The sequence below is a fragment of the Malaciobacter pacificus genome (genome assembly GCF_004214795.1).
In the GTDB taxonomy this organism is placed as follows: Bacteria; Campylobacterota; Campylobacteria; order Campylobacterales; family Arcobacteraceae; genus Malaciobacter_A; species Malaciobacter_A pacificus.
The window spans coordinates 2,595,217-2,652,887 of sequence record NZ_CP035928.1 but is presented as its reverse complement, the minus strand read 5'-3'; the positions used below and the strand labels follow the sequence as shown (position 1 = coordinate 2,652,887).

Below are 57,671 nucleotides of genomic sequence, written 5' to 3'. Positions count from 1 at the left end.
AAAATTATTTTAGGAATTAGGTAAATTAATTATGTGTATTAAAAGTATTGTAAAAGTTAGTTTTGTAATTATAAGTTTAGTTATTTTTATGATTGGATTAATAAATACTATAATGATTTTCCAAATAAAAGAGAATAATGAGATTAGTAAATCAATTAGCAGCTTAATATTTATGCAAGAAAGTATGCATGAGTTATTAAAAGACAGTTCGAATTTAAAAGATGTTTCAATTCTTGAACTTAATAAAGAAAGATTTATCAATTATGAATTAAATTTTGAAAAAATAGAAGAGTTTTTAACAAAAAATACAGAAAATGATTTTATAGATTTATTTATAAAAGATATTCATCAAAAAGAATTGATTCAAAAAAATTTAAATATTTTATTTAATAATGAGAAAAAGATAGAAAATACATTTTCTAAAATCTATAAATTACAAAATAAAGAAATTATTTTAAATAAAGAGTTTAAAAAAATATATCCTTTGGAAAGTTCAAAAAGAAAATCACTAGAAAATGAAATAACAAGTTTTAAAAATTATGAATTTTTAAAACTTTATGCTGATATTAAATACTATAGTAAGGAGACACTTTATCAGTATAGAGATATAGAAAGTTATAATAAGTGGATTATTGGAATTGAAAATTTAAATAATGAATATAATTCTAAATTACTAAAAGAATATACAAAAATAGCTAAAGAGATAGGTGAAATCACCATTGCATTAAAAGAGATTGAAAAAGAAAAAATTTCATTAAAAAAGAATATTATTAATGTAATTACTTAACTTTCGCACCTAAAACCAAGCAATTTTCCAGTCACATCTCTTAATAGATCAATGATAGCTGTAAAATCCTCATTTCTATTGACAACTTCTTCAATTTTTGCAATCTCATCTAAAATAGCTAAAAATGCTTGCATAGCTATTGCTAGAGTATGAAGTTCACATTCTAAATCTCTAAACAATCCACCAATTGTTTTAGGTTCATTGCTGATACGATTTATATAGCTAACAACATTGTATGTAAAAAAAGATAGTGTAATTCTGGCTATCAAAGCTTCATAGATTCGATTCTCTTCTTTTCCGAATCCAAAGTGTTCACGAAGTTCTTTATACCCTTGTTCTATATCCCATCGTCTTTTATAAATATCTATAATCTCTTCATCACTAAGTATAAGATTGGTTGATACGATTGGTATTAAATTCTCTTTTGTTTTTATAAAAACAATTTTTAATTTACCAGCTTTTTTATGTTCAACTATGGTTGAAAAATACTCAAACTTTATCTTTTTGCCATATTGACCCATCTTGATAGATTTAAGCTTTTTAAATTTGTTATAGATGCCATCAAGGGTCTTTTTCTCTCCTGTAAAATTCCATATCCTGTCATTGTTTACCATTCTTGAAATGACTTGCAATCCAAGTTCATTCATAGTTTCTATAAATACAGGTTTAGAATACCAGCTATCTACAAGCAGATAATCTGCATATATACCACTAGCTACTGCTCTTTTAATCATCTCTATAGCAATTTGTGATTTCCCTTTTAAGCTTTCCAATCTTCGCTTATGTGCATTGGTTCGATGATCAATAATATTTGTAAACTCTTCTATCTTTACCCTTGCATAACTGTTCATAGCAATTGCAAAGTCCAACATAAAATTTGAATAACCATCACTATAGTTTAGTGATACAACATTTACACCTCTGATTTTTCTCTTTGCTTTATTGCTCCAAAGGTTGTCACAACTTCCCTCTATATTTTTACCAACTTTATCTTCAACAGTATCATCAAGTATAAGAACTCTTACTAGCTTTGAATCTTGCACTTTATGAAGTAGTGATAAGATCTTTAAAGAACTAAGAGATAATAGTTTTCTCCAATTATAAGAAGTATTGGAAAGTAATCGATAATATACATCTTTTTTGAAACTATCATTACTTTGATCCATAAAGGTTGATATTTTTTTATTCATAACCAGCATATATACAAAATGTAATACAACCATATGAACAGCAACTCCCTCTTTTTTAGAAAAATTGCTCTTGGTTAAAATAGTTTTCATATTTAACAAACGTAATGTTTCATAGATTGGATTTTTTAACTTATCGTTTATAATACCGATGATCTTGGATTCTATCTGCATTCTTACCCTTTAATATAATAGATATTATAGCTAAAAGTGCCTATTTAAGGGCTTTATTGAGAGTTCAAAATAGAAAAATATCATAGAAAAACAACTAAATTATTTTTATGTCAACAAGGATAAGATTATTAACTAAAGGAGTAATGTTTTAGGGAGATTTAGCTACAATTTTAATCAATTTAACGTGCGAAAGTTAAGGTAATTAATCAAAGTAAAGAGCTTGGTGTATTTATAGAAAATGATATTAAAGAAAATACTACTAAGTTTATCAATTTCGTATATTCAACAATTGTTTTTTTAATCCTATTTATTTTGATATTTATATCAGTTCTCGGGTTTAAAGTTTATAAAAATGTAGGTTTATCAGTTGATGAGATTGAAGAAAAAGTAAAAGAGGGAATTGAAGAGATAAAAAATCTGAACAATGAAATAGAAAGCACTCAAAAAGAGGTTGTATTTACGATGGGTGCTATTGGTGAATCAAGAAGTAAAGAAACAGGTAATCATGTAAAAAGAGTTGCTGAATATTCTAAACTATTTGCTTTATATTATGGTTTATCAAAAGAAGAAGCAGAACTTTTAAAACAAGCAAGTCCAATGCATGATATAGGTAAAGTAGCTATTCCTGATGCTATATTGAATAAACCTGGTAGATTTGATGAAAATGAAAGAGAAATTATGAATACCCATGCTATGTTGGGCTATGAAATGTTAAAGCATTCAAAAAGACCAATATTAAAAGCTGCAGCTATAGTTGCAAAAGAACATCATGAAAAATGGGATGGTACAGGTTATCCAAATGGAATAAAAGGTGAAAATATTCATATTTATGGAAGAATAACAGCACTTGCAGATGTTTTTGATGCTTTAGGAAGTGATAGAGTTTATAAAAAAGCTTGGGATGATGAGAGAATATTTAGTTTGTTTAAAGAAGAGAGAGGTAAACATTTTGATCCAAAACTTGTAGATATATTTTTTGAAAATTTAGATGAATTTAAAAAAATTAGAGAAAAATTAAAAGATGTAATTAATTAGAATAAATTCTATTAGAAAATTGAGAGATTAGTTTTTGTAGTAAATAATTCTAAGGCTTTTGTACCAACTAAAGAGTTTCCATAATTATTTAATTTTGGTGAATATACACAAATTGCCATTTTTTGTGGAACAACTGCAACTATTCCTCCTCCCACTCCACTTTTTCCAGGAAGTCCAACTTTGTATGCAAAATCTCCTGAAGCATCATAATGTCCACAAGTTAACATTACTGAGTTAATTCTTTTTGCTTTTGATGAGCTAATAATCTCTTCATTTGTAAGTGGATTTATTCCATGATTTGCTAAGAATAGCACAGCCCGTGATAGTTGTTGAGTGTTCATCATAATTGAACATTGTTTAAAGTATGTTTGTATTACATCATCTATTTTATTATGAATATTATTATAACTTCTAATCATGTTTATTAGTGCAAAATTTCTAAAACCATGTTCTAATTCAGACTGAAATATCTCTTCGTTAATATTAATTGAATCATCATTGCAAACTTCTTTTATAAAGTTTAAAATAGTTTTAAAAGTGTTATCTTTATAAATTGATACTAAAGTATCAGCTGTAACTATTGCACCAGCATTTATAAAAGGATTTCTTGGAATACCATTTTCATACTCTAACTGAACAAGTGAGTTAAAAGGATCACCAGATGGTTCATGTCCAACTCTATCATAAAGTTTTTTCCCATAATAGTTTAATGCTAAAGTAAATGTAAATAGTTTTGAAATACTTTGAATAGAAAACTTAAAATCAGTATCACCTATGTTATAACTTGTTCCATCAAACATCATAATACTCATAGCAAATTTATTATCATCGACATTTGCAAGAGCTGGAATATATGAAGCAACTTTACCTTCATTAAGTAATGGTTTAATTTCTTTTTCTATTTCTTCTAAAACTGCTTGATAATCCAAATTAACTCCAATAAAAAATTAAGATTTATAAAAATAAAAACAGATAGTAATTATAAAAATAAAACCAATTAAAATAAAATCTTTTTTTATGACTTTTTTATCTAGTATCATAGCAGATATAATTTGAGAAATTCTTTTTGATATAGTTACAAACTCTACTGACATCAAAGCAGCTGCTAAGAAAAATAGTGAAAAATAAATAGGCCATAAAAAGTAAAATACAATATCTTTTAAAGTGATAGTTTTTTGTTCTTTATTTTTTCCTTTTTGTGAAAGGATAAAAAAGTTTATAGTGATTACCACTTGAATAAAACTATATATTAAAAAGCCATTATATGTTTGGACTGTTTTAACAGCAAAATACATTGTATTTAATAGTACAAAAAGTAAAAGAATAAGAAGCTTTAGATTTTTGACTTCTTTGTTTTTTATTTTTGAAATATAGTAAATAGAAGTTAAAATAAATAGAGTAAAACTAAAAATAAATGCTTCAATAAAGGACTCATATTTGATATCCAAACTAGAATCAAAACTAAATATTTGGTTATAAAAATATGCCATAATAGGCATTAGATAAATTGTTGAAAACACAAACATATTTACCATGGTGTAGTTGTTTTTATTTTGATTATAGTTTTCTCTATACAAATAAAAAACACCTATTTCTAAAAAACATAAGATATAAAATTTATAATCTTTTAAAAATAGAAAATCTTCATTTTTAAATCCAAAAAATGTTAGATAAATTAAAAAAAGAGTAACACTAGAAATTAAAAACATTATTGAAGATTGAAAGTTTTTATTATCTTTTGTATTAATTCTTTTGTAAATAAAGTTTTCCAAAAAAGCATGGAAAAACATATAGATAAAGCTCATAAAAATACTTTGTTATTTAAAATCAATTTGGAATATATTATATCCTTGGGCGTAATTATAGTTTAATTTATATTTATGTTTATCAATTACTTTTTTAACTATTGATAATCCAAGTCCAAAACCATTTCTAGCAGTTGACTCTTGGGTAAATGGTTTTAAATAGTATTCTATTTCTTGTGACAGTTTTTCACCTTGATTTTTTATGATTATTGAGTTTTGCTTTACTTCAATTATTACTGGAAGTTTTGTTGAGTATTTTAAAGCATTATCAATTAAGTTTTTAACAGCTTTTGTTAAATAGTATAAATCACCATTAATTTTAAAATTATCATCTAAAACTAAATCAATTTTTGATTCATCATCAATATAAAGTTTGTCTAAAGCCTCAATAATCAGTGTTTCACTCTCAAAAGTAGTTTTTTCAAGTTCATTAGAGTTTAGTTTCTCAAGTTCAATTAGCTCATTTGTTAAAGTCTCTAAATCAATAAATATTTTTTGAAGTAGCTCTTTTTGTCCTTCATCATCTATTTTTTCAACGGCAAATTTACCTTTTGTTATAGGAGTTCTAAGTTCATGACCAATATCCCTTAATAACTCCTCTTTTGTTTTTATTTGATTTTCTAAATTATTTGCCATATTATCAAAGGTTTTAGATAATAATCCTATTTCATCTTTTGAGTTAATATTTGTTCTTGATGTAAAATCACCATTTGAAAATGAAGTGATTTTTTTAGTTATGACTTTTAGTGGTGATAATAGTTTTAGAATATATAAAAAGATTAAAATTAAAGCAATAATATCAAGTGATATTAGTATATTTAAAATAGTCTTATCATTTAAATTCTCTTCATCTGGTGTTTTTAAAAAGTACTCTTCATCTAAATAATTAATATAAATTATAAACTCATCATCAAAAGTCTCTTTTAAGATTTTTATTTTCCCAAAAGTATAATTTCGTTCATAAATAATATTTGAATTAAAACTATATTTTTCAATAGTTTTTAATTTATTTGCTTCAATTATTTCATTTACTTTTGTTTTGTTTTCTATATTTTCAAATATATTATCTACGATTTTTATATATTTCTCTTTTACTAGATTATCAATTCTTTTTGCATTGATTGAATCCATCCAAGACCCAATAATTGCCATTAAAATAAGGCTAATTAAAAATAAAATACTAAGTTTTCTAAAAATCGACATATTAACCTACAAATTTATATCCAACACCCCAAACAGATTTGATATATTTTGGATTTTTAGAATCATCTCCAATTTTATATCTTATGTTTGAAATATGCATATCTATTGTTCTATTTTTTGTATTTTCATCTAAACTAGTAGCATTTAGGATCTGTTCTCTAGAAGAGATTTTATTTATATTTTGAGTTAAAAAACAAAAAATCTCAAACTCAATTTTTGTAAAATCAATAGGAAAATCATCAATACTAACTGTTCTATTCTCTTTATCAATTTCAAATTCTGCTATTTTTACTTTTTTTGAAAGGGTTCTTTTTAATATATGCTCAATTCTTAAAACCAATTCTCTTGGTTCATAAGGTTTTGCAAGATAATCTTCAGCTCCTAGTTCAAAGCCATGTATTTTATTTCCTATATCACCACGTGCTGAAGAGATAATAATAGGTAAATCTTTTATACTTTTTATCTTTTTAAATAAATCAAATCCATCCATTCCAGGAAGCATTAAATCAAGTATTACTAGCTGGAAATCCTCTTTATTTAAAGCATTTAATGCATCAGTTGGCATTGAAAAAGCTATGCATTCAAAGTGATAGTCAGCTAGATAATCAACTATAAATTTTTGGATTTGTAAATCATCTTCAATTAATAATATTTTTCTAGTCAATTTCCCACTCCTCATGATATTTTGCAAATTTCTTTTCTTTGTTTTTTATTTAAAATATTAAATATCTCTTCCATTCTTTGAGTTTGAAGTTCTATTGCTTTTGTATGAATAATTGTTAGTATTTTTGTATATCTCTCACTATTGAAAGTTTCTTCTTTTATTAAATCTTCTAACTCATCTTCTCTGTCTTCTTTAAACTCATAAAACTCTTCATATTTGTTTTTATATTTAATTAAAATAGTTCTCATTTGTTTGATTTGATTAGTATCTAATTTTAAATACTCTAAATTTTTATATTTGTGCTCTTTGTAATGGTCATCATCGGCATTTAAAAATATAAACAGACTACTTAAAATCAGAAAGATTTTTAATATTTTCATTCTCTATTAATCCTTTTTCAATATCACTATGACAAGCTTTACAATTTGCTTTACTTTGAATTTGTTCATGTTTAAATAGTTTGGGGTCAATTTTTTTATGAGTTTTCTCCCAATAAGTTGTTTGACTCATAGCTATTATATCTTTATTCCCAATTGAATTCAAAAACTTCAAACTAGCTTGTTTGCTTGAAGTTTCTGCACTATTTTTTAGTAAAAAATCTAAGATCTCTTTTGTATCTTTTGCATCTAAGGATGCATCATCTCCAAAATGATTTTCTAAATTACCCATAAGTTTTACCCAAGAGTGTTTAGGCAATAAATTTGGAGGGATACAGAGTATGACATGATGCACACTCATTTACAAAAAGTTCATTTTGAACACTATAATCAACACTTTTAAAAACTGAAGCAGTTAATATATTTTTAGGACTTGAGATATTAAAAATCAAAAAACTAATAAATATTATAAGCATAATAGTCGCAAAGGCTTTTTGATAAATATTTAATTTAACTTCTACTTTTTCTTCTGTCATTTTATAACCATTTGCAATGGAGTTTAAAGTTTTATTTTTACCATGAAGTAGTTTATCAACTAATACTCCACCTAAGTGAGCAGCAATTAAAGCCAAAAGAATACCTGTAAAAAATTCATGAATCTCTTCGAATAGTTCCATATCTTTAAAATATGTTGCATTTAAAAATGATGCTATTCCTCTACCTTCTTGAATACCATATGCTAAAATTCCACTAATGATAGTTAAAAACACTGTAATTAATATTGCTATCATCACATAAGAAGCAGCAGGATTATGTCCTATATATTTTGACTTATCACTAAATATCTCTTTTGAAAACTCTTTTAGATTCTTTTTTCCCAAAGGAAACTCTTTAAATTTAGAGTGAGAAGGACCTATAAATCCCCAAATAACTCTAAAGAAAAGTAAAATAAATATTGCATAACCAATGATTGCATGGTATTGTAATAAATTATCTTCATCACTTAAAAATGCAAACAAAATAAATATTGCAAAAAAAGCGTGAAAAACTCTAGTTGGTAGTGTCCAAATATATGATTTATTCATATCTAATCCTTAATCATCCCATCTTCCATAACCTGGGATTCTTATATCTCTCTCACTGTAAATACCTTTTTTTGCAGTTGTATGACAAGCAGTACAATTTGAAAGGGTTTTTACTTTATCTTGAGTTATTAATCTTTTTGGAATTTCTCTATGTTTTCTAATAATATATGGAACTTTTGTAATAGAATTAATATCTTGTGTATAAGAAGCAAGACTGTTTACAATTCTTCTACTTCTTTTGTAGTTCATTGCTTTTTCAGCACTATTTTCCATAATATATTTATAAATCTTATCAAAATCTTCTTGGTCTAAACTAGCATCCGTTCCAAAGTGATTCGATAAGTTATTCATAACTTTATCCCAAGATTTAGAAGGTAAAAGTCCTGGTTGATACCCAAAGTGACATGAAGCACACTCATTTATATATAATTCATTATTAACAGGCTTAACTCCTGCAGCATTTAAAATACCAATAAAAAGTAAGAGACTAAATATATATTTCATAATAAATCCTTTATTTAGTTATGATGTATGTTACTACATCGCCTTTTTCTTTTGCTGTTCCAACTCTGTTGTAAACATCATTAAAATTTCTTTTTAACCATTTTTCAATATTTTTTACTTTTGTAAATCTTTTTGGATTGGCTTTTGGTGAAAGCGGTTTTATAGTTTTACCTGTAAAGAAGTTTTTACTAGATTCATTTAGATTTATTCCATGACATGATGTGCATGATATCTCTTTACCTTTTTTCCCAATATGTTTTGATGTGAAAATTTCTTCACCTCTTTTATAATCAAAACCTTTAAAGTTTGGCTCATTTTTTAATACTTCAGTTTTAAGTGAATTTAGATAATCATCAACTACATTTGCATTACTTATACTAAAAATTAATAGTACTGAAACTAAATACTTCATATTTTCTCCTTTTGATATTGCAAGTATAAGAAAAGAAGTTAAAGCTATGATGTAAAGTCTCTTTACATTTTCTTGACAAAATATTACAGTACAGTAACAAGATTTAAGTATTTTTTAAAATAACAAGAGCTTTTAAGCATATTTTCAGTATAATCGCGAAAATTTTAATCAAAGAGAATAAATGAGAGACATTAGAAATATTGCCGTTATCGCACACGTTGACCACGGTAAAACAACATTAGTAGATGAATTATTAAAACAATCTGGAACTTTCGCAGCTCACACACAAGTTGATGAAAGAGTTATGGATAGTAATGCAATTGAAAAAGAAAGAGGTATTACTATTCTTTCTAAGAATACTGCAATTGATTACGAAGGTGTAAGAATTAACATCATTGACACTCCAGGACACGCCGATTTTGGTGGAGAAGTTGAGAGGGTTTTAAAGATGGTTGACTGTGTATTATTACTAGTTGACGCACAAGAAGGTGTTATGCCTCAAACAAAATTCGTTGTAAAAAAAGCATTATCTTTAGGTCATAAGCCTATCGTTGTTGTTAATAAAATTGATAAACCAGCAGCTGACCCTGAAAGAGTTGTTGATGAGGTATTTGACCTATTTGCTGATATGGATGCAAATGAAGAACAATTAGAGTTCCCTGTAATTTATGCAGCTGCTAGAGATGGTTATGCAAGATATGAAGCAAATGATGGAAATATGGATTTAAAACCATTATTTGAAACTATTTTAGAAAAAGTACCAACTCCTCAAGGAAGCGAAGATAATGGTCTACAACTTCAAGTATTTACTCTTGATTATGATAATTTCATTGGAAAAATAGGAATTGCTAGAATTTTCAACGGTACTATTTCTATGGGTGAAACTGTAATGCTTGTAAAAGCAGATGGTGAAAAAGTAAAGGGTAGAGTAACTAAACTTATTGGATTTAAAGGTTTAGATAGAGTTGAAATTCAAAAAGCAGGAGCAGGTGATATCTGTGCTGTTGCAGGTTTTGAAACAATTGATGTAGGTGATTCACTTTGTGACCCAGCTAACCCAATGCCACTAGATCCTATGCACATTGAAGAGCCAACACTTTCAGTTACATTTGCAGTAAATGATTCTCCATTAGCAGGAACTGAGGGTAAATTTGTTACTTCAAATAAAATTGATGAGAGATTAAAATCTGAAATGAACACTAATATTGCTATGAATTATGAGCAAATTGGTGAAGGTAAATTTAAAGTAAACGGAAGAGGTGAACTTCAAATTACTATTTTAGCAGAGAACATGAGAAGAGAAGGTTTTGAGTTCTCTATTGGTAGACCAGAAGTAATTACAAAAGAAGAAAATGGTGTAACTTATGAGCCATTTGAGCACCTAGTAATTGATACACCAGATGAGTTCTCTGGAGCAATTATCGAAAAACTTGGTAAAAGAAAAGCTAATATGACAAACATGGTTCCAATGGGTTCTGGGTTTACAAGATTAGAGTTTGAAATTCCTGCAAGAGGATTAATTGGTATTAGAACTGAGTTCTTAACTGAAACAAAAGGTGAGGGTGTTATGAACCACTCATTCTTAGAGTTTAGACCATATTCTGGAACAGTTGAATCTAGAAAATATGGAGCATTAGTTTCTATGGAAAATGGAGAAGCTTTAGGTTACTCAATTTTCAACTTACAAGATAGAGGTGTTATGTTTATTAAACCTCAAGATAAAGTATATGTTGGAATGGTAATTGGTGAGCATGCAAAATCTAATGACTTAGATGTTAACCCAATCAAAGGTAAAGCACTTACAAACGTAAGAGCATCTGGTAGTGACGATGCTATTAAATTAGTTCCACCAAGAGCAATGTCTTTAGAAAATGCATTAGAGTGGATTGAAGAAGATGAGTTAGTTGAAGTTACTCCTTTAACAATTAGAGTTAGAAAAAGAGATTTAGATCCAACAGTTAGAAAAAGAGCTGCAAAAAAAGCTAAATTTGCTGAATAATTTAGACCTCAAATAATTTATAAAGGGAAGAGATTATGGTCTTTTCCCTTTTTTTATGACTTTTCCCTCCACTTCATGATTATTTTTTATACATAAAAATTACAAAATGATTATATTATTAACATTTATCTTATAATTTAAGTACTACAATATTCTAGTTGGAGGTGTAAGTTGTTAGATGATAAGAATAAGTTAAATGAGTTGTTTTGGGAAATCTTCTCAAAACAAGATAGAACAAAGATTGATGAATTCCAAAGATATATGGATAAATTTGCTGTAAATTTTAATCTATATAAGGATGGTAATTTTATAGAAAGGTCATTACCTTTTGATGTTATTCCAAGAATTATTGGCTCTGAAGAGTTTGATAAGATGGAAAAAGGTTTATCACAACGTATAAAAGCACTAAATCTTTTTTTAGAAGATTTATACACTGATAAAAAAATTGTTAAAGATGGAATTATTCCAAAAGAGTTCATTTATGAAGCAACTGGTTATCTAAAAGAACTAGAAGGCTTCTCTCCTAACAAAAAATTAAGAACCCATATTAATGGTATTGATTTAGTAAAAGATGTGGTTACCAATGATTGGGTTATTTTAGAAGATAATCTAAGAGTACCAAGTGGTGCTAGTTATCCACTATCAATTAGAGATACTTATAGAAAACTCTATCCTGAGTTTTTTGAAAAACTTAAAATTAAGCCTATTAAGCAATATCCTTCTATTTTAAGTAAGGCTATGGATTATGTAAACACTGGTGGAATAAACGTTGTTTTAACACCTGGTAGATTTAATTCTGCATACTATGAACATGCATATTTGGCTAAAAAAATTGGTGCTCAACTAGTAAGAAATACGGAACTTACTGTTAAGAATAAAGTTTTATATTTCAAAAACTATAATGGAAAACTAATTAAAGTTGGTTCTATTTATAGAAGATTAGATGATGAGTTTTTAGATCCTAAATTCTTTAATAAAGATAGTTTAATTGGAGTTCCTGGAATTATGGAAGCATATTTTGCTGGTAATGTATCGATTATGAATGCACCTGGAAATGGAATTGCTGATGATAAAGGTATTTACTACTTTGTTCCAAAAATGATTAAATACTATTTAGGTGAAGATCCAATTCTAAATAATGCTCCTACATATCTTCCTTACTTTGAAGAAGATAGAAAATATGTATTTGATAATATGGAAAAATTAGTAATAAAAGATGTTGCTGAAGCTGGTGGTTATGGTGTAATGTTTGGTCATAATATGTCAAAAATCCAAATTGAAGATTTAAAAACTTTAATTGCTGCAAATCCAAGAAGATTTATTGCACAAGAGTTGATTGAATTCTATGATGAAGAGTGTTTTATAGATAATGAAGTACTTCCAAGAAAAGCTGACTTTAGAGCTTATGTAGTAATGGATGAAGAACCAACTGTATGGCAGTGTGGTTTAACAAGATATGCAATGGAAGCGGGTAATTATTTAGTTAATTCATCACAAGGTGGTGGATTTAAAGATACTTGGGTTATGGAGGACTAATATGGATCAAATATTAACAGCAAATGTAGCATCAAATCTTTATTGGTTTGGTAGATACTTAGAAAGAATTGAAGCAACACTAATTGAAGTTGTTTATCATTTTGATAGAATAATTGATATTGATAAAGATTCTGGAAAAGATTTTTATAAGATTTTAGGAGTCGATTTAGAATATACTGATGCAAAAGATTTTTTAAATAAAGCTATTTTTGGTGACCACCAATCTAATTTAAATCAATTAATGAGTTATGCTAGAGAAAATGCAATTATTTCAAGATCAAACATGGATACAGAAGCATTTGGTTCAGTTATTGAGCTAGCTGATTTACTTAAGCATTCAAGTCATACTAGTTTTAATGTTGATTGTAGATATATTGATTATGTACTATCATTAATTAGTGAAATTTGGGGTGAATTAACAAGAAAACAAAAAAGAAATACAAGTGATTACTTTATTAGGCTTGGTAAATTAGTTGAGAAAGTTGATTTTCATACTAGACTTGAAAAAGATAAAGAGTTTTCAATAGTTTTAATGGAAGAAATTGATCAAATAGTTAGTATCTTAGCTCCTGATGCACAGTTTAAACCCCATGATGAAAATGATTCATTTGAGGTTATATTAAACTCAATAAACTCAAAAATAAATAAAATTATTGTAGAAGATTAATCTTTTAATCTTTCTACATTAACCCTTACATTTAGTTTACTTTTTTGACCGCTACTTTGAACAACACCTTTTAGTGGTGCAATATCATTGTAATCTCTACCATAGCCTAAAATAATATACTCTTCATTTGGAATTTTATTGTTTGTTGGGTCAAAATCTGCCCATCCAAAACCTGGAATATAAATAGAGAACCAAGCATGTGATGCATCAGCTCCGAATAGTTTTTCTTGACCTTCTTGAGGATAAGTTTGGATATAACCACTTACATATCTTGTTGGTATTCCAATACCTCTTAAAGCAGATATTGCAAACTGCGCAAAATCTTGACAAACACCTTTTTTCTCTTTAAAAATAGTTTCGATAGGAGTTGTAATATCACTAAATCCTGATACAAATTTAAACTCTTTAAAGATTCTACTCATAAACTCATTTGTTGCATTAAATAGTGTTTTATCCTCTTTAAATATTTCTAAAATATACTCTTTTATTTCACTATTTGCATTTGGGATAGAGTTTGTTTCTATTAAGAATAGTTTCTCTAAAGCATCTTCTTTATTATGTTTTGAAAGTCTATCAAGTGCCTCTTTAACAGTAATTTTAGTCTCTCTTAGTTTTTTCTCATTCTCTTTTATTTTATCTACATCTCTAAATACTTTTGATTTTGCTGTTACATTTAAAGTTTTATGGGCTTCTCTTATTAGCATAAAGCTATTTTTATTTTCAAAATAGTCTTTAAACTCATTTACTTCAAAAGGCTTTGGAGTAATCTCTAAGTTATAATCCAAAATCTCTTGTGTGTCACATTTTTTTGGTTTTAGTCTTGCAATATTATGACTAAATGTTACTAGTGAATCATATTCAAATGTTGTTTCGTGGAAAATTTCATATATCATTTATTACTCGTTATAGTGTGAAAAATATGTTTTTGTTAACTCTTCAGATGTTGAAGATAGCAAATCATCAATTTGAGATAGAAACTTATCTAGATTTTTATAAATTGCATCTTCTTTACCAATTGAAATTAGTTTAGGAATATTTGTTAGTTTTAATTTTGTATAAATCTTAAAAATAGGTTCTTCATAATTTGATAATTGAGAATTTTTATGATTATTTGGTAATTCATCTAAACTCTCTTGTAAATTATTGATGATATAAATCAAAGATTTTGGGTATTTATTGTTAAATAATAAGAACTCTATTACATTTTCTAAATTAACAGTTGACTGGTAATGTGCTCTATATGAGTTATAACTCTCATAAGAATTAAGCATAGAATCTAAGATATCATATTGCATTAAAGTGTCATATTTAGATGTTAAAAGTGATCTTAATTTTGAAATTAAAAGCTGTGAAGTCTCTATTTTAACACCAATATCAAAGATAATTAAACCTTGTTCTTTAAAGATACTTTCATCAATTAGTTCTTTATAAGCCATTAGATATATTAGTAGTTTATCGAGCTGGTTTATCTCTTCTCTACTTGAAGTAAACTCATTTTTTTTGTGTTTATTCCACTCTTTTGTCATTCTTTCAAATATTCTCCAAGCTTCCATTGTTAGAAGGTTTTTGATATTTGCATTTACATTTGACAGCATCATAAGTGTAAATGATAAACTTCCAGCTCTATTTTCATCTTTTATAACTGAAACAATCTCTTTAAAAGCATGAATCTCTTCATTTTCTTCTAAGAACCCTGGATAAGTCATAGTTAGATGAGTTAAACATTTATTTAATACATTATTTGTGTTTTCTGCATAATTAGACTCTTCATATCTATTTGCATTTAAAAGTGACTTTAGATTAAACCTAAGCATCCTTGCTGTTGTAATTGCTCTTTCTAAATATCTTCCTAACCAAAATAGATTTTCTGCTCTTTTAGTAGTGATATTTTTAAGTCTTGAATCAATAAAATCTTTTTCTTTGAAAATTGTTTTTACTTCTTGCTCTTTATCTTCACCTAAAATCCATAGGTCTTTGCTAGTCCCACCACTTTGGTTTGAAACAACAAGCTCATCTTTTTTACTTGAGACTCTAACTAAACCACTTGGCAGTATTTCATATCCATCTTCATGCTGATAAGCAAATGTTCTAATAACTGCATTTCTAGGTTCAATTTTTCCCTTTTCATATGATGGAACTGTTGAGAAATCAATAATTTCTTGACCTACATATTGATTAGGATTTTTTAGAATCTCTTTTTTTAAATCCTCTAATTGAGTTTTTGAAAGTTTATTTCCAATATAAGTCTTACTTTTTATTGATTTGTCTACTCTTTTAATGATTAGATTTTCTAGATGTTTAAGTACAAAATCAAGCTCTTTTTTCTGCCCACACCACCATGTAGCGATTTGAGGTAAGATTAATTCTTCATCTAAAAAATATTTACAAAGGTTATTCATAAATGGGTTTAAACCTAAGTTTTCAAGTATTCCAACACCAATTGGATTTACCATAGAAAGTTGGTCATTTCTTAATACATTTACTAAACCTGCTACCCCTAAGTATGAATCACTTCTTAGTTCTAATGGATCACAATAAGGAGAATCAACTCTTCTTAGCATAGCATCAACTTTTTTTAATCCACTTAAAGTTTTAAGCCATAATTGGTTGTTTTTCACAAGTAAATCTTGACCTTGAACTAACGTAAGATTTAAAAATGAACTTAAATATGAGTGCTCAAAATAAGTCTCATTATAAGGACCAGGAGTTAATAAAGTAATAAGTGGATTTTCTGTTTTTTGTGAAGCAAAAGATTTTAAACTATTTTTAAAACCTTCCACAAAGTTTGCGATTTTATGAATTTTTACTTTTGGATATAAATCAGTTATGATTGAATTCATAGTAAGTCTATTTTCAATAGCATATCCAAGTCCAGAAGGAGATTGAGTTCTATCTCCTGTTACCCAAAACTTTCCATCAGGACCTCTACTAATATCAGTAGCATAATATTTCATATTGTAGTAGTCTTCATTTTTGAAATTAAATACAGAAGTTAAGTAATTACTATGGGCAAATATAATTTCAGCTGGAACAATTCCATCTTTGATTAATTTTTGCTCTGTATATAAATCTTTGAAAATTAGATTTAGTAGTTTTGCACGTTGCTTTAAACCCTTTGTAATTTCATCCCATTCCTCTTTTTTTAAAACGAAAGGAATCGGGTCTAAATTCCATCTTCTATTATTTCCTTCAGGGTCATTATAAATATTATATGTAACCCCGTTGTCTTCTAATCTCCAATCAATTTCAGTTTGCTTTTGCTCTAGTTTTTCTAAACCAGCATTTTCAAGCTTTTTAGCAATATCAACCCAATGCTCTTTTATGTTTTGTTCTTTGTCAAACATCTCATCGAAAGAACTCTCTTTTTTGTATTTATCAAAAATTGACATCTACTTTTTTGTCCACCTTTGTCTTAAATCTAATGTATGCGGATACTCTTTATTTTTTGGCATCTCTTTAAAGTAAAGTTTTTTACTTCCTTTTTTAATAGATAATGTTCTATTTGCTTCAAAAGCAAAAATAGAGTTACTCTCTCCTCCAAGTTCTGGTTGATGAGATTCTACAGTACCTTGAGAGTGATTGAAGTCCCAATATCTATTAATTCTTCTAGATTCTGCCTCATAAGAGTTTACAGGGAATGTATCATAACTTCTTCCACCTGGATGTGAAACAAAGTAATTAAATCCACCAATTGATCTTGTATTCCATTTATCTATTATATCAAAAGTTAAAGGTGTATCAACTTTAATTGTTGGATGAAGTGCTGACCATGGCTGCCAAGCTTTATATCTAACTCCTGCTACGTATTCTCCTTCAACATCAGTTGCACTTAATGGAACTTGCACACCATTACAAGAAACTACATACCTTTGAGCATTAAAATTTTCAATTTTAATTTGTAATCTCTCTACTGATGAATCAACATATCTTGCAGTTCCTTGAGAACTTGATTCTTCACCAAGTACATGCCATGGCTCAATTGCAGATCTTATCTCAACAGGCATTCCTTCAACCATAGTCATACCATGTAATGGGAATCTAAACTCAAAAAATGGGTCAAACCAATCAAGTTTGAATTCATAACCTTCATCATTTAAATATTGAACAACACTTCTTAAATCCTCTTTTACATAATGCTCAAGTAGGAATTTATCGTGTAGTCTTGTTCCCCATCTAACTAAATCATGTTTATAAGGTCTTTTCCAAAAACATGAAACTAAGGCTCTAACTAATAACATCTGTAAAAGTGCCATTTGTGAGTGAGGTGGCATATCAAAAGCACGTAACTCTAAAATACCAAGCCTTCCTGTGCTACTATCTGGTGAATAAAGTTTATCTATACAAAATTCACTTCTATGTGTATTTCCAGTAATATCTGTTAACATATGTCTAAATAGTCTATCTGTTAGCCAAAATGGTACATCTCCAGTTTCAGGAATTTGAGAGAAAGCAATCTCTAATTCATATAGATTTTCCATTCTTCCTTCATCAACTCTAGGTGCTTGTGAAGTAGGCCCTATAAATGCTCCTGAGAATAAATAAGATAATCCTGGGTGATGTTGCCAGAATGTGATTAGACTTCTAAGTAACTGAGGATTTCTAAGTAGTGGTGAATCTTCAGGTTTAGCTGCACCAATAGTTACGTGGTTACCTCCACCAGTTCCTGTATGTCTTCCATCAATCATAAATTTTTCAGTACCTAATCTACATTGTCTAGCATCTTCATAAAGATTTAGTAAGTTATCACTTAACTCTTTCCATGAGTGAGCTGGTTGGATGTTGATTTCAATTACACCTGGGTCTGGAGTAACTTTGATTCTATCTGTTCTTAAATCATGTGGAGGTTCATAACCTTCAATAATTACAGCTATATCTAATCTTTTTGCAGTCTCTTCAATAGAAGCAATTAAATCTAAGAATGGTTCAGTTTTTTCAATTGGTGGTAAAAAAATACAAAGTTTCCCATCTCTAATCTCCACTGAAAGAGCAGTTCTAACAAATGCAGAGTATTTATTTTTGATTGTAGTTTTTTTGCTCATCTTTTTAGCTCTTTTTTGAACTTTTGAGATGTATTCACCAAGAGATGGATAAGAAGCAAATAAATCATTTTCAAACTCTTGCTCTAATTCTACTTGAGGTTTAACCATTAATGATTCTAGTGGAAGTCGCAGCCCTAGTGGAGAGTTACCAGCACCTAAGAAAAGATGACCACGTCTAAATTCCCATTGAGAAGTAATCCATTTAGTTGTACCAAAACTTAGAGGTAAAACATATCCAACTTCTTCATTTAATCCTTGAGATAGTTTTTGTGCAATAGTCCTTCTCTCTAATGGATCTTTTAAATCAAACTTAAGTGGGTCAATATCAATTGGAAGCTCTGCTTCTTTCATAATATAATAAATTGGATCTTCATATGCTGGAATTATATTTTCATCACTTACCCCTAAAACTAATGATAAAGTAGATAAAAATTTCTTAGCATCTTCAGTTGTATATGGATAAGTTTTATTCATATTAGCTAGTAAATCTGGATTTTCCCATACAGGTTTTCCATCTTTTCTCCAATAAACAGTAGTTTGCCATCTAGGAAGTGGCTCACCTGGGTACCATTTACCTTGTGCATGGTGTAGTAAACCCCCATTTGTAGTTGAATCAAGAAGTTTTCTAGATAAATTATTTGCTAATTCTCTTTTATGAGGTCCATCTGCTTCACTATTCCATTGTGCTGATTCCATATCATCAATTGATACAAAAGTAGGCTCACCTCCCATTGTAAGCCTTACATCATTCTCTTCTAAATCTTTATCAACCTTAAATCCAAGTTCATAAATAGCATCCCATTGCTCTTGTCTATAAGGTTTCGTAACTCTAGGAGACTCAAAGATTCTAGTAACACTATTATCAAAGAAGAACTCTGTTTCACACTTATCACTAAATCCTTCAATAGCGTGGGCACTATCATAGTGTGGAGTACAAGCTAGTGGTATGTGACCTTCCCCTGCAAATAGTCCACTTGTACTATCAAGTCCAATCCATCCTGCACCTGGAATATAAACTTCTGTCCAAGCATGTAAATCTGTAAAATCTTCTTCTGGTCCACTTGGTCCATCTAGTGATTTAACATCAGCTGTTAATTGAACTAAATATCCTGATACAAATCTAGCAGCAAGTCCTAGGTGTCTTAAAACTTGAACAAATAGCCATGCAAAATCTCTACAAGAACCAAGTTTCTTTGTTAGTGTTGTTTTACATGATTGTACACCTGGTTCTAATCTTACTGTGTAGTTTAAATGATTATAAATTAGTTGATTTACTTCAACTAGAAAATCAATAATAGGTTTCTCTTTTCTATCAATTTTATTTACAAAATCTTTTAATATTTTTGTTTTTTCATCAACTTTTAAATAGGGTTTTAACTCTTTTTTTAACTCTTTTTTATACTCAAATGGAAAATCTTTTGCACTATCTTCAACAAAGAAATCAAAAGGATTTAATGTAATTAAATCTGCGATTATTTCAACATCAATTGAAAATTCTTTAGTTTTTTCAGGAAAAACAATTCTTGCTTGGTAGTTTCCAAATGGGTCTTGTTGCCAGTTTAAAAAATGATTTTCTGGTTTAATTTTTAGTGAATATGCTTCGATTGGAGTTCTACTGTGTGGGGCAGGTCTTAGTCTTATAATATGAGGTGAAAGTGAAATATTTCTATCATATTTGTATTCTGTTTTGTGAGAGATCGCTACTTTTAAGGCCATTTAGATTCCTTTTTATAAATGTCCTTAATTATACAAAAATATATTGATTTAGTAGTTTAAGTAGTTGTATTGGAAATATACAATTTTATAATTTAGCACTTATCTAAGGTTTATAAAGCCTTTAAAATAGGACTTATGGCAATTATTTTATTTATAATTAGCACTTGATATTGACAAGTGCTAAAAAAATTGTTATAATTCCATCAACTTGATAAAATTTATATCAAGAAAGTTTAATTTTAGGAGAAAAAAATGTTAATTACAAAATTTGATCCATTTAGACAATTAAAAGAAATAGAAAGAAATTTATACAATTATCAAAATAATAATGAATCCGTAAGTGGCTTTGTCCCGGTTGTTAATACAAGGGAAGGTGAAAATTCATATTACATTGATGTTGATTTACCTGGAGTAAATAAAGAAGATATAAAAGTCGATTATAACAAAGGTGTTTTAACAATCAGTGGTGAGAGAAAAACGAAAGAAGAAGTTAAAGAAGAGGATTATTACAAAGTAGAAACTTACTTTGGGAAGTTTTCAAGAAGTTTTAATTTACCTGAAAATGCTGATATAGAGAATATTGAAGCAAAGAGTGATAATGGAGTTTTAGAAGTAATAGTACCTAAATTAAAAGATGAAAAAAATATTAAAACTATTACAGTAAAATAAGAAGGTTTTCCTTCTTATAAAAAGGAGGATTAAATGAGAGAAATCAAAAAAAATATACAAAATATCGATAGAACAGACTATATAATACTAACAGCTATATACACAATTTCAATAATTTCAACAATGTTTTTAGTGGCTAATTAAGTAAGAAGATTATCTTCTTACTTAAAAGTAGGGCTTATCTATTTTTTTTCAAATATTCAAAGGCAACTTCGATACATTGGCCATGAACATAGTTATTAACAAATTTTTCATCATTTAAATATGAAAATCTTGTTAAATAGTTTTTAGTTTCAGCTATAACATACCCTTTTTGTTTTTCAAATTCAGCTGTTTGATTTAGGGCTTCAATCCCTAAATCTGTACATTGTACTTTTATCTCTTCATTGATCTTTTCAAAATTAATCTCTGAAGCATTTACACATAATGATAAAGCTGCAATTAATAGTAAATTTTTAATCATATTGTTTCCTTTTAATGTTTATATGAATATTGGATTTTGATTTCATCACCATCTTGTGGAATAGCCGTTCCATAGAATAGTACAGAGTTACTATTTTGGATATATCTCCATCCATTTGTATTATCGTGTGCTACTTCAACACCATTTACAGTAACAAAAATAGTTGATTCAACAACACCTTCATTATTTAGTTTATAACCTAAATTTCCTGATGCATTTTGTGCAATTGTATTCATAATAGTTGAATAGTTTGTTGTATTAGAAATATCAGCAACCATACCACCTGTAGCAATAGCTAAATCATCGTATTTACTTGGATTACCATCTGTACAACCATTCGATGAGTAACAATACAAACTACTGTCAGGTTTTACTATTGAGTATACATTATATCCTCTATCAATAAATAAGTTATTATTTATATCAAAGTTCGTTCCACCAGATCTTCTTGGGTATTGACTTGGTTCATCAGACAAGATGATTACCGAAAGTTCATTTCCTTGTGGTATATTTAAACTTGTTAAAGGACCATCTATAGTATCTCCTAAAGCTATTGATTGTAAAGCATATTCAGCATTATAAATACCTGTTTCAGTACCATCTCCATATGTTCCAACTTTTACATTAGTTTTAAATGCTTCAACATCATTTTCGATAATACCTATATTATTTAAAACTCTATCATAATCATCGCTAGAGTAATAACAAGTATCTGAAGGTGTACCACAAGAAGTTGTAATAATACCTGCTCTAAAGTTTAATCCTGCATTTGTAATAGCATTTGCAAAATCATTTGCAGCTTGAGATACTGCTGTTTGATAAGAACTCATACTTCCTGAATCATCAACAACAAATACAAAGTCTGCAGTTTTTGTAGTACTTGCAGAAGCTGTGAATGTATCTATATTGTTTACTAATGTTTCAGTGTTATTAGAAATATTTCCTGTATTTAAAATAGATCCAATAATTGTTTGGTAATTTAAAGCTACATTATTTGGAACTAATGTCATAGTAAGGTAGCTTTCACCAGTATTAACATCTTTTTCTAAATTAAATTTAATATTAAAGTAAGTTTCTAATAAAGAACCTGATGTTGTAGTTGGTAAGTTAGTTAAATTACCACCCATAATACCATTTACAATTTGAGAAATTAAATCAATTGTTCCAATTGATGAATAACTTGTAAGTGTATATTCAGCTAAAACTTTTTCTATATCAGTTGTTGAAGATAATTGTTCAATTAATTTTACAGGAGTTGATAAATTTGATGCTGATGCAATTGCACTAATAATCTCAGCTAATTTATCAGAAACTGAAGTGTTTACATCAATTAAGATTTTAGCAACAGCTCCACTTACAGCTTGATTTGTTTCATAAGCCATAATAATTGCTTCTTCATTAGTAGCACTATTTCTTAATACTGAAATATTTTCAGGAATAAAATATGTTGTGTCTGTATTTAAGTTAATTCTACTAAATGTAGTTACATAATTAGTGATTGAACTAACATTTCCAGCAATATCTTGAAGTTTTACTTCTAAAGTTTCATAATAGCTATTACCAGGATTATCTATTAAAATATTTAATGTTCCTAATGTTCCGATTTCACCATACTCAACATTATTAACTATAACTTTACTTCCAACTTCACCAGAAATTGTAGCAGATAATTTATTGTCAACTAAAGCTGTTTGAGATAATACATTCGGAGCACTTGGAGCAACAGTATCTTTAATAACAGAGATATTTAAAGCACCACTTTCATTTCCAGCTGCATCTTTAAGTATAATAGTAAAAGTTTTAGTACCATCTTCACCAGGCATATCTAAAGTGATATCTAAAGTACCCCCTGAAATAATACCAACACTAACACCATTTACAAATACTTCAGTACCATCCTCACCTGAGATTGTAGTTGTAGTATCGCTATTAACAGCACTTGCAGTTCCTGAATCTTTTGCAACAGCAGGAGCAGTAGTATCTTTAATAATTGAGATATTTAAAGCAGAACTTTCATTTCCAGCTGCATCTTTTAAAACTATTGCAAAAGTTTTAGCTCCATCATCTCCAGACATATTTAATTTAACATCTAAAGTACCATTAGAAATAGTACCAATTTTATTACCATTTACAAAAACTTCAGTACCATCTTCACCTGAGATAGTTGTAGTTGTAGTATCGCTATTTACAGCACTTGGAGTTCCTGAATCTTTTGCAACAGCAGGAGCAGTAGTATCTTTAATAATAGAGATATTTAAAACTGAACTTTCATTGCCAGCTGCATCTTTAAGTGTTACAGCAAAAGATTTAGTACCATCTTCACCTGAAGTATTTAAATCAATATTTAAAGCACCACCAGAAATAGTACCAACTTTTAAACCATCAACATAAACATCAGTACCATCTTCACCTGAAATTGTAGTTGAAAGTAAATCAGGATTTGAAGTTGCACTATTAATATACGTAGGAATTGAACTATTTGTTGCAACAGCAGGAGCAGCAGTATCTTTAATAATAGAGATATTTAAAACTGAACTTTCATTTCCAGCAGCATCTTTTAAAACTATTGCAAAAGTTTTAGTTCCATCACTTCCTGAAGTGTCAAGCGTAATTTCTAAACTACCACCAGAAATTGTACCAAATTTAGTACCATTTACATAAACCTCAGTACCATCTTCACCTGAAATAGTCGTCATTGTTGAATCACTATTTATAGCACTCACTGTTCCAAGATGTGTAGGAAGAGAAGGTGCACTTGTGTCTTTAATTACATTTAAAACTAATGCAGAACTTATATTTCCAGCATTATCTTTTAGTGTAATATTAAATGTTTTAGTTCCATCAGCACCAGTTGTATCTAAATTGATATCTAGTGTACCACTTGAAATAGTACCAACACTAGTACCATTTACAAAAACTTCTGCTCCTTCTTCACCTGAAATAGTTGTACTTACTGAATCAAGATTTGAAGAAGAAGTGTTAAGATAAGTGTTTTCTCCAATTGTTGCAGTAGGTTTATTAGGTGCTGAGCTATTTTTTTGAATACTTAAGTTTAAAGCAGAACTTTCATTTCCAGCAGTATCTTTTAGTGTCACAGCAAAAGTTTTATCACCATCTTCACCACTTAAATCTAAAGTGATATCTAAAGTACCATTTGAGATAGTTCCAACAGTTGTACCATCTAAGAATACTTCTGTTCCATCTTCACCTGAAATAGTTGTAGTTATACTATCTAAATTTGTTACACTTGGAGCATTTGAAGTTGGTGTATCAGGTGCAGTTGTATCTTTTGTAATTGTTGTACTTGTTGAGTCAGTAATATCTAATGAGTGCTTTTGATCCTTTAATTTTATATCAAAATTGTTATTACCATCAACTAAATTTTCTATATTAATTGTAGCTTTTCCTTCATCATTAATTACTACACCAGTATCATTACCATTTAAAAATACAGAAGTACCTTTTTCTCCTACAATTTCTAATGTTACTGTGTCTGAACTAGTAGCAGAAATCTCTTTTTCAATAACAGGAGGTGCAGGAGGAACCGTGTCAATATCAATAGCTAAGTCTTCTCTAAGTGTTTCTTCATAGTGAGCAATAGCATGGTTTGTTTTTTTTAATGTTTTACCAACAGTATTTAAAGCTGTTTTAAGATCACTTTCACCTATAGTTTTAGAAAAGTCTAAAGTTGGTAAACTATTTTTTTGATCTTCAGTTAAATTGATTTGAATACCATCATTTGGATTATCATCAAATGATTGAAGAAACCTAAGCATATTGATTAAGTTTTCATTTTCTGTTTTTGTCTGATCTGTTTGAGTTGTATCTGTTCTTTCTATTGGAGTTAAATCTGTTGGATAAACTACTCCATCAGTGATATCAATTACAGCAATAGAACCTAATTTTACATTTCCTATTGAAAACTCAACTTCATTACATTGAGTACTATCAATAGTAAATTTACCACCATCAGTTGTTGTGTTAGTTGTCGTACCACAAGTATATGTTAGTCCATCAACTCCAGCATCTTTAAATACTGCAGATAAGTTTGATGAAGTAGAGCTACCTCCACCACCACAACCTGTAAGTACTAAAGCAGCCACTGAAGAAATAATTGAATATTTTAGATATTTTTCCAATATGTGTCCTTTGAATAATAAAATATCAAAATTCTATCAATCAAATGTCTCAGAAATGACTCAATTTTTAAAAAATAATTAAATTTGTAGAATAATAACTAAATTTCTAAGAATATTATGAAATTTTTAGTAAAGTAATCTCACTACTAGCTCCAAGTCTCATAGGTGGACCCCAAAATCCTGTACCTTTATTTACATAAACTTGTGTTTTGTTTGTATGTTGATTTAGACCTCTTACATAAGGTTGTTGCAGTTTTACTAAAAAGTTAAATGGAAAAATTTGTCCACCATGAGTGTGACCACATAATATTAAATCTAACTCACTAGTATTTGCTACCTCTTCAATATATTTTGGTTGATGGGCTAAAAGTATTGTAGGTGAGTCTTTTTTATCTTTTAATGCTTTTTCTAAATCAGGTTTAAAAGCTCCATATCTATTTCCAAATCTATCATAAACACCAGCTAAGTTAAAACCTTCATTTGATGCTCCAATATAAACATTTTCATTCTCTAAAGTTTTTATACCCAATGAATTTACATAATCAATTATAGGAACTACCCCATGAAAATATTCATGATTCCCAATGATAAAATATGTTCCATATTTAGATTTTAGATTTTTTAATTCATTAAGTGCTGGTTTTGCAAAATCAAGTTTTGTATCCACTAAATCACCAGTTATTACTATGGCATCAGCATTTAGATTATTAACTCTTTGTACTAAAGCAGAGATAAAATCTTTATCAATTATTCCACCAATATGAATATCACTTAATTGAACAATATTATAAGGTTTTTTTAGATTATCAATTTTTACATCAACTGTTTCAAGTTCTATTGACCTTGCATTATCCATAGCTTTTGCATTTGTAGCAACTACAACTGATAGGGCACCTAAGTCTAATGACTTTTTAAAGAAGTCTCTACGTTGAGATGTAAATTTAGTTTTGTTAACACCAAAGGAGATGATTTCATGAATAATAGTTGTAATAAATGTGAGAAAAATCACTCCAATTGGCAGAGAGAGTAAAAAGTAGAGCCAGTTTGGCACTACTGGGTTATATCTTACAATAGGGTATGCAAGCACACCTAAAAAAGTAATATATAAAAATATTGTAAGATATTTTTTTGTCTTATCTTTAAAATCTAGTTTATCAATAAGACGTTTTTTGATTATAAAAGTTTGAAAAGTAAAAACAATTATAAAAGCAGAAAAAAATATTATTGAACTCATTTGGGAATTGTACTGATAAATTGTAAATGAATTTTTAACAAAACGTTTAGTGATTGTTTAGTCAATTATTTTTTTATATTTTCTACTAAATCTAATATTTCATCTTTAGTTTGAGAATAATGAATAGAGACTCTAATCCAACCTGGTTTATTATTTATATCAAGTTGTTGAATACCTAGTAAATCATGACCATAAGGGCCTGCACAAGAACAACCAGCTCTAGTTTGTATTCCATTTAATTTAGATAATTTATTACATAATTCATAGGGATTAAAACCTTGAATATTAAAAGATATAATTCCAATATTCTCAACTTCTTGATTTCCATAAATTTCACAATTTGGAATTGCTTTTAATTCTTCAATAAACAGTTTAGTTAATTCATCTTTTTGTTTTTTTATAAAATCAAATCCAATTTCATTTCTAAGTTGATATGCTAAACTAGCTCTAATAAGTTGTAAAATACCTGGTGTTCCCGCATCTTCTCTTATCTCTACATCTTTTTGATAAATCTGTTCATTTTTGTTTACATACTCTACTGTTCCACCTGCTGCAAAAGTTGGAGAAATAGTTGTATCAACTAATGATTTTTTTATAACTAAAAGACCACAACTTCCAGGACCTCCAAGCAATTTATGAGGAGAAATCACTAAGGCATCATATAATTCACAAGGAACATTCATATATGGACTTGAAGCAGCGGCATCAAATAGTACTTTTGCTCCATAATGTTTTAGAAGTTTTGATATCTCTTCATATGGAGTTATAATTCCTGATACATTTGAAGCAACACAAAAACATCCAATAATTTCTCGATGGGCATTCTCTTGTAGTAACTCTTTTAATTGTCTAAGATCTACTAAGCCTTCATCATTTAATTTTATTCTTTTTACTTCACATAGTGCTTCTCTGTAGCTTACTTCATTTGAGTGATGTTCATAAGGTCCAACAATAACTAGGGGTAGTTTCTTTTTAGCTACACTAATACCAAATCTTTTTATAGTTGCAGGAGGAATATAAATTCCTAATAATTCTTGAAATTTTTTAATAGCAGCCGTTGAACCACAACCAATTGGCAGTATTGCATAATCATCATTTAATTCTAAACTTTTAGCTAGATTACTTCTTGCCATTTCATAGTAGTTAGAAGTTTTATCTGCATTAGATGCTTCTTTTGAGTGAGTATTTGCATAGGTTTCAAGTACATCATGTATTCTATTTTCAATAGCTCTAAAGGCAAGTCCAGATGCAGTATAATCAAAATACTCTTTTTTATTTTTACCAATAGTGTTATATCTGATGTTATCTAGTATTTTTGTATTTTCATTAAAGAAAGGTTTAAATATATCTCTACTCATTTTATTGTTAATTAGTCCTAATTATTATGCTTATAATTTTAAGTTATTTAATATAAGAAGTTGCTTTTAGTAAGCAACCCTTCCGTTTATACGAAAGGATTAAAATTGATTTTTTCTAATTCTAGTGCAAATTCATTTACATTTTGTGAAGGAGCATCTAAAACTATAATATTACCTTTGTGAGTAATTTTTATTTTTGATGCATTATATTTTTCTAAAACTTGAGTAAATTTAGAAATAGTTTCACTTTTTTGTGAGTGATTATTAAGTAAGCACCCAATATAACTTTGACCTTCAATAGCACTTTGATGAATTCCCATTCTTGGTTTTTTTATAAAACATACATTGTTGTTTTGTGAGCTATTTTTAACATTAAAGGGTAAAGAGGAATTAAGTAAATCATAGAATTTAGCAACTCCCCAATCTTCTAAAAATGCTTCAAATGAGCTGTTATTTATATCTTCTCTATTTCCAAAATCTCTGTATATTTTGGCAATAGCTTTAGCTGTTAAAACTAATTGAGATGGATAAACATATCCAAAATCTTCTCCACAAAGTTTAATTAAAAATATAATTTTATTTTTACTGTCAGTTGATGCATTAAAGCTTACATCGGGAGTAAAAGATAGTTCACAACCTTGTTCATAACCACTTATGGAAAATTGAAGTTTATTAGGCATATTTGAATATTTTTTATTCCCAATAAATGTATTGTCTAGTTGTTCAACAAAAGAGCTAACATCAATTAATTGCTCATTATCAATACCATTTAATGGACATGTAATTACTCTTCTAACAGTATGACCTGCTTCAAAAAATGTAGTTAAATCCACCTCTTTTAAAAGATTAAAAATCTTTGGAAAGTTATATATTTTTATATCTTTAAGTTCAACTTTTTGTTCATTACTAAAAGTTAAGGAGTTATTAGCAAATTCTTGAGAAATCTGAGTAAGAACTTTTAATTGTTTTAGTGAAAGTTCTCCCATATTTAAAGGGATTTTTAATTCAAATGAATTTTGAGTTTCATCACTTGCATAAATACCATACCATTGTAATCTATGTAGATCTTCTGATGGAATTTTTTCTCCTAAAACAGCATGGATATAGATGTCACCTAAAACATCTAATCCATCTTTTTCTTTTTTTATTTGCTCAATATTCAATGCTAAATTATTAGACATTAGATAGCCTTACAATTCCACTCAGGGTAGTTTTTTCTAATGAAAGCATTTAACTCAACTTCAGCTTGAGAATAAACTTTTTGCTCTTCTTCAAGATGTGCAAACCCTTCAATAGAAGATACAATCATACCAGCACCTACTGTTGAGTTTGTATATTTATCAATAATAATGAAACTTCCAGTGTATCTATTCTCATGGTATGGATCAACTGCAATTTCTCTATCTAATGATAATGTAACTTTTGCAATATCATTTAATGCTAATTCATCTGCATCAATCTCATCAAATGTATTAATATTCTTTTTAAACTCTATTGAATTAAATGCTCCATTTATAACTGATGTTGCTCTTTTTATCACATAATTCTGATTTAACTTTAATGGTGTTTCATCCATCCATACTACCATTGCTGATAAGTGATTTGATACTTTAGGAATATCAGTTGATTTTACAATCATATCCCCTCTACTAATATCAATCTCATCTTCAAGTGTAATTGTTGTTGCCATTGGAGCAAATGCTTTTTGTATAGTTTCAACAGTTTCATCTTTTCCAATTGGTCTTAAATCTTTAATATCATTTGATACTATTGATTTAACTTTACTTGTCTTTCTTGAAGGTAATACAGTAATCTCATCACCAACACTTATTGTTCCACTTGTAATAGTTCCAGAAAAACCTCTAAAGTTTAAGTGAGGTCTAATCACATATTGAACTGGTAATCTAAATGAATTAGACTCTTGTTTATGAATCTCAATAGTATCTAATAACTGCATTAAAGGCTTCTGCGTATACCATGGTGATTTTTCTGAGTTAGTTAAGATATTATCTCCATCTAAAGCAGAAATAGGAATAAACTGAATATTTAAATCTTTATTATGAGGTAAGAATGAAATAATATCATTGTAATCTCTTTTAATATTTTCAAATACTTCTTGTGAAAAATCAACTAAATCCATTTTATTAATTGCAACGATAAGGTTTTTAATTCCTAATAATGAAGCAATATAAGAGTGTCTTTTAGTTTGAGTTAAAATCCCAGCTCTTGCATCAATTAAGATAATAGCAACATCAGCTGTACTTGCTCCTGTTGCCATATTTCTTGTATATTGTTCGTGACCTGGAGTATCTGCAATAATGAACTTTCTTTTATCAGTTGAGAAGAATCTATAAGCAACATCAATAGTAATACCTTGTTCTCTCTCAGATGCTAATCCATCAACTAATAGTGCTAAGTCAATTTTATCACCAGTTGTTCCAACTTTTTTACTATCTTTTTCAATAGCTGCTAATTGGTCTTCAAAAATCATTTTTGAATCATATAAAAGTCTTCCAATTAATGTTGATTTACCATCATCAACAGATCCACAAGTGATAAATCTAAGAATCTCTTTATTCTCATGCTCTTTAAGATATGCTTCTATATCTTTTGAAATTAAATCGCCTTGATGTGCCATTAAAAATACCCCTCTTGTTTCTTTTTCTCCATTGATGCATCACCATCACTATCTATTAATCTTCCTTGTCTTTCACTTGTTGTACATACAAGCATCTCTTGAATAATTTCAGGAAGAGTTGTCGCAACACTTTCAACTGCACCTGTTAAAGGATAACATCCTAGTGTTCTAAATCTTACATTCTCTTTTTTAGCAGTCTTTCTTAATTCTTCAGGCATTCTATCATCATCAACCATGATTTTAGTTCCCATATATTCAACTACTTCTCTCTCTTTAGAAAAATATAAATCAGGAATTGGAATCTCTTCTAAATAGATATATTGCCAAATATCAAGTTCTGTCCAGTTTGATAAAGGGAATACTCTAATTGACTCACCTTGTGTGTGTTTTCCATTATAGATATTCCATAATTCTGGTCTTTGGTTCTTTGGGTCCCATCTATGGTTTTTATCTCTAAAAGAGTAGATTCTCTCTTTTGCTCTAGATTTTTCCTCATCTCTTCGTGCACCTCCAAATACTGCATCAAACTTTTGGATATTTAAAGCATTTTTTAATCCCTCAGTTTTCATAATATCAGTATGAAGTGCAGAACCATGTGTAAATGGAGAGATATCCATTTCAAGTCCTTTAGGATTTGAGTAAACGATTAACTCCATTCCTACTTCTTTTGCACGTCTATCTCTAAACTCAATCATCTCTTTAAATTTCCATTTAGTATCCACGTGCATTAAAGGTAACGGTGGTGGTGCAGGATAGAATGCTTTTTGTAATAAGTGTAACATTACAGAAGAGTCTTTTCCTACACTATAAAGCATACCAGGGTTAGAAAACTCTGCTACTACTTCTCTCATTATGTGCATTGATTCTGCTTCTAATTGTTTTAGATGTGTTAATCTCTCTTGGCTTATTTCCATTTAATTTTTCTCCATTATTTTTTGTGTAAACCACACTCTTTGTGTTCTGGGTTTTCCCACCACCATCGACCAGCTCTAATATCTTCACCTTCTTTTATTGCTCTTGTACATGGAGCACATCCAATACTTGGGAAACCTTGGTCATGAAGCTTGTTGTATGGAACTTTGTTTTCTTTAATATAATTCCATACATCTTTTTCATTCCAATTAATTATTGGATTTACTTTGATAACATTAAAGTTATCATCCCATTCTACAAGTGGCATATCAACTCTTGTTACACTTTGAGTAGCTCTAAGTCCAGTAATCCAAACATCAAGTTGACTTAATGCTCTTTTTAAAGGTTCAATCTTTCTAATTCCACAGCAGTTTTTTCTATTTTCAATACTTTCATATTGACCATTTACACCTTGAGTTTGATATAACTCTTGAACTAATTTTGAATCAGGAAAAAATACATTTATTTTAATTCCATATTTTAAATTTGTTGCATCCATTACATCATAAGTTTCAGGGTGTAATCTTCCTGTATCAAGTGTAAAGATATTTGCATCATCTTTTATTTTTAGCATCATATCTGTTAGAACTTGATCTTCTGCTGCTAAGCTTGAACTTAAGGCAACATTGTCAAAAGAAGTTAAAAAATACTCAACAATTTCAGCAGTTGATTTATTTTTTAACTCTTCGTTTAATTTATTTGCTAACTCTTTTTTACTCATCTCTTTCCTTAAATTTGATAATCATTTTCTGCTGGTTTTACTCTACCTAATGAAATTTTATTCCAAGCTCTTTCATGGAAATAATATAAAATCATTTTTGTAACTACTTCAATTGAGCCAATAGAAGCTGCCATTACTAGGTTCCCAGTAATAAAATAAGAGATGATTATAGTATCTAAAGTACCAAGTGTTCGCCATGATATGGTTTTAACAACTGACCGATAAGGCTTTTCGTGCATTTATTTTTCTCCTATAAAATAGGACGGATTACAGAAGAGTAATTTACTCTTCGTCGTAATCGTATAGTCCTGAACTTAAATATCTTTCACCCGTATCACAAAGAATTGTAACGATTGTTTTTCCTTTGTTTTCAGGTCTTGCTGCTATTTGTGCTGCTGCTAAAGCATTAGCACCTGCAGAGATACCAACTAGTAATCCTTCACTTTGAGCAAGTTTTCTAGAACTTGCAATTGCATCATCATTTGAAATTTGAACAACTTCATCATAAACTTCAGTATTTAAAATATCTGGAACAAAACCTGCACCAATACCTTGAATTTTATGAGGACCTGGTTTTCCACCACTTAAAATTGGAGATGCTTCAGGCTCAACTGCAACTACTTTGATATTTGGATTATGTTGTTTTAATATTTCACCAACACCTGTAATAGTACCACCTGTACCAATTCCAGCCACTAGAATGTCTACTTTTCCATCTGTATCAGCTAAAATCTCAGCAGCTGTTGTTTTTCTATGGATATCTGGGTTTGCTGCATTTCCAAACTGTTGTGGAATGAATGAATCAGAAGTTGATGCTGCTAATTCTTGTGCTTTTTCAATAGCACCTTTCATTCCTTTTTCTGGTTCTGTTAATACCAATTGTGCACCTAAAGCTTTTAATAATCTTCTTCTTTCGATACTCATTGAAGCTGGCATTGTAAGTATAAGTTTAATTCCTAAACTTGCACAAACTGAAGCTAAAGCAATACCAGTATTTCCTGATGTTGGTTCGATAACAGTTGTTCCTTCTTTGATTAATCCTGCTTCAATTGCTGTTTTAATCATATTTGTACCAATTCTATCTTTTACTGAATGTGAAGGGTTCATAAATTCACATTTTCCTAAAACTGTAGCACCACTTTCTTTACTTGCTGTTTGTAACTGTACTAATGGAGTATTTCCAATTAACTCTGTAATATTCTTTGCGTATTTCATAGGTTTATCCTTTCTTTATATACTATAATGTAAAAATTCGTTGTATTTATCTTGATAATCATCTAGTTTATCTAGTGAAATATCAAAAATCTTTTTTGTTCTCTCTTTTGACTCATCAAAGAAGATATTTAAAATTGGATTATCTGCTTTCACATCAGCAATTTTAATATCATCTTCAAGTGCAATTAAGATATCAACAATCTTAATATCTTGGGCTTTTCGAGCCAATCTATATCCACCTCTAGCTCCTCTTATACTTTGAACAAGCTCTGCTCGTCTAAGTTTACTTAGAAGTTGTTCTAAGTAGTTTTGAGGAATATTTGCATTTGCTGAAATCTCTTTTATTTGCATGGGAGAGTTATCAGTATGCTTACTTAATTCGTACATAGCTGTTAATCCATATACTCCTTTTGTCGATATTAAAGGCATTTTAACTTCTTATTTCTCTAAAGCTTGATTTAAATCTTCAATTAAATCAGCAGTATCTTCTAATCCAATAGATAATCTAATAGTTACTGGATTAATTCCCGCTGCACTTAACTCCTCTTGTGTCATTTGAGAGTGAGTAGTTGAAGCTGGATGAGTAATTAAAGACTTACTATCACCAATATTTACAACAACACTAAATAGTTTAGTACTGTCAATAATCTTTCTTGCCTCTTCAAAAGAAGATACATCAAAAGAAATTAATCCTGATGCTTTTCCATCTTTGAAGTATTTTTGTGCTTTTTCATAATATGCATTTGATTCTAATCCAGGGTAATTAACTGCTTTTACTTTTGGATGAGACTCTAAAAACTTAGCTACTTCAAGTGCATTTGCTGAGTGTTTATCCATTCTTAAAGATAAAGTCTCAACAGTTTGAAGTAACATCCAAGATACCATTGGAGCAGCTGTTGCACCAATATCTCTTAATAAGTTTAATCTAATTCTTAAACAAAAGTTTGGAAGTGGAACATCAACATAAACTAATCCATGGTATGAAACATCTGGTTGCACAAAGTGGTAATATCTTTTTGAATTTTCTTTAAAAAACTCTGCTAAACCATCTCTTTCAACAATAATTCCACCAATTGCTGTACCTTGACCATTTGTGTATTTACTAGTTGAGTGTACAACAACATCAACTCCCCATTTAATAGGGTTAAACAGTGCTGCACTTGCAACAGTATTGTCACAAATAGTTAATACACCATTTCTTTTTGCAATTTCTACGATTTTTTCAACATCAGCAATTGCAATTTGTGGGTTTGATAATGATTCAAAGAAAATCGCTTTTGTTGTATCATCAATTTGTTCTTCTAAATCACTAGCATCAGCACTTTTGAATACTTTAGTTTTGATTCCAAACCTTTTCATCGTGTATGTTAAAAGTGTAACAGCCCCACCATATAATTTATCAGAAATTAAAACTGTATCACCAGCTTCTGCAACATTTGCTATTGCATAAAAGATTGCAGATTGACCAGAAGAAACAGTAATAGCTGCAGCCCCACCTTCTAGCTGTGCAAATCTTTGCTCTAAAACATCATTTGTAGGATTAGTTAATCTTGAGTAGATTGGTCCTAATTCTTTTAAAGCAAATAAATTTGCTGCATGTTCACTATCTCTAAAAGCATAAGCAGTAGTTTGAGAAATAGGAACTGCCATTTCTCCGTTACCTTGCTTTTTATCGTAACCAGCGTGTATTGCAATTGTATCTTTTTGCATCTTTTTTTCCTTTTTTTGTTCTAGCAACCTTTTGTATGTTGGAATTATAGAACATTTTTTTATTAATGTCAAGTAATTTAATCACAATTAATATAATGACCATTAAAATAGGGGGTTTAATTAATGTTGATTAAATCTATAGAGATTATATAACATGATTAAGAAAAATTAGGTTAAAATACCAAAAAATCAATATTGTGGTTACAAGATGAAACAAGATAAATATAATATATTTGATGAAATTCCATATGATAAAAAAGATGAAAAATTTTTTGAAATTTTTAAAAATGATGTGATAAAAATAGAAAAAATTGTTTCAAATGGTCAAAAATCACCAGATAATTTTTGGTATGAGCAAGAAAAAAGTGAATATATTTTACTTCTTGAGGGATTTGCTATACTTGAATTTGAAGATTATGAAATCCAGTTAAAAAAAGGTGATTGTTTAAATATCTCTGCGATGCAAAAACATAGAGTAAAATTTACTTCCCTTGATAAGCCAACTATTTGGTTTGCTGTTTTTTATTAGTTTTTTCCCATTGTATAATCTTTCTATCTTCTTGGATTATATGTTGAAGTAGTGTTATATCAATCATTTTTACTAACTCTTTTTCAAATTCATCAATATGAATAGTTGGAATTCTTTTTATAAAGTTATTCAAGCTGATAATAATTCCTTCATGGAATTTAATATGTTCTTCAAGTTTTGGGTACTTAATTGACTTCATATGTTTTTCTTCATTTTTAAAATGTGTTTTCATATAATCATATAGTTTTGAAATAATAGTTTTTAATTTTTGAACTTTTTCTTGGTGTGTACCTTTTATAGAAACAGCCTCCCTTGCTATATCAAATAAAACTTGATGCTCTTTATCTATAAATTGGTTATTTACTTTATAAATATCTTTCCAAGCTATCCTATCTTTCAAATTTTGTGTTGGGGTATTCCAAATAGCTATTTTTTTATCTTCCGTCATTATATGATTCAAAAAATACTCTTTAATAAATTCATATAAAAGAGTTTCAGTCTCTTTGAAATTGTATTTATCAATATTTTTTATTAGATTTATTAATTCCTCTACCATATACTTATGAAGTAGAAGATGATTTTCATAATCTGGATAATTAACTGATTTCATATAGTTTTGTTCATTTATAAAATGTATTTTTAGATATTTTAACAGTTTAAGTAATATTGTTTTTAAATCTTCTTTATCACTATTAAGTGTTAGTTCTGAATTTACCTCTAAAGCTTTTTGTGACAATTCAAAAAGATTTTTATGTTCTTTATCAATTGCTTCAATATTTACAATATATTCGGCTTTCCATAAAATCTCTTTTTTTGTTATGTCTTTAGACATAATAACTCCTAAAATAAGACATGAAAAAATTATATCCTAAGAATGTCTCAAAAGTTACTCAATTTTGGAATATTTTGTTTTTTTGCTTCATTTGATTATAATAAAAAAAATTTTGCAGGATATGATTTGAAAGTAGCAATTATTGGAGCAGGCGCAGCAGGAATTATGGCTGCTATTACAGCTAAAAGAATAAATAAAAATATAGATATAGACCTATTTGATGCAAATAGTGGAATTGGTAAAAAAATATTAGCAAGTGGAAATGGTAGATGTAATATCTCTAATTCTCAAGTTAGTGAAAAAAACTATTTAGGAGAAAATCCTGAGTTCGTATCTTATGCGCTAAAACAATTTACTTTTAATGATTTTGAAAAGTTTTGTAAATCTATTGGATTATTATTAGATATAAAAGAAACAAATAAAGTTTATCCATTATCAAATGAAGCAAAATCAGTAGTAAACTTACTTCAACTAACACTTGAAGAATTAGATGTAAATATATATACGAAGACATTTATAAAAGATATTGAAAAAATCGAAGATAAGTTTGATATTAAAACTGATGAAAATGAGTTTAAAGGATATGATAAAGTAGTAATCTCAAATGGTTTAGGTGCAGCTCCTCAACTAAAAGCAAATGAATCCGGACTAGATTTTGCTTCAAAATTTGGACACTCATATAACATAACATATCCATCCCTTGTAGGATTGCAGACAAGTGAAGTATATGGTGGAAAACTTCAAGGGGTAAAAAAAGAGTGCAATGTATCATTATATATTGATGGAAATTTAGAGCAAGAGATATATGGAGATGTACTTTTTACTAAATATGGTGTTTCAGGTTTTGCAATACTTGATATCTCACAATTAGCTTCTTATCATCTATCTTTATATCAAGATGTGAAGATAGCTATAAATTTCTTTCCAAAAATAAATAGAAATGATTTAGGCGACCAAATACAAAGTTTATTTAAAAGTGTACCAAATCAAAGAGCAGTTGATTTACTAACTGGAATGGTATCAAATAAAATCGCACCAGTTTTACTAGATATTTGTAAGATAAATATAGAAACATTAGCAAGAGATATAAATGCAAAACAAATTAAAGCAATAGCTTATCAACTAAATCAATGGAAACTAAAAGTTATTGATACCCAAGGTTTCGGTCATGCAGAAGCTAGTGGCGGTGGAGTAAGGACTGTTGAAATTGATAATAGAACTTATGAGAGTAAGAAGTGCGAGGGATTGTATTTTGCTGGCGAGGTTTTAGACATCGTTGGAAATAGGGGTGGTTTTAATTTACAGTTTGCGTGGGCTAGTGGGTATTTGGTTGGAAAAAATTTAGCAAATTAAAGTGTTTTTTTATTAATTTATCATTACTTGTTTTCATAAAAAATGCAAAGTTTTTAAAAAAGCTTGCTTTTATTAGTTTTTTCAGATAGTATGTACAAACTTAAAGAAAAAATTAGTACTTATACATTGTTTGCTTTTTTATTAACACTATACTTAATACACTACTCTCAAAATATTAAAATCTGGTTACACTTTACTAAAACTTCATAAATGAAGTATTAAAAATAAAAGGAATTCTATGTCAAATAGATATAACGGAACAGTAAAATGGTTCAATAGCGAAAAAGGTTTTGGATTTATCCAATTAGAAGATAACAGAGCCACTTGCAGATTATAAAAAACAACCCGTAATTTAAGCTGATTTAAATTTTAAAAAGTTGAATCAAACTTCAGATAAGTTATAATTTTTTACTACAAAAATTTAACAGAAGAGCGATTCAACTTATGGAAATTATTCTACCAAAAATATCTTCAAGTCTATCTAAAATGTGGACTAAGGTTTTAAATCTTGAAAATTCACTTTTTCCTTCTTTGAAAAGAGAGCTTCAATTAGAAGAGTTGTCAAATAAAGAGCAAAAGCTTATTAAGATATTAGACTTTGCTGCGATTGAAAAAAATATCACTGTCGTATCTATTACAAACACTCCAAAGCATAGAGAAGAGATTGCACGAGCATTTATTGCAAAGAGTGTTTACAATATCCAAACAACCAGAGACCTTATCGATAGACTTCATAGTGATAGAACGCTGAGGATCTTGTGTGGGTGGAGATATAAAAACGATATTCCAAGTGAGTCTAAATTTAGTAGAGTCTTTAAGGAGCTCAGTGAGCTTAAAATTGCACAAAAGACGCATGAGCAGTTTGTGAAGGAGTATCTAAGGGATACACTCTTTTTTTATAATGCAAGTGATGCAACAAAAATACCACTGAGAGAAAAACCTGTAAAAGTAGAAAAAGAAAAGTTTAAACCAAAAAGAAGAGGACGACCTAAAAAAGGTGAAACAAGAGAGCCTAAAACACCCAGTATCTTGCAGCAACAAGAAGATATGAAAACCACAAAGCAGATGCTATCTTTGGTATCAACGCAGTGTGGAGTTGGAAGAAAACAGAATTCCAAAGGCAACTTTGAAACATGGATAGGAGGGAAACTCCATATCAGTGTAGTAGATGGAGATATCCCTATTACTGCTATTTATTCAGGGGCAAATGTTCATGATAGCTCAGTAGCACTTCCTCTTATAAACGAGACAAGCAAAAAAGTATCATATCTTTATGACTTACAAGATGCAGGATACGACAGCAATATTATCAGAGATTTTTCCAAAAAACTAAATCATAGACCGCTTATTGATATCAATCCGAAGAACTCCAAAGAGTTAAAAGAAAAAATTCAACTTATAAAAGATGAAAAAAAGAAATTTAAAATTCTAAACCTTACTCAAAGTTTAGATACCCATCACTATAATCAAAGAAGTATGGTTGAGAGAGTCAATAAATACCTCAAAGAAGACTTTGGATGCAGTAATATTTATTATAAAGGAGCTACAAAAGTAGCTTCTGTTTTAGCATTTGGTATTTTATCAGTTTGTATTCATCAGAGTTTGAAACTGGTAACATAACTTTTAGCTAAAAACACTAAAAATTAGCCATTTTTAAAACTCAACCATCAAGCACGCACCCAATAATAGTTTTTTATCTAAAATTGACCCATAAAGCGGTAAAATGATTAAAAGTTTAAAAGATCTGCTTGATAAGCTTAGTAGGTTTACAAATTCACTAGTTTATGATGGTGGAATTTGCAAGCGGCTCAACAGTAAAGATATATTTGTTCATCATAATGAAATTAATAACAGAGGTTATGGAAAAGCTTCATTAGCTGATGGTCAAAAAGTATCTTTTAATATTGGTGTTAACCAAAAAGGTGAACATGCTACAGGTGTAGAAACACTTTAATTGTTTCCATAAAAAAGATGAAACTTAGAAACTAAAAAATTAGTTTCTAATGTTTTATTTGAGACTATTCTCTCTTCTAAACTTCTGGAAAACTATATTTTCAAATATAAATCAATCAAGAAATTAAAAAATTAAAAGGATAAAAATGACTGTTCTAACATTAGAATATAAATACAAGGTTTTAAAAAGACTTTTACAAACAAAAGAGACATTTAGTAGCGCTTGCTCTAAATCAGGTTTAAGTGCTAATCAAGCATCAAAATATTTAAAAAATAAGAAATAGAGTATTTAAAATCTCTCTTTCAAAATAGTAAGTTTTTTAATCTTACTAATCTCAAAACTTCCCACATCACATTTCACAACATTATTAGATATTCTTAGAGGTTTTATTTGCTTAAATGAATTATTTTCATAAGAAAAAGTCACATAGTTTTTATCTTCGATAGCTTTTTGTAAAAATCTAAATTCTATGTTCATTTGAATCCTTATATTATGATAAATGTCTTTTTATTTTCTAAAAAGAATTTTACAATAATAAATCATATAGCTTCTTTTGGTTAGAATTCTCAAAAAAGGATTTAAAATGGAATTAGAATTATTTACAGCCTTTCTTGGCTTCTTTTTCACAGCTGTATTGTTAGTGATTATTTTTCTTTATTTATATGCGATTGTTACACCTTATGATGATTACAAACTTATTTTTGAAGAAAACAATCTAGCAGCAGCTCTTGGTTTTGGTGGAGCTATTATTGGGGTATCTATACCTTTATATAGTGCTTTAGTTCATTCTGTGTCTTATATAGATTTTGCTATTTGGGGATTTATTGCTATTTTGATTCAATTAGTGTTTGCATTTGTAGTGACAAGACTTGGTGGAAAATATTCTTTTAAAACTAAGATTTCAGATGGAATTATCTCTGTTGGAATTTTGATGGCATTTTTATCAATTTCAATTGGACTTTTAAATGCAGGATCAATGAGTTATTAAAACTCATTGATTACTTTAAACTTATTCTACAATCCCACTCATACAAGTTACTTCAACACCTTTTTCTCTCCAAGCTTTTACAATTTCTAGTAGTCCTATACTATCACTTGGCATATGTGGTGCTATTATTATATTTCCTATATTTTGTTCTTGAACGGCTTTTTTTACATCTTCTGGTACGTGCATAGCTATGATTGTGCCAACTCCTGCTTCAAAGTATGACTTATATACATCAACACCACCATTTGTTCCACCTGCCATAAGCACTTCAATTTTACCTGCGTAGTCTTCACTTGAACCCACTCTAATAACTGGTTGAGCAACTTTTCCTATATAGTATTCCCAAGAGTTTAACTCTTCTATGATATCTTTTAGTTTTGTTTTTGGTTTATTATTAAAGGCTTTATTTAGTCTTGTTTGTACTATTTTTTCAGTGATAAAATCTGCTGGTATATGGATATTTAGGTATGGCATATTCATAAGTCTTGCAGCTGAACTAACTCTATCGTAGTTTGAAGCGTGACCTCCTAAGTCTACACTTGCTTGTCTTTTTCTAAGAGCCTTTTGTGCTTTATTTATAGGAACTCCACTTGCTACCATTCTATCTATTTGTACATCCATAACCTTTGCAAAATCAACTACACACGAGTCTGCTTTTGGGTGATGCGATACTACGCAGTCATATCCAAGCTCTTTTGCTAGAAGTAGCTCAGGTGTTTCCATATCAATACCTATAAGTACTTTTTTTATGTTTTCACCTTCTACTATGATGTTTGTATCATAAGGCATCTCTTCTAAGTTTGCTAGTTTTAGGGCTGTGTTCATTAAATCATTTGTATTCATCTTATTACCAATATATATTTTTTATTTATAATAACATTAATAAGCTACGAAGCTTTTAAGTAACTAGTTAAAATTTAAACATGAAACTTTCAATAATAGTATTTAGAAACAACCTTAGAATTGATGATAACTATCCTTTATACAATGCTTGTAAAGATAGTGAATATGTACTTGGACTTTATAGTTTAGAAAACTTACAAGGTGAAATATATAACTTTAAAAAGTGTGATGTATTTAGGGAAAAGTTTATAAAAGAATCACTTCTTAATTTAAAAGAAAACCTTAGTTACTATGGAATAAACCTGAGTGTGGTAAACAGTATTAGCGAAGCTTTAAAACTCTTAGATAGTAAGTATGATATAACTATCTATTTTGATAAGGAAGTAGGAAGTGAAGAGTTAGAATTTGAGAATATATTAAAACAATATAATTACAAATCATACTTTACTCAAACTATGATTACTCCATTTGAGTTTGATTATAAAAAGAGTTTTTCTCATTTTAGAAAAAAAGCTGAAAAGCAAGAGATAAAAGAACCCCTTGGCAAAATAGAGACAAAAAAAAGTGTAGAGTTTGAGACACTAGATATTCAAATCCCAAATATAAAAATAGAAAACCCTCATGCAATAGTGTTTAAAGGTGGAGAGACTGAAGCCTTAAAGCAATTACAAAACTATTTACCAAAAATACATGAATATAAAACTACAAGAAATGAAATGAGTGGCTTTGAAAATTCAACAAAATTTTCACCATATTTAGCGATGGGGTGTATTAGCCCTAGAAGAATATATCATGAAATAAAAAAGCAAGAAAAGATAACTTATGAGAGTGAGTCTTCATATTGGATATATTTTGAGTTACTATGGAGAGATTTTTTTCATCTTGTTATGAAATATAGTCAAAATAAACTTTTTCTAAAATCAGGAATAAAAGATAAGAAATATAATTTTAGAGAAGATAAAAAACTATTTAGAGACTTTTTTAGTGCAAATACAGGACTTGACTTGATTGATTCAAGTATAAATGAACTTAGAAGTACTGGCTGGCTTAGTAATAGAAATAGACAAATAGTTGCAAGTTATTTTGTAAAAAACTTAGGACTTGATTGGAGAGTTGGGGCTGCTTTTTTTGAAAGTTTTTTAGTTGATTATAACCCCGCTTCAAACTATGGGAATTGGGCTTATCAAGCTTATGTGGGAAATGATACGAGCTATAGATTATTTGATGTAAAAAAACAAAGTAATATGTATAATGGTAGTGAATATATAAATAAATGGTTAGTTGAAAAATCAAATAAAAAAATTGATTATATAAGTATGGCTGAAACTGTAAAATCTGAAGTGTTTTTTGAGGATTAACTTATTTTTACAAGCTTTATTTCAAAAAACTTTTATATAATTGCGAAAAAAATTGGGAATTTATAATGAAAAGCACTGAAATTTTAAAAGAAGCAAAAACAGAAGATCAAAAAAAACTAGTACAATCAGCATTTAATACTAATGTTGCTTTTTATATTCATTTAAAAGCATATAATAATCAAGTTAGAGAAGAGTTAGAAAATAGATTAAGAGAAGTTTTCTTTTTTTCAAAAGGTGTAGATTGGAAATTTGATAGTTTTGGAATTGAAAATAAAGGTTCAAGAGGTAACAATATTTTAGGTTACTTTATTTTTAGAGCTGTTGAGGTAGAAAAATTACAAAAACTATTTATTCAAGAATTTAAAGATTATGAAAATGCTATTAGAATTTCTTGTTCTGTTGCAAAATATGAAAAAGTAGAAGAGGAATTCTTCGAACTTAATGTATAAAAAGTTTAGGGATTTTCCTAAACTTCTTAATTAAATCCTAAAATTTCAAATTGAACATACCAAATTCCAATTGAAACAAAATATCCTATTAAAATTGTCCAAGCATATTTCATATGCGAACTAAAAGTATAAATACCTTTTAACTTACCCATAACACCAACACCAGCAGCACTACCAAAAGAGATTAAACTACCACCAATACCAGCAGTTAAACAAACTAACATCCAATTTGATAAATCCATATCAGGGTTTGCTTTTAAAATGGCACTCATTACTGGAACATTATCAACAATAGCTGATAAAAAACCAACACCAATATTTGCATAAGTACTACCAAGGTATTGAGGTTCATATACAACTGAAGCAAGTGTTAACCAACCCACAAAATATAAGGCCCCAACGGCAGCTAAAATACCAAAGAAGAATAGAAGTGTATTATTCTCAATTTTTGCCATTGAAGCAAAAACATTAAAGTGTCCTTCACCAAATATTTTAGTAAGTCTAAATGAATAAATTTTTAATAAAACTAATCCAAACATCATACCCCACATTGCAGGGAAATCTAGTACTTGGTGAGAAAGTACTGCACAAATAATAGTTATAATACCTAGAGCTATAATCATCCAAGCTCCTTCTTTCATTTTTGGTTCTTTTTCATCTTTATTAACGTTAGGTTTTTCATTTGGAACGAATCTTGATAATAAAAAGGCTGTTATTAAATATCCTAAAATTGAAGAAGGAAAAAGGAAAATGAAATCTATAAAATTACCTTTACCTGCTGTCCAAGCCATCAATGTCGTAATATCCCCAAAAGGTGACCATGCACCACCTGCATTTGCTGCAACGACAATATTAATAGCACTTGGCACCAAAAACTCTTTATTAGATTTGTCAATAGTAATTAAAACAGTTGACAAAATTAAAGCAGTTGTTAGGTTATCTACAATTGGAGAAATAAAGAATGCTAAAAATCCAGTAACCCAAAAAAGTTTTCTATATGTATAACCTTTAGTTATTAGATTATGTTTTAATCTATCAAATACTCCCATGTGAATTAATGATTCAATATATGTCATAGCTACAAATAAGAAGAAAACTATCTCTGCTATTTCCAATATTACAGCTTCAGCTTCATCATGCACCATTTTTATATCTAAATCATTAATATAGTAATAAACTGAGATTAGTAGAAAAGTGAAAATACCTATAAATAATGCTGGAACAGATTTATCTATATGATATTTTTCTTCATTTGCAATAAAATAATATCCCACAACAAAAATTGCTAAAGTTGCAATTCCAATCCAAGTAAACGTTAAGTCTAATCGCTCCATATGTGCTCCTATTTGTATGTTCTAATAATAAAATATGAAATAATGGGTATTATTGTAATTGCTATACCTATTGGAAGTAATGTCGTGCTATTAAATAGTAGAACTATTGAAGAAACAATAGAACCTAAGCCAAACTGTAATACACCAATTACTCCTGAGGCTAAACCTGCATTTTTTTTAAAATGTTCTAATGCAAGTGCCATACAATTACCTAATACAAAAGCTAACATACTCATATATCCCGCCATTAAAATCATTGTAATAGCGATATTATCTGTATTAGCTGTTAATATCCATATTATACCTAGAATAATTTGAATTATTATTCCAACTTTAGCTAAAGTGAGGGCTTCATATTTTTTAAGAAGCCATAAATTTACCCTTACCATTCCAATTAATAAAATGAAGTTTACCCCAAAGAAGAAAGGGAAGTGATCTGTTGAAACATTATAATAATCAATTAATATAAAGGATGATTTAGTAATAAATATAAAAAATCCTGAAAAGGATAATGCTAAAGTAAGCATTGCTTTCATAGCTGTTTTATTACTTAGAACAGTTTTGTATGATTCATAAATACTTTGTTTTACATAAGTATAACTCTCTTCAAGGTCTTTAAATATTAAAAATGCAATGACTAAAGAGTAAATTGTTAAAAAAAGAAAAACTGCTTTCCAAGAAAAGAAGTGAATAATAAATGCTCCAATAGCTGGTGCAAGTAATGGTGCAAGTCCACCAATTGTACCCATTAAAGATAAAACTTTTGCTGCTTCTTTCCCTTGGAATTTATCTCTTAAAACTGCATTTGCATTTACAATAACTAATCCACCAAAGAAAGCTTCAATAAATCTAAATATCCAAAGATGATAAACATCTGTACTAAAAATCATTACAAAACTAAAAAATGCAAAACCTAAAAGTCCAATAATTGAACTTTTTCTTCTTCCAATTCTATCTGAAATTGGACCACCAAAAATTTGTCCAATTGCAAATCCAATTAAAAAGATTGATAAAGTTAATTCAACTTTTTCTATATTTACATTAAAAAAATCTGCCATATCAGGAATTGAAGGTATATACGTATCAGTGGCAATTGGTGCAACTGAGCTTAGTAATGCCAATAAAATAATTAAATAAATATGATTAATAGTTTTTCTCATAATTTAAAATCCTTATAGTTTCTAAATAGTTATTTGTATGTTCTAATAATAAAAAATGAAACTAAAGAAATTACAGTAATGCTTATACCAATAGGTAAAAAAGTATTATTGTGAAAACTTAGGGCAATTGATGATATCAAAGCACCTAATCCAAATTGTAAAACACCAACTACACTAGAAGCAACTCCTGCATTTTTAGAGAAGTGTTCTAAAGCTAATGCCATACAATTACCAAAAATAAATGCCATCATACTCATATAACTTGCCATTAAAGCCATAGTTATAATAAGTGAACTTCCTTCATAATTTACAATCATTAAAGCCCCTGATATTATCTGAATAGTAATAGCAAATTTGATTAATTGTAATTGAGTATATTTTCTAAGCATTACTATATTTACTCTAATCATTGCAATAAGAATAAGAAAATTAAATCCAAAAAAGAAAGGGAATAAATCTGTTGAAATTTTAAAGTGTTCTATGAATATAAAAGATGATTTTGAAATATATATAAAAAATCCAGAGAACCCTAAAGCAAGTGTTAACATAGCTTTAATAGCTTTTTTATGTGTTAATACTGATTTAAATGATTTTATAACATCTTGCTTTACGTATGTAAAACTTTCTTCTAAGTCTTTGTAAACCCATAGGGCGATAATAAGCGAATAAACTGTTAAAAATATAAATACCGCTTCCCATGAAAAAAAGTGAATTATAAATGCCCCTAAAGCTGGTGCTATAAGTGGCGCTAAACTTCTAATTGTACCTATAAGTGCAAATATTTTTGCAGCTTCTTCTCCATGAAATCTGTCTCTAACAGCAGCAGCTGCATTTACTACAACAATACCACCAAAGAAGGCTTCAAAGAATCTGTAAGCCCAAAGTTCATAAATATTTGAGCTAATAATAATTAATAAACTAAATAATGAATATCCCAATAATCCAGCGATTGAACTTTTTCTTCTTCCATATCTATCTGAAATTGGACCACCAAAAATTTGTCCAATTGAAAAACCTATTAAAAATATTGATAGAGTTAGTTCGATTTTTTCAATCCCAACGTGTAGTGCACTAGCAATATCAGGAATTGAAGGGATATAAGTATCAATTCCCATAGGTGCAACAGATGATAGTACAGCTAATAAAATAATTAAATATATGTGCCCTGCAGATTTTTTCATAATTTACTCGCTTAGTGCATAGACTACTTTATCTAGGGTTGTAAAAAGTTGTTCTATTTCTTGATTTGATAATTTTGAAGAAATTTTATCCCTAAAAATTTTTACTTCTTTTTCAGTTTGTTCTAAAATTTCTTCCCCTAAAGGTGTTAAGTTAATTACATTTGTTCTTTTATCAATACTATATTTAGAAATATAGCCTTTATTTTCTAGTGTTTTAAGTGTCCTACTTATAGTTGTTTTATCTTTTCTTAGTATTTGTGCAATTCTAGTTTGATTTACTTGGTCTTCATATTTTATTATTTCTAGTAAAACTCTTTGCTCTATGGCTATTGAATATTTATGTAATATTTGATTAATTGAGCTATTAAGTAAGTTTGCAGTAAGATTAACATTAAAGCCTATAGACTTAAGTAATTTGTTTTCCATTTTCAATCCTTTAATTGCATATGCAACTATTGCACATACAACCTTTAAAGAAGATTAAATTTGTCCTATTTAAATAAAAAATTTATAAAATTAACTATTTTTTAAATTCTTTTCCATTTACACTTAAGACTTTATCAAGTCTAATTTGTAAACCATTTTGTAAAATCATAAACTCTTCTTTATTTAGAGTTTTAAAATCTACTATAAAATCTTCAATCTCTTTTTGAATATTGTCTTCACTATATACGATTTTCGATTTTACTTTTTTAACTGCAAGTGATTCTAACTCGTCATAGAATTGACAAGCTATTGGTTTATATTTATTATCCATGGGTATCCTTTGAGTAATTATATCAAAAGAAGAAGATAATTTTAATTAATATTTTATTATGAATATATGTTATAATTTACTAATAAAAGGAGGCAATTATGAGTCTTAAAAAAATCACTTCATTAACTATGCTTTTAGCAGTTTTAGTAATGTCTTTTACTGGTATTTTACTATTTATCACTCCTCCAGGAAGAGTAGCAAACTGGACAAATTGGCAGATATTTGGAATGTCAAAGAGTCTAATTGCTGATATTCACACAACTTTCATGGTGCTATTTATAGTAGCAACTATTTTACATATTTTTTATAATTTAAAACCTATAGTTAGTTATATGAAAAACCAAGCTAGAGAGTTTGTATTATTTACAAAAGAGATGATAGTTGCAGCAACTTTAGTAGTTGTTTTTTTAATTGGAACTATTTATCAAGTAGCACCTTTTTCAACTTTTATTGACTTTGGAGATGGAATTAAAAACTCATGGGAAAAACAAACTTCTACTGCCCCGTACTCTCATGCAGAATTATCTTCACTTGAAGAGTTTATTTTAAAAATGGATTATCAAGAAGAGGAAATAGAAGGAATACTTCAAATAAACAACATATCATATAAGTTGGAACAATCATTATCTCAAATTGCGAAAAATAATGACATCAGCCCAAATAAACTATTTGAAATATTACAAAAACAAAAAAACTCAACAAAAAAACATATTCCATTAACTGGGATGGGCAAAAAATCTGTAGAAGATGTAGCCTCAACTTTAGGAGTTCCTGTAGAAGAGTTTATTCAAGATTTGGAAGTTATAGGAATTAAAGCATCAAAAAATGATAAGTTTAAAGAAGTTGCTGAATCTATTGATTCAAGTCCTGTGGATTTATTAAGAGCTATGGGTTATGAAAAAAATGAATAAAGAAGTATTTTTACTTCTTTATTATGTCTAATATATCAAGGGGATGATTTACTAAAAAATCTGCACCATTTTCTTTTAATTCTTTTTCATCTCTAAAACCCCATAAAACTCCTATTGCAATCATACCAGCATTTTTTGCTGTTTGCATATCTACCATTGTATCTCCAATAAAATATATCTCTTCACATGGAACATCAAAGCTTTTTGCAATATTAATCGCTGCAATTGGATTAGGTTTTTTAGGGACTTCTTTTTTTTGTCCATGAATCTCTTTAAAACTATAATTTTTAAATAATGTATCTTTATATTGAATAGTGAATTCATGAGGTTTATTTGATAAAATTGCTAAATTACAATTAAGTTTTTCTAACTCATCTAGTAATTCATAAATACCATCATATGGTTTTGTTTTTGAGTGAAGTTTTTGATCATAGATTACTTTAAATCTATTTGTAACTTCTTCTTTTATATCTTCACTATGCCCCTTTAGAGCATTTTCAACTAAAACAGAAATTCCTCCACCAACAAAATATTTGTAATCTTCTATTTTGTGAGTTGGAATATTTAACTCTTCTAAAACTTTGTTCATACACACAGCAATATCTTCAAGCGAATCTATAAGTGTACCATCTAAATCAAATATAATTGTTTTTTTACCAGCCACCACTGGCACCTCCTCCACCGAAGCCTCCGCCTCCACCAGAAAATCCACCACCACTGCTGAATCTTCCTGAGCCAAAGCCTCCTGTTGTTCCGCCCCAACTTCCACTATTTGAAGAAGAGTTGGAGTCATATTTTGCAAGTTTATCAAAATTTACATCTCTTGCAGTTAAATAATTAAATATAAATACTAAAATTGTGATGGCAATAGCTAAATATAAGTAAAATGAAGTAAACCCTGAAGCTATAGCAAAGGTAAAGAAACCAAAGAATGATGAAAGAATAGATGCTTTTGATATTTTATAAAGTTTTTGGCTTTTTAATTTTCTTGAAATAGAACTTGCTATCATAGAAACAAAAATAATTCCAAAATATAAAAATGCAAAAAAAGAATCAAAATTCATATTTTTTCTATCGTTTTTGATTTTTGGAGTATATTCACCTTTTATAGCTTGGATAATTTCATCAACAGCTTTGAATATACCTTTTTCATAGTTATTGTTTTTGAAGTTTGGTTTTATTGTATAATTTATAATTTCATATGAAGTTTTATCTGTTAGCGCACCTTCTAGTCCATAACCAACTTCTATTCTTAGTTTTTTTTCATCCATGGCAATTACTAATAAAACACCATTATCTTTACTTTTTTGACCAATACCCCAAAATCTACCAAGCTGATAAGAATAATCAGCTATTTCATATCCATTTAAAGTATTTAAGATTACTACCACAATTTGGTTTGAAGTTTCTTCTTCATGATTCTTTAAAATTTCAGTTAATTTAGTTTGAGAACTATTAGATAAAAGATGAGCTTGGTCAATAATTCTTCCTTCTAATGGAGGAAAGTATTGAGTTATATTTGCATTTAAAAAGTTTAAAAATAGTAAAGTTAATAGTATTAACTTTTTCATGGTTTTAGCTCAATTACTTCATTTGAAAGTTCATTTTCATCATCTGTTTGTATAGGAAAATTTTTTACTAAAATTTCACTACAACTTTTTATAGCTTTTACATATCCATTTGATAAGTTATTGTTTTTTACATCTTTTATAAATTCTTTTACAATTACTTGCCAATATTCATCATCAATCTTTTTACTTATCTCTTTATCTGCTATGATTTCTACATATTTTTCATCATAACTAACAAAAAACATAATCCCTTGTCGAGTTTTGGTTCTATTTAATCCAAGATTGTAAAACTGTTTATGAGCATTTTTTGAAGCTTTATTATATTTGTATGTTTTAGGTAGAAGCTTTACTACAAAATTATTAAACTTTTCAAAAAATAGACTAATTCCAACAAATATTAAAAGTTGTATTTGTAATAACTCTGAAGCTTCTTTTTGTGTAAAGAAGATTAATAAAAAAGATATAGAAAATAGAACAAATATATTTATTAACGAAATTGCATATTTATAATCACTACTTCTTTTTGTAACAACAGCTACTAATTCTGCTGAACTATATTTTTCAAGATTCTCAATCTCTTTTGAGATTAGTTCTTTATCTTTTTGTTTTATTTTCATTAAAATTGTACCTTAGGAGCCTCTTGTTCTGTAACACTAGCTTTAAATGTTTCTCTAATTTGTGCACTTGGATGAACTATAGCTGCTACAAGTTTTCCTGGCATTGTTCTTAACTCTAAGTTGTATTGTTTAACTGCTTCAATAAAATCTTTTCTAGCTATTGTAATTCTATTTTCTGTTCCTTCAAGTTGTGATTGTAAAGCTTTAAAGTTTTCATTTGCTTTTAAATCAGGATATCTTTCAACAACCAACATAAGTTTTGATAAAGCACTTGATAAACCACTTTGGGCATTTGCAAATTGTTGTAACATTGCAGGGTTATTCAAAGTATCTGCATTAACATTTATTTGAGAAACTTTACTTCTAGCTTCTGTAACTTCTGTGAAAGTACTTTTTTCATGTTCTGCATAACCTTTAACTGTTGCAACTAGATTTGGAATTAAATCAGCTCTTCTTTTATACTGATTTTGAACTTGTGACCATTTTTCTTTTACATTTTCATCTAACTTGGGAATGTTATTGTAATTGTTAATGATTAAATAGACCAAAGGTAATATAATTGCTAAAGCAATGATAAAAACAGTTTTTTTCATATAAAGCCTTTTATAAAATTAATCTATATTATAAAAAGTATAATTAATATAATATAAATAGTTATCCAAAAAGTTACAATATTAAGCAGTATTGGAATATAATTTTTTTTCTGTGTTAAATTATCACAGTTATTAAAAATATATAATAAATTAAGAAAATTTTTAGATAATTTCAATAGATAGTGAGTATGATTATCAAAAAAGTCAAAAAATGGAGATAACGATGAATGCATCAGATTTATTTGTAAAAGCATTAGAAAATGAAGGTGTTGAATATATTTTTGGAATTCCAGGAGAAGAAAATCTAGATTTACTAGAAGCTCTTAGAAAATCAAAACAAATTAAATTAATTTTAACAAGACATGAGCAAGGTGCAGGTTTTATGGCTGCTACTTATGGAAGATTAACTGGAAAAGTTGGAGTATGTATTTCAACATTAGGGCCTGGTGCAACTAACTTTGCAACAGCAGCAGCTTATGCTCAACTTGGTGGTATGCCAATGCTTATGATTACGGGTCAAAAACCAATTAAGAAATCAAAGCAAGGTAGATTTCAAATTATTGATGTTGTTGGAATGATGAAGCCAATGACTAAATATGCAAAAGTTGTAGTAAATGGTAACAATTCACCAGCTATGATTAGAGAAGCATTTAAAATTGCAACAACTGAAAGACCAGGAGCAGTTCATATTGAGTTCCCTGAAGATATTTCAGCTGAAGAGGGATGTGATGATAATATCTATCCTGTAAAAACATTTAAATATCCAAGAGCTACTAAAGAAGCAGTTTTAGATGCAATTAAAATGATTGAAAAAGCAAAAAGACCATTATTATGTATTGGTGCAGGAGCTAATAGAACAAGAATTGGTAACGCTTTAACTGATTTTGTAAATGAAACTGGAATTCCATTTTTCTCTACACAAATGGGTAAAGGTGTAATTGATGAAAATCATAAGTTATGTTTATCAACAGCAGCATTATCAAAAGATGATTTTATTCACTGCGCAATTGATAGAGCAGACTTAATTATTAATGTAGGTCATGATGTTATTGAAAAGCCACCATTCTTTATGGAAAATGAAGAGGGAGCTACAAAAGTATTACACGTAAACTTCTTCCCATCTGAAGTTGATGATACATATTTCCCTCAAATGGATTTAATTGGTGATATCGCTGGAAATATTGAGCAAATGACAAATGCTATTTCTAAGCAAGAGCACTGGGAGTTTGATTACTATTTAAGAGTTGCAGAAGATGTAAGAACTCACCTTTCTAAATATTTTGGAGATACAAGATTCCCAATTTTACCTCAAAAAGCTGTTAGAACTATTAGAGGAATTTTAGATGATGAAGATATTGTAACATTAGATAATGGTGTTTATAAAATTTGGTTTGCAAGAAACTATAGATGTGCAAAACCTAATACTTTATTATTAGATAATGCACTTGCTACTATGGGTGCTGGACTTCCTTCAGCAATGGCAGCTAAAATGGTAAATCCAGATAAAAAAGTTGTTGCTGTTTGTGGTGATGGTGGATTTATGATGAATGACCAAGAGATGGAAACAGCGGTTAGATTAGGATTAGACCTAACAGTAATTATCTTAAATGACAACGCATACGGTATGATTAAATGGAAACAAGCTGGTATGGGATTTGATAACTTTGGACTTGATTTAGGAAATCCTGATTTTGTTAAGTTTGCTGAATCATTTGGAGCAAAAGGTTATAGACCAACTTCTTGTGAAGAGTTTGAAGAGACTTTAGAAAAATGTGTAAACTCAAAAGGTGTACATTTAATTGATTTAGCAGTTGATTATTCATTAAATCATGCTATTTTAAATGATTTATTAGCTAAAAAAGAGTGTATGCTTTAAAAAAAGGAGATAATATATGAGTATAATAGAAGTAACATCACCGTTTGATGGTAAAGTAGTTGGAACAGTTCCTTTTACAACAGTTGAGGGAGTTCAAGCAGCAATTGATACTGCATATGAGAAGTTTTTAGATGTAGATAACTGGATTCCTAAATATAAAAGAATAGAAATCTTAGAGAAATTAATGGAAATCATGTCTTCACAAGTAGAAGAATTAACAATTCTTTGTGCAAGTGAAGGTGGTAAACCTTATATGGACTCTAAAGTAGAAATTCAAAGAGCAATTAATGGTGTAAAAATTGCTATTGAGCAAATTGGTCAAATTGAAGGTCATGAAATTGCAATGGGTCATACAGCAAGTTCTGCAAATAGAATGGCATATACTATGAAAGAACCAATTGGTGTAGTAGCAGCAATTAGTGCATTTAATCACCCATTTAACTTAGCAGTTCACCAAGTAATTCCAGCAATTGCTGTTGGTTGTCCAGTAATTATAAGACCAGCAACTCAGACTCCAATGAGTGCAGTTAGATTAGTTGAGCTTTTAAAAGAAGCAGGTCTTCCTGATGGTTGGGCACAAGCTGTAGTTTGTGACAGAGCTGGAGGGGAGCTTTTAGTAACATCTCCTAAAACTGCATTCTTTACATTTATTGGTTCAGGACCAGTTGGTTGGTACTTAAATTCTAAATCAAGCCCAGGTACTAGAAGTGCATTAGAGCATGGTGGAGTAGCACCTGTTATTGTAGAGCCAGATGCAGATTTCGCTTCTATGGTTCCAGATTTAGGTAAAGGTGGTTTCTATCATGCAGGTCAAGTTTGTGTATCTGTTCAAAGAATTTTTGCTCATGAATCAATTGCTGATAAATTAGCAGATGAATTAGCAACTTATGCAAAAAATCTTGTAGTAGGTGATCAATTAGATCCTAAAACAGAAGTTGGACCACTAATTAACCATGATGAAGTAAATAGAGTAGAAGAGTGGGTAAATGAAGCTGTTCAAAAAGGTGGAAAAATTTTAACTGGTGGTAAGAGAATTTCTGATTCTTGTTATGAGCCAACAGTAATTGTTAATCCATCTGATGATGCAATTATTTCTCAAAAAGAGATTTTTGGACCAGTAGTTGTAGTATATTCATATAAAACATTAGATGAAGCAATAACAAGAGCTAATCAACTTGATGTATCTTTCCAAGCAGCAGTATTTACTAAAAATATTGATGTAGCATTAAAAGCAGTAAAAAGATTAAATGCAACAGCAGTAATGGTAAATGACCATACAGCATTTAGAGTAGATTGGATGCCATTTGGTGGTGCTAAAACTTCTGGACTTGGATTAGGTGGAATTCCTGATTCTATGCATGAAATGCAAAACCAAAAAATGATGGTTATTAAATCACCTTCTTTATAATCTAAAAGATATTATAATTCAAAGCTAAGATGAGTTTTCATCTTAGCTTTTTTTATACCTAAAATTTGGAGAATATATTATGACTTGGGAAAAAGTAATAGAGTTAGAAAAACAAAAAGAGTATTACAAAAAACTACATGATGAAGTAGAAAAAAGGTATCAAACTACTACAGTATTTCCAGCAAAAGAGAATATTTTTAAAGCTTTTAGTTTAACAAAACTTGATAATCTAAAAGTAGTTATATTAGGACAAGACCCTTATCATGGAGTAGGACAAGCTCAAGGTTTAGCTTTTTCAACACCAAATAATATAAAAAACCCTCCTTCAATGGTAAATATATTAAAAGAGATAAATGATGATTTAGGAAGAGCTTCAATTTGTGAAGATGGTGATTTAACATCTTGGGCAAAAGATGGAGTATTACTTATAAATACTATTTTAACAGTAGAAGAATCAAAACCAAAATCTCATCATAAATTAGGTTGGGAAGTTTTTACAGATAATATTATTAAGTATATTAGTGAAAATTGTGAAGGTATTGTATTTATACTTTGGGGTGCACCAGCTATAAAAAAAACTAAATTAATTGATGAATCAAAGCATCATATTTTAACGTCTCCTCATCCAAGTCCATTATCTTCTTATAGAGGTTTTTTTGGATGTAAACACTTTTCAAAAACAAACGAAATATTAAAAAAACTGAGAAAAGAACCTATACGTTGGTAATTTAATTAAAGATTTTAAATACTTTTGATTTTATAGTACTTAATGATAATTTTATTGCAGAGTATTTCATTACTTTTGCAACTTGTTTCCACTCATATTTTTCATAACAAGGGTTAGGACATTTTCTACATCTTGGTTTTATTTCATGGGGACAGTTTTGTAATTTTTCAAAAGAGTAGTCAATGTTTTTCTTACATTCATTACATAAAGTTAATGAGATATCAAACTCTGTATCTTGATAAATAACTGATATTTTTTTGTAATGAAGGTCTGTATGTTTATCTAAACAGTATGTTTCAAAAAACTTTTTAAGGGTTGCTACTTCTGTTTCAAATTTGAGTTTTGTCATAACAAAGTTCCTTTTTTGAAAAATAAGATAATTTTTATCTTGTTTTAATCGTACTTTTAATATTTTTACATAAAATAACATAATATGTATTGACAATAATCAAGAAAAGAGAGAACATGAGTAAAATACAGTTTGATGATTTTTATTTATTTAGTTTTTTAAATGATGAAGATTTGGATAGATTAAAACAAATAAGTGTTAAAAAGAAGTTTGAAAAAGATTCAATTCTTTTTTATAAAGGAGATGAACCTGTATATTTACATTTATTAGTAAAAGGTATTGCAAAACTTTATGTTCATGACCATAAAGAAAATGAAGTTATAATTCATAATTTAATTGCACCATCTTTAATTGCTGAAATAGTAAATTATGAAGATACAAAATTCCCTGCAAATTGCTCATTTGAAGTTCCTTCTGAAGTTATTTTAATTAACTACAAACAGTTTAAAGAAGAGTTTTTATCAAAACCTGAAATCTCAATGTTCTTTATTAAATCTCTAACAAAAAAAATCAAAGCATTAGAAGGCTTTATTAATTATAATATTAGTTCAAGTAGTATTGAAAAAATAGCAAAATTCTTATATGAGAATGAATCAAATTTAAGCACATTAAAACAAGTTAAAATAGCTCAAATTTTAAATATTACTCCAGAAACTTTTTCAAGAAAAGTTGCTAAATTAAAACAAGAAGGAATCATAAAAAATGAGAAGGGAAAAATTTCAATATTAGATTACAAAAGATTAAAAGACTATATTGTCAATTAATCTTTTATTTAGAGTACATATAATTATTTTGCTTTAAAATCTAGTGAGATTGAATTTACACAATGTCTTGTACTTTTAGAAGTCATTCCCTCACCTTTAAATACATGGCCTAAGTGGCCTCCACAATTTGCACAAACTATTTCAACTCTTCTTCCGTCTGCATCAGGAAGCTCTTTTACTGCATTTGATACTGTATCATCAAAGCTTGGCCAACCTGTTCCTGAATCAAACTTTGTATCTGATGGGAATAGCTCCGCATTACATTGACGACAAGTATATATGCCACTTTCATGGTGATCCCAAAACTTACCTGTAAAGGCTCTTTCTGTGCCTTTATTTATAATTACTCTTTTTTCTTCTTCATTTAGTTCATTAAATGCCATAATTTTCCTTTTTATATAAATGAATCAAATCTTTCAAAATGACAAGTGTATCCATTAGGGTTTTTTACTAGATAGTCTTGATGATAATCTTCAGCTGGCCAAAAAGTTGAAAATGGTTCTAGCGTAGTTACAACTGTATCTTCCCATTTTCCAGATTTATTTACTAAATCAATTACCTCTTTGGCTATTTTTTCTTCTTCTTCATTTTGAATAAAAATTGTAGATCTATAACTTGAACCCTTGTCATTACCTTGTCTATCAACAGTTGTTGGGTTGTGTATTCTAAAAAAATAGTCTAAAATTTCTTTAAAAGACGTAATTTCTGGGTCATAAGTTATTTCAACACTTTCTGCATGACCCGGATGATTTTGATAAGTAGGATGACTATTCTCTCCACCTTGATACCCAACATGAGTATCTACAATACCTGCTCTTTTTCTTATAAGGTCTTCCATTCCCCAAAAGCAGCCACCAGCAATGTATGC

General features: G+C 28.7%; 59 protein-coding genes and 1 pseudogene (1 of these 60 running past the window's edge). 20 read left to right on the top strand and 40 right to left on the bottom strand.

Features of this window, described 5'->3' with window-relative positions; genetic code table 11:
* Positions 1-31: 31 nt before the first annotated feature.
* Entirely contained in the window at positions 32-787 is a 756-nt protein-coding gene (locus APAC_RS13175; RefSeq protein WP_130234545.1) for a hypothetical protein, read from the top strand.
* On the opposite strand, the gene APAC_RS13170 is transcribed toward APAC_RS13175, so the two are convergent.
* The gene (locus tag APAC_RS13170) at positions 784-2,148 is read right to left on the bottom strand and encodes an IS4 family transposase (protein ID WP_130234544.1); all 1,365 of its coding nucleotides are present in this window, start codon (positions 2,146-2,148) and stop codon (positions 784-786) included. The two genes, APAC_RS13175 and APAC_RS13170, sit on opposite strands and share 4 nt — an antisense overlap.
* A 387-nt stretch (positions 2,149-2,535) precedes the next feature.
* On the opposite strand from APAC_RS13170, the pseudogene APAC_RS13165 reads away from it, so the two are divergent.
* Positions 2,536-3,183 (top strand): annotated as a pseudogene (locus APAC_RS13165) (HD-GYP domain-containing protein); the annotation flags it as partial.
* 11 nt (positions 3,184-3,194) lie between these two features.
* Here the strand turns inward: APAC_RS13165 and APAC_RS13160 are convergent.
* Genes APAC_RS13160 through APAC_RS13120 form a run of 9 tightly spaced genes read right to left on the bottom strand, consistent with a single transcriptional unit; the run spans position 3,195 to position 9,233 of the window.
* Positions 3,195-4,112 carry a glutaminase gene (locus tag APAC_RS13160; RefSeq protein ID WP_130234543.1) on the bottom strand — a complete coding sequence of 306 codons (918 nt, stop codon included), beginning with the start codon at positions 4,110-4,112 and terminating at the stop codon, positions 3,195-3,197.
* 18 nt (positions 4,113-4,130) lie between these two features.
* Positions 4,131-4,988, bottom strand: coding sequence for a hypothetical protein (locus APAC_RS13155; RefSeq protein WP_130234542.1), 858 nt, complete (start codon positions 4,986-4,988; stop codon positions 4,131-4,133).
* Between the two features lie 12 nt (positions 4,989-5,000).
* Positions 5,001-6,191, bottom strand: a complete 1,191-nt coding sequence (locus APAC_RS13150) for an ArsS family sensor histidine kinase (protein ID WP_130234541.1) — start codon at positions 6,189-6,191, stop codon at positions 5,001-5,003.
* Position 6,192: 1 nt separating this feature from the next.
* Complete coding sequence (locus APAC_RS13145) at positions 6,193-6,855, bottom strand: response regulator transcription factor (protein ID WP_130234540.1); 663 nt, start codon at positions 6,853-6,855, stop codon at positions 6,193-6,195.
* 11 nt (positions 6,856-6,866) lie between these two features.
* The gene (locus APAC_RS13140) at positions 6,867-7,235 is read right to left on the bottom strand and encodes a hypothetical protein (protein WP_228255926.1); all 369 of its coding nucleotides are present in this window, start codon (positions 7,233-7,235) and stop codon (positions 6,867-6,869) included.
* Positions 7,201-7,524: a diheme cytochrome c gene (locus APAC_RS13135; protein ID WP_237673356.1), complete on the bottom strand. Its 324-nt coding sequence runs from the start codon at positions 7,522-7,524 to the stop codon at positions 7,201-7,203. Before APAC_RS13135 ends, APAC_RS13140 begins: the two co-directional genes overlap by 35 nt.
* Before the next feature lie 19 nt (positions 7,525-7,543).
* Positions 7,544-8,317, bottom strand: a complete 774-nt coding sequence (locus tag APAC_RS13130; protein WP_130234538.1) for a cytochrome b/b6 domain-containing protein — start codon at positions 8,315-8,317, stop codon at positions 7,544-7,546.
* 9 nt (positions 8,318-8,326) lie between these two features.
* Positions 8,327-8,821: a diheme cytochrome c gene (locus APAC_RS13125; protein ID WP_130234537.1), complete on the bottom strand. Its 495-nt coding sequence runs from the start codon at positions 8,819-8,821 to the stop codon at positions 8,327-8,329.
* A 10-nt stretch (positions 8,822-8,831) separates the two neighbouring features.
* Positions 8,832-9,233: a DUF1924 domain-containing protein gene (locus tag APAC_RS13120; protein ID WP_130234536.1), complete on the bottom strand. Its 402-nt coding sequence runs from the start codon at positions 9,231-9,233 to the stop codon at positions 8,832-8,834.
* Positions 9,234-9,414: 181 nt separating this feature from the next.
* Between APAC_RS13120 and typA the strand changes: the two genes are divergently transcribed.
* From typA to APAC_RS13105, 3 genes are all read left to right on the top strand, one after another.
* Positions 9,415-11,232 (top strand): translational GTPase TypA, encoded by a 1,818-nt coding sequence (typA, locus tag APAC_RS13115; RefSeq protein ID WP_130234535.1) that lies wholly within the window; start codon positions 9,415-9,417, stop codon positions 11,230-11,232.
* A 171-nt stretch (positions 11,233-11,403) separates the two neighbouring features.
* On the top strand, positions 11,404-12,768 hold the full coding sequence (locus APAC_RS13110) for a circularly permuted type 2 ATP-grasp protein (RefSeq protein WP_130234534.1): 1,365 nt from the start codon (positions 11,404-11,406) through the stop codon (positions 12,766-12,768).
* Position 12,769: 1 nt separating this feature from the next.
* Positions 12,770-13,435, top strand: a complete 666-nt coding sequence (locus APAC_RS13105) for an alpha-E domain-containing protein (protein WP_130234533.1) — start codon at positions 12,770-12,772, stop codon at positions 13,433-13,435.
* On the opposite strand, the gene APAC_RS13100 is transcribed toward APAC_RS13105, so the two are convergent.
* The 3 genes from APAC_RS13100 to APAC_RS13090 are packed head-to-tail and all read right to left on the bottom strand — an operon-like array spanning position 13,432 to position 20,190.
* On the bottom strand, positions 13,432-14,328 hold the full coding sequence (locus APAC_RS13100) for a transglutaminase family protein (RefSeq protein ID WP_130234532.1): 897 nt from the start codon (positions 14,326-14,328) through the stop codon (positions 13,432-13,434). The two genes, APAC_RS13105 and APAC_RS13100, sit on opposite strands and share 4 nt — an antisense overlap.
* A gap of 3 nt (positions 14,329-14,331) precedes the next feature.
* Positions 14,332-16,824 (bottom strand): circularly permuted type 2 ATP-grasp protein, encoded by a 2,493-nt coding sequence (locus APAC_RS13095; protein ID WP_130234531.1) that lies wholly within the window; start codon positions 16,822-16,824, stop codon positions 14,332-14,334.
* On the bottom strand, positions 16,825-20,190 hold the full coding sequence (locus tag APAC_RS13090; RefSeq protein WP_130234530.1) for a transglutaminase family protein: 3,366 nt from the start codon (positions 20,188-20,190) through the stop codon (positions 16,825-16,827).
* A 252-nt stretch (positions 20,191-20,442) separates the two neighbouring features.
* On the opposite strand from APAC_RS13090, the gene APAC_RS13085 reads away from it, so the two are divergent.
* Positions 20,443-20,859 carry an Hsp20/alpha crystallin family protein gene (locus APAC_RS13085; protein WP_130234529.1) on the top strand — a complete coding sequence of 139 codons (417 nt, stop codon included), beginning with the start codon at positions 20,443-20,445 and terminating at the stop codon, positions 20,857-20,859.
* 178 nt (positions 20,860-21,037) lie between these two features.
* On the opposite strand, the gene APAC_RS13080 is transcribed toward APAC_RS13085, so the two are convergent.
* The 12 genes from APAC_RS13080 to APAC_RS13025 form a co-directional block, all read right to left on the bottom strand.
* Positions 21,038-21,322 carry a hypothetical protein gene (locus tag APAC_RS13080; RefSeq protein WP_130234528.1) on the bottom strand — a complete coding sequence of 95 codons (285 nt, stop codon included), beginning with the start codon at positions 21,320-21,322 and terminating at the stop codon, positions 21,038-21,040.
* Positions 21,323-21,333: 11 nt separating this feature from the next.
* Complete coding sequence (locus tag APAC_RS13075) at positions 21,334-25,461, bottom strand: hypothetical protein (protein WP_130234527.1); 4,128 nt, start codon at positions 25,459-25,461, stop codon at positions 21,334-21,336.
* Between the two features lie 115 nt (positions 25,462-25,576).
* Positions 25,577-26,470 carry a metallophosphoesterase gene (locus tag APAC_RS13070; protein ID WP_228255925.1) on the bottom strand — a complete coding sequence of 298 codons (894 nt, stop codon included), beginning with the start codon at positions 26,468-26,470 and terminating at the stop codon, positions 25,577-25,579.
* Positions 26,471-26,760: 290 nt separating this feature from the next.
* Positions 26,761-28,053, bottom strand: a complete 1,293-nt coding sequence (locus APAC_RS13065) for an aminotransferase class V-fold PLP-dependent enzyme (RefSeq protein WP_130234525.1) — start codon at positions 28,051-28,053, stop codon at positions 26,761-26,763.
* Positions 28,054-28,139: 86 nt separating this feature from the next.
* A complete protein-coding gene (locus tag APAC_RS13060) occupies positions 28,140-29,234 on the bottom strand; it encodes a sulfite reductase (protein ID WP_130234524.1) in 1,095 nt (364 codons plus the stop codon).
* Positions 29,234-30,691, bottom strand: coding sequence for a sulfate adenylyltransferase subunit CysN (cysN, locus tag APAC_RS13055; protein ID WP_130234523.1), 1,458 nt, complete (start codon positions 30,689-30,691; stop codon positions 29,234-29,236). The genes APAC_RS13060 and cysN overlap by 1 nt, the downstream gene beginning before the upstream one ends.
* Positions 30,691-31,605, bottom strand: a complete 915-nt coding sequence (gene cysD, locus APAC_RS13050) for a sulfate adenylyltransferase subunit CysD (RefSeq protein ID WP_130234522.1) — start codon at positions 31,603-31,605, stop codon at positions 30,691-30,693. The genes cysN and cysD overlap by 1 nt, the downstream gene beginning before the upstream one ends.
* A gap of 14 nt (positions 31,606-31,619) precedes the next feature.
* Positions 31,620-32,324, bottom strand: a complete 705-nt coding sequence (locus APAC_RS13045) for a phosphoadenylyl-sulfate reductase (RefSeq protein ID WP_130234521.1) — start codon at positions 32,322-32,324, stop codon at positions 31,620-31,622.
* An 8-nt stretch (positions 32,325-32,332) separates the two neighbouring features.
* Complete coding sequence (locus APAC_RS13040; RefSeq protein ID WP_130234520.1) at positions 32,333-32,563, bottom strand: DUF2061 domain-containing protein; 231 nt, start codon at positions 32,561-32,563, stop codon at positions 32,333-32,335.
* A gap of 43 nt (positions 32,564-32,606) precedes the next feature.
* Complete coding sequence (gene cysK / locus APAC_RS13035; protein ID WP_130234519.1) at positions 32,607-33,539, bottom strand: cysteine synthase A; 933 nt, start codon at positions 33,537-33,539, stop codon at positions 32,607-32,609.
* A gap of 15 nt (positions 33,540-33,554) precedes the next feature.
* On the bottom strand, positions 33,555-33,968 hold the full coding sequence (locus APAC_RS13030) for an RrF2 family transcriptional regulator (RefSeq protein WP_130234518.1): 414 nt from the start codon (positions 33,966-33,968) through the stop codon (positions 33,555-33,557).
* A 9-nt stretch (positions 33,969-33,977) separates the two neighbouring features.
* A complete protein-coding gene (locus APAC_RS13025; RefSeq protein WP_130234517.1) occupies positions 33,978-35,249 on the bottom strand; it encodes an O-acetylhomoserine aminocarboxypropyltransferase/cysteine synthase family protein in 1,272 nt (423 codons plus the stop codon).
* Positions 35,250-35,457: 208 nt separating this feature from the next.
* On the opposite strand from APAC_RS13025, the gene APAC_RS13020 reads away from it, so the two are divergent.
* A complete protein-coding gene (locus tag APAC_RS13020) occupies positions 35,458-35,778 on the top strand; it encodes a cupin domain-containing protein (protein WP_130234516.1) in 321 nt (106 codons plus the stop codon).
* Here the strand turns inward: APAC_RS13020 and APAC_RS13015 are convergent.
* The gene (locus APAC_RS13015; RefSeq protein WP_130234515.1) at positions 35,753-36,610 is read right to left on the bottom strand and encodes a bacteriohemerythrin; all 858 of its coding nucleotides are present in this window, start codon (positions 36,608-36,610) and stop codon (positions 35,753-35,755) included. The two genes, APAC_RS13020 and APAC_RS13015, sit on opposite strands and share 26 nt — an antisense overlap.
* A gap of 126 nt (positions 36,611-36,736) precedes the next feature.
* Here APAC_RS13015 and APAC_RS13010 point away from each other — a divergent pair, with 126 nt between their 5' ends.
* The 5 genes from APAC_RS13010 to APAC_RS13305 all read left to right on the top strand — a co-directional run bounded on the left by APAC_RS13010 (position 36,737) and on the right by APAC_RS13305 (position 40,200).
* Positions 36,737-37,963 (top strand): BaiN/RdsA family NAD(P)/FAD-dependent oxidoreductase, encoded by a 1,227-nt coding sequence (locus tag APAC_RS13010; RefSeq protein WP_130234514.1) that lies wholly within the window; start codon positions 36,737-36,739, stop codon positions 37,961-37,963.
* A 238-nt stretch (positions 37,964-38,201) separates the two neighbouring features.
* Positions 38,202-38,300 (top strand): cold-shock protein, encoded by a 99-nt coding sequence (locus APAC_RS13005; protein WP_130234513.1) that lies wholly within the window; start codon positions 38,202-38,204, stop codon positions 38,298-38,300.
* Between the two features lie 107 nt (positions 38,301-38,407).
* Entirely contained in the window at positions 38,408-39,583 is a 1,176-nt protein-coding gene (locus APAC_RS13000; RefSeq protein ID WP_130233614.1) for a transposase, read from the top strand.
* Positions 39,584-39,686: 103 nt separating this feature from the next.
* Positions 39,687-39,917, top strand: a complete 231-nt coding sequence (locus APAC_RS12995) for a cold shock domain-containing protein (protein WP_130234512.1) — start codon at positions 39,687-39,689, stop codon at positions 39,915-39,917.
* A 145-nt stretch (positions 39,918-40,062) separates the two neighbouring features.
* Positions 40,063-40,200, top strand: coding sequence for a hypothetical protein (locus APAC_RS13305; protein ID WP_170170170.1), 138 nt, complete (start codon positions 40,063-40,065; stop codon positions 40,198-40,200).
* Positions 40,201-40,205: 5 nt separating this feature from the next.
* Here APAC_RS13305 and APAC_RS12990 read toward each other — a convergent pair whose 3' ends face one another.
* On the bottom strand, positions 40,206-40,394 hold the full coding sequence (locus APAC_RS12990; protein ID WP_130234511.1) for a hypothetical protein: 189 nt from the start codon (positions 40,392-40,394) through the stop codon (positions 40,206-40,208).
* Between the two features lie 106 nt (positions 40,395-40,500).
* Here APAC_RS12990 and APAC_RS12985 point away from each other — a divergent pair, with 106 nt between their 5' ends.
* Positions 40,501-40,905 carry a DUF350 domain-containing protein gene (locus APAC_RS12985; RefSeq protein ID WP_130234510.1) on the top strand — a complete coding sequence of 135 codons (405 nt, stop codon included), beginning with the start codon at positions 40,501-40,503 and terminating at the stop codon, positions 40,903-40,905.
* A 21-nt stretch (positions 40,906-40,926) separates the two neighbouring features.
* Here the strand turns inward: APAC_RS12985 and APAC_RS12980 are convergent, their stop codons facing one another.
* Complete coding sequence (locus APAC_RS12980; protein WP_130234509.1) at positions 40,927-41,748, bottom strand: hypothetical protein; 822 nt, start codon at positions 41,746-41,748, stop codon at positions 40,927-40,929.
* 80 nt (positions 41,749-41,828) lie between these two features.
* Between APAC_RS12980 and APAC_RS12975 the strand changes: the two genes are divergently transcribed.
* Both APAC_RS12975 and APAC_RS12970 read left to right on the top strand, forming a co-directional pair.
* Entirely contained in the window at positions 41,829-43,106 is a 1,278-nt protein-coding gene (locus APAC_RS12975; RefSeq protein WP_130234508.1) for a DASH family cryptochrome, read from the top strand.
* A gap of 65 nt (positions 43,107-43,171) precedes the next feature.
* Positions 43,172-43,555, top strand: coding sequence for a hypothetical protein (locus APAC_RS12970; protein ID WP_130234507.1), 384 nt, complete (start codon positions 43,172-43,174; stop codon positions 43,553-43,555).
* Positions 43,556-43,581: 26 nt separating this feature from the next.
* Here the strand turns inward: APAC_RS12970 and nhaD are convergent, their stop codons facing one another.
* The 5 genes from nhaD to APAC_RS12945 form a co-directional block, all read right to left on the bottom strand.
* Positions 43,582-44,889, bottom strand: a complete 1,308-nt coding sequence (gene nhaD, locus APAC_RS12965; RefSeq protein WP_130234506.1) for a sodium:proton antiporter NhaD — start codon at positions 44,887-44,889, stop codon at positions 43,582-43,584.
* An 8-nt stretch (positions 44,890-44,897) separates the two neighbouring features.
* The gene (locus APAC_RS12960; RefSeq protein ID WP_130234505.1) at positions 44,898-46,049 is read right to left on the bottom strand and encodes a multidrug effflux MFS transporter; all 1,152 of its coding nucleotides are present in this window, start codon (positions 46,047-46,049) and stop codon (positions 44,898-44,900) included.
* Positions 46,050-46,078: 29 nt separating this feature from the next.
* Positions 46,079-47,230: a multidrug effflux MFS transporter gene (locus tag APAC_RS12955; protein WP_130234504.1), complete on the bottom strand. Its 1,152-nt coding sequence runs from the start codon at positions 47,228-47,230 to the stop codon at positions 46,079-46,081.
* Between the two features lie 3 nt (positions 47,231-47,233).
* Positions 47,234-47,656 carry a MarR family winged helix-turn-helix transcriptional regulator gene (locus APAC_RS12950; protein WP_130234503.1) on the bottom strand — a complete coding sequence of 141 codons (423 nt, stop codon included), beginning with the start codon at positions 47,654-47,656 and terminating at the stop codon, positions 47,234-47,236.
* 94 nt (positions 47,657-47,750) lie between these two features.
* Entirely contained in the window at positions 47,751-47,987 is a 237-nt protein-coding gene (locus APAC_RS12945; RefSeq protein ID WP_130234502.1) for a hypothetical protein, read from the bottom strand.
* Between the two features lie 98 nt (positions 47,988-48,085).
* On the opposite strand from APAC_RS12945, the gene APAC_RS12940 reads away from it, so the two are divergent.
* Positions 48,086-48,898: a DUF4405 domain-containing protein gene (locus APAC_RS12940; protein WP_130234501.1), complete on the top strand. Its 813-nt coding sequence runs from the start codon at positions 48,086-48,088 to the stop codon at positions 48,896-48,898.
* A gap of 10 nt (positions 48,899-48,908) precedes the next feature.
* On the opposite strand, the gene APAC_RS12935 is transcribed toward APAC_RS12940, so the two are convergent.
* The 4 genes from APAC_RS12935 to APAC_RS12920 are packed head-to-tail and all read right to left on the bottom strand — an operon-like array spanning position 48,909 to position 51,679.
* Positions 48,909-49,562, bottom strand: a complete 654-nt coding sequence (locus APAC_RS12935) for an HAD family hydrolase (RefSeq protein WP_228255924.1) — start codon at positions 49,560-49,562, stop codon at positions 48,909-48,911.
* Positions 49,552-50,469 (bottom strand): TPM domain-containing protein, encoded by a 918-nt coding sequence (locus APAC_RS12930; RefSeq protein ID WP_130234499.1) that lies wholly within the window; start codon positions 50,467-50,469, stop codon positions 49,552-49,554. Before APAC_RS12930 ends, APAC_RS12935 begins: the two co-directional genes overlap by 11 nt.
* Entirely contained in the window at positions 50,466-51,086 is a 621-nt protein-coding gene (locus tag APAC_RS12925; RefSeq protein ID WP_130234498.1) for a TPM domain-containing protein, read from the bottom strand. The genes APAC_RS12930 and APAC_RS12925 overlap by 4 nt, the downstream gene beginning before the upstream one ends.
* Positions 51,086-51,679 carry a LemA family protein gene (locus APAC_RS12920; RefSeq protein WP_130234497.1) on the bottom strand — a complete coding sequence of 198 codons (594 nt, stop codon included), beginning with the start codon at positions 51,677-51,679 and terminating at the stop codon, positions 51,086-51,088. Before APAC_RS12920 ends, APAC_RS12925 begins: the two co-directional genes overlap by 1 nt.
* A 223-nt stretch (positions 51,680-51,902) precedes the next feature.
* Between APAC_RS12920 and APAC_RS12915 the strand changes: the two genes are divergently transcribed.
* The 3 genes from APAC_RS12915 to ung all read left to right on the top strand — a co-directional run bounded on the left by APAC_RS12915 (position 51,903) and on the right by ung (position 55,690).
* The gene (locus APAC_RS12915) at positions 51,903-53,555 is read left to right on the top strand and encodes an acetolactate synthase large subunit (protein ID WP_130234496.1); all 1,653 of its coding nucleotides are present in this window, start codon (positions 51,903-51,905) and stop codon (positions 53,553-53,555) included.
* A 16-nt stretch (positions 53,556-53,571) separates the two neighbouring features.
* Positions 53,572-54,963 carry an aldehyde dehydrogenase family protein gene (locus tag APAC_RS12910; protein WP_130234495.1) on the top strand — a complete coding sequence of 464 codons (1,392 nt, stop codon included), beginning with the start codon at positions 53,572-53,574 and terminating at the stop codon, positions 54,961-54,963.
* A gap of 79 nt (positions 54,964-55,042) precedes the next feature.
* A complete protein-coding gene (gene ung, locus APAC_RS12905) occupies positions 55,043-55,690 on the top strand; it encodes a uracil-DNA glycosylase (RefSeq protein ID WP_130234494.1) in 648 nt (215 codons plus the stop codon).
* Position 55,691: 1 nt separating this feature from the next.
* Here the strand turns inward: ung and APAC_RS12900 are convergent, their stop codons facing one another.
* A complete protein-coding gene (locus APAC_RS12900) occupies positions 55,692-56,039 on the bottom strand; it encodes a nitrous oxide-stimulated promoter family protein (protein ID WP_130234493.1) in 348 nt (115 codons plus the stop codon).
* 116 nt (positions 56,040-56,155) lie between these two features.
* Between APAC_RS12900 and APAC_RS12895 the strand changes: the two genes are divergently transcribed.
* Positions 56,156-56,803 (top strand): Crp/Fnr family transcriptional regulator, encoded by a 648-nt coding sequence (locus tag APAC_RS12895; protein ID WP_130234492.1) that lies wholly within the window; start codon positions 56,156-56,158, stop codon positions 56,801-56,803.
* A gap of 23 nt (positions 56,804-56,826) precedes the next feature.
* Here the strand turns inward: APAC_RS12895 and APAC_RS12890 are convergent, their stop codons facing one another.
* Together APAC_RS12890 and msrA are read right to left on the bottom strand one after the other, a co-directional pair.
* Positions 56,827-57,186 (bottom strand): methionine-R-sulfoxide reductase, encoded by a 360-nt coding sequence (locus APAC_RS12890; RefSeq protein WP_130234491.1) that lies wholly within the window; start codon positions 57,184-57,186, stop codon positions 56,827-56,829.
* 11 nt (positions 57,187-57,197) lie between these two features.
* Positions 57,198-57,671 carry the 3' portion of a peptide-methionine (S)-S-oxide reductase MsrA gene (gene msrA, locus APAC_RS12885; RefSeq protein WP_130234490.1) on the bottom strand. The gene runs 18 nt beyond the window's last position, so 474 of the gene's 492 nt are visible here — the last part of the coding sequence; its start codon lies beyond the right edge, outside the window — the gene reads right to left on this strand; it ends in the stop codon at positions 57,198-57,200.

What these genes read in the sequence shown, in the direction of transcription:
- APAC_RS13175 (WP_130234545.1), top strand. Translation starts at nt 32, where the DNA reads ATGTGTATTAAAAGTATTGTAAAAGTTAGTTTTGTAATTATAAGTTTA.
- APAC_RS13170 (WP_130234544.1), bottom strand. Translation starts at nt 2,148, where the DNA reads ATGCAGATAGAATCCAAGATCATCGGTATTATAAACGATAAGTTAAAA.
- APAC_RS13155 (WP_130234542.1), bottom strand. Translation starts at nt 4,988, where the DNA reads ATGAGCTTTATCTATATGTTTTTCCATGCTTTTTTGGAAAACTTTATT.
- APAC_RS13150 (WP_130234541.1), bottom strand. Translation starts at nt 6,191, where the DNA reads ATGTCGATTTTTAGAAAACTTAGTATTTTATTTTTAATTAGCCTTATT.
- APAC_RS13140 (WP_228255926.1), bottom strand. Translation starts at nt 7,235, where the DNA reads ATGAAAATATTAAAAATCTTTCTGATTTTAAGTAGTCTGTTTATATTT.
- APAC_RS13135 (WP_237673356.1), bottom strand. Translation starts at nt 7,524, where the DNA reads ATGGGTAATTTAGAAAATCATTTTGGAGATGATGCATCCTTAGATGCA.
- APAC_RS13130 (WP_130234538.1), bottom strand. Translation starts at nt 8,317, where the DNA reads ATGAATAAATCATATATTTGGACACTACCAACTAGAGTTTTTCACGCT.
- APAC_RS13125 (WP_130234537.1), bottom strand. Translation starts at nt 8,821, where the DNA reads ATGAAATATATATTTAGTCTCTTACTTTTTATTGGTATTTTAAATGCT.
- APAC_RS13120 (WP_130234536.1), bottom strand. Translation starts at nt 9,233, where the DNA reads ATGAAGTATTTAGTTTCAGTACTATTAATTTTTAGTATAAGTAATGCA.
- typA (WP_130234535.1), top strand. Translation starts at nt 9,415, where the DNA reads ATGAGAGACATTAGAAATATTGCCGTTATCGCACACGTTGACCACGGT.
- APAC_RS13105 (WP_130234533.1), top strand. Translation starts at nt 12,770, where the DNA reads ATGGATCAAATATTAACAGCAAATGTAGCATCAAATCTTTATTGGTTT.
- APAC_RS13100 (WP_130234532.1), bottom strand. Translation starts at nt 14,328, where the DNA reads ATGATATATGAAATTTTCCACGAAACAACATTTGAATATGATTCACTA.
- APAC_RS13095 (WP_130234531.1), bottom strand. Translation starts at nt 16,824, where the DNA reads ATGTCAATTTTTGATAAATACAAAAAAGAGAGTTCTTTCGATGAGATG.
- APAC_RS13090 (WP_130234530.1), bottom strand. Translation starts at nt 20,190, where the DNA reads ATGGCCTTAAAAGTAGCGATCTCTCACAAAACAGAATACAAATATGAT.
- APAC_RS13085 (WP_130234529.1), top strand. Translation starts at nt 20,443, where the DNA reads ATGTTAATTACAAAATTTGATCCATTTAGACAATTAAAAGAAATAGAA.
- APAC_RS13080 (WP_130234528.1), bottom strand. Translation starts at nt 21,322, where the DNA reads ATGATTAAAAATTTACTATTAATTGCAGCTTTATCATTATGTGTAAAT.
- APAC_RS13065 (WP_130234525.1), bottom strand. Translation starts at nt 28,053, where the DNA reads ATGAGTAGAGATATATTTAAACCTTTCTTTAATGAAAATACAAAAATA.
- APAC_RS13060 (WP_130234524.1), bottom strand. Translation starts at nt 29,234, where the DNA reads ATGTCTAATAATTTAGCATTGAATATTGAGCAAATAAAAAAAGAAAAA.
- cysN (WP_130234523.1), bottom strand. Translation starts at nt 30,691, where the DNA reads ATGGCACATCAAGGCGATTTAATTTCAAAAGATATAGAAGCATATCTT.
- cysD (WP_130234522.1), bottom strand. Translation starts at nt 31,605, where the DNA reads ATGGAAATAAGCCAAGAGAGATTAACACATCTAAAACAATTAGAAGCA.
- APAC_RS13045 (WP_130234521.1), bottom strand. Translation starts at nt 32,324, where the DNA reads ATGAGTAAAAAAGAGTTAGCAAATAAATTAAACGAAGAGTTAAAAAAT.
- APAC_RS13040 (WP_130234520.1), bottom strand. Translation starts at nt 32,563, where the DNA reads ATGCACGAAAAGCCTTATCGGTCAGTTGTTAAAACCATATCATGGCGA.
- cysK (WP_130234519.1), bottom strand. Translation starts at nt 33,539, where the DNA reads ATGAAATACGCAAAGAATATTACAGAGTTAATTGGAAATACTCCATTA.
- APAC_RS13030 (WP_130234518.1), bottom strand. Translation starts at nt 33,968, where the DNA reads ATGCCTTTAATATCGACAAAAGGAGTATATGGATTAACAGCTATGTAC.
- APAC_RS13025 (WP_130234517.1), bottom strand. Translation starts at nt 35,249, where the DNA reads ATGCAAAAAGATACAATTGCAATACACGCTGGTTACGATAAAAAGCAA.
- APAC_RS13020 (WP_130234516.1), top strand. Translation starts at nt 35,458, where the DNA reads ATGAAACAAGATAAATATAATATATTTGATGAAATTCCATATGATAAA.
- APAC_RS13015 (WP_130234515.1), bottom strand. Translation starts at nt 36,610, where the DNA reads ATGTCTAAAGACATAACAAAAAAAGAGATTTTATGGAAAGCCGAATAT.
- APAC_RS13005 (WP_130234513.1), top strand. Translation starts at nt 38,202, where the DNA reads ATGTCAAATAGATATAACGGAACAGTAAAATGGTTCAATAGCGAAAAA.
- APAC_RS13000 (WP_130233614.1), top strand. Translation starts at nt 38,408, where the DNA reads ATGGAAATTATTCTACCAAAAATATCTTCAAGTCTATCTAAAATGTGG.
- APAC_RS12995 (WP_130234512.1), top strand. Translation starts at nt 39,687, where the DNA reads ATGATTAAAAGTTTAAAAGATCTGCTTGATAAGCTTAGTAGGTTTACA.
- APAC_RS13305 (WP_170170170.1), top strand. Translation starts at nt 40,063, where the DNA reads ATGACTGTTCTAACATTAGAATATAAATACAAGGTTTTAAAAAGACTT.
- APAC_RS12990 (WP_130234511.1), bottom strand. Translation starts at nt 40,394, where the DNA reads ATGAACATAGAATTTAGATTTTTACAAAAAGCTATCGAAGATAAAAAC.
- APAC_RS12985 (WP_130234510.1), top strand. Translation starts at nt 40,501, where the DNA reads ATGGAATTAGAATTATTTACAGCCTTTCTTGGCTTCTTTTTCACAGCT.
- APAC_RS12980 (WP_130234509.1), bottom strand. Translation starts at nt 41,748, where the DNA reads ATGAATACAAATGATTTAATGAACACAGCCCTAAAACTAGCAAACTTA.
- APAC_RS12975 (WP_130234508.1), top strand. Translation starts at nt 41,829, where the DNA reads ATGAAACTTTCAATAATAGTATTTAGAAACAACCTTAGAATTGATGAT.
- APAC_RS12970 (WP_130234507.1), top strand. Translation starts at nt 43,172, where the DNA reads ATGAAAAGCACTGAAATTTTAAAAGAAGCAAAAACAGAAGATCAAAAA.
- nhaD (WP_130234506.1), bottom strand. Translation starts at nt 44,889, where the DNA reads ATGGAGCGATTAGACTTAACGTTTACTTGGATTGGAATTGCAACTTTA.
- APAC_RS12960 (WP_130234505.1), bottom strand. Translation starts at nt 46,049, where the DNA reads ATGAGAAAAACTATTAATCATATTTATTTAATTATTTTATTGGCATTA.
- APAC_RS12955 (WP_130234504.1), bottom strand. Translation starts at nt 47,230, where the DNA reads ATGAAAAAATCTGCAGGGCACATATATTTAATTATTTTATTAGCTGTA.
- APAC_RS12950 (WP_130234503.1), bottom strand. Translation starts at nt 47,656, where the DNA reads ATGGAAAACAAATTACTTAAGTCTATAGGCTTTAATGTTAATCTTACT.
- APAC_RS12945 (WP_130234502.1), bottom strand. Translation starts at nt 47,987, where the DNA reads ATGGATAATAAATATAAACCAATAGCTTGTCAATTCTATGACGAGTTA.
- APAC_RS12940 (WP_130234501.1), top strand. Translation starts at nt 48,086, where the DNA reads ATGAGTCTTAAAAAAATCACTTCATTAACTATGCTTTTAGCAGTTTTA.
- APAC_RS12930 (WP_130234499.1), bottom strand. Translation starts at nt 50,469, where the DNA reads ATGAAAAAGTTAATACTATTAACTTTACTATTTTTAAACTTTTTAAAT.
- APAC_RS12925 (WP_130234498.1), bottom strand. Translation starts at nt 51,086, where the DNA reads ATGAAAATAAAACAAAAAGATAAAGAACTAATCTCAAAAGAGATTGAG.
- APAC_RS12920 (WP_130234497.1), bottom strand. Translation starts at nt 51,679, where the DNA reads ATGAAAAAAACTGTTTTTATCATTGCTTTAGCAATTATATTACCTTTG.
- APAC_RS12915 (WP_130234496.1), top strand. Translation starts at nt 51,903, where the DNA reads ATGAATGCATCAGATTTATTTGTAAAAGCATTAGAAAATGAAGGTGTT.
- APAC_RS12910 (WP_130234495.1), top strand. Translation starts at nt 53,572, where the DNA reads ATGAGTATAATAGAAGTAACATCACCGTTTGATGGTAAAGTAGTTGGA.
- ung (WP_130234494.1), top strand. Translation starts at nt 55,043, where the DNA reads ATGACTTGGGAAAAAGTAATAGAGTTAGAAAAACAAAAAGAGTATTAC.
- APAC_RS12900 (WP_130234493.1), bottom strand. Translation starts at nt 56,039, where the DNA reads ATGACAAAACTCAAATTTGAAACAGAAGTAGCAACCCTTAAAAAGTTT.
- APAC_RS12895 (WP_130234492.1), top strand. Translation starts at nt 56,156, where the DNA reads ATGAGTAAAATACAGTTTGATGATTTTTATTTATTTAGTTTTTTAAAT.
- APAC_RS12890 (WP_130234491.1), bottom strand. Translation starts at nt 57,186, where the DNA reads ATGGCATTTAATGAACTAAATGAAGAAGAAAAAAGAGTAATTATAAAT.